Annotated in this window: 51 protein-coding genes and 1 pseudogene; 42 read left to right on the top strand and 10 right to left on the bottom strand. The window is 38.3% G+C overall.

What is annotated here, in order from left to right; genetic code table 11:
• Window positions 1-245: 245 nt before the first annotated feature.
• The 3 genes from G602_RS0105555 to G602_RS25380 are packed head-to-tail and all read right to left on the bottom strand — an operon-like array spanning window position 246 to window position 3,369.
• A complete protein-coding gene (locus G602_RS0105555; protein ID WP_026658075.1) occupies window positions 246-725 on the bottom strand; it encodes a hypothetical protein in 480 nt (159 codons plus the stop codon).
• 1 nt (window position 726) lies between these two features.
• Window positions 727-2,358, bottom strand: coding sequence for a TraM recognition domain-containing protein (locus G602_RS0105550; protein ID WP_026658074.1), 1,632 nt, complete (start codon window positions 2,356-2,358; stop codon window positions 727-729).
• A gap of 6 nt (window positions 2,359-2,364) precedes the next feature.
• Window positions 2,365-3,369, bottom strand: coding sequence for a hypothetical protein (locus tag G602_RS25380; RefSeq protein ID WP_044931182.1), 1,005 nt, complete (start codon window positions 3,367-3,369; stop codon window positions 2,365-2,367).
• A 578-nt stretch (window positions 3,370-3,947) separates the two neighbouring features.
• Here G602_RS25380 and G602_RS0105540 point away from each other — a divergent pair.
• The 5 genes from G602_RS0105540 to G602_RS32185 all read left to right on the top strand — a co-directional run bounded on the left by G602_RS0105540 (window position 3,948) and on the right by G602_RS32185 (window position 7,982).
• Window positions 3,948-4,316, top strand: coding sequence for a type II toxin-antitoxin system RelE/ParE family toxin (locus G602_RS0105540; protein WP_026658073.1), 369 nt, complete (start codon window positions 3,948-3,950; stop codon window positions 4,314-4,316).
• Window positions 4,317-4,321: 5 nt separating this feature from the next.
• Window positions 4,322-4,639: a helix-turn-helix domain-containing protein gene (locus G602_RS0105535; RefSeq protein WP_026658071.1), complete on the top strand. Its 318-nt coding sequence runs from the start codon at window positions 4,322-4,324 to the stop codon at window positions 4,637-4,639.
• Between the two features lie 797 nt (window positions 4,640-5,436).
• The gene (locus tag G602_RS25375) at window positions 5,437-7,242 is read left to right on the top strand and encodes a DNA primase family protein (RefSeq protein WP_049945076.1); all 1,806 of its coding nucleotides are present in this window, start codon (window positions 5,437-5,439) and stop codon (window positions 7,240-7,242) included.
• Between the two features lie 56 nt (window positions 7,243-7,298).
• Window positions 7,299-7,805 carry a hypothetical protein gene (locus G602_RS0105525; protein WP_026658070.1) on the top strand — a complete coding sequence of 169 codons (507 nt, stop codon included), beginning with the start codon at window positions 7,299-7,301 and terminating at the stop codon, window positions 7,803-7,805.
• 9 nt (window positions 7,806-7,814) lie between these two features.
• Window positions 7,815-7,982 (top strand): HNH endonuclease, encoded by a 168-nt coding sequence (locus G602_RS32185; protein ID WP_081675850.1) that lies wholly within the window; start codon window positions 7,815-7,817, stop codon window positions 7,980-7,982.
• A 432-nt stretch (window positions 7,983-8,414) separates the two neighbouring features.
• Here the strand turns inward: G602_RS32185 and G602_RS32180 are convergent.
• The 3 genes and pseudogenes from G602_RS32180 to G602_RS28625 all read right to left on the bottom strand — a co-directional run.
• A pseudogene (locus G602_RS32180) lies at window positions 8,415-8,627 on the bottom strand (leucine-rich repeat protein); the annotation flags it as partial.
• Between the two features lie 160 nt (window positions 8,628-8,787).
• Window positions 8,788-9,018, bottom strand: coding sequence for a hypothetical protein (locus G602_RS0105510; protein WP_026658068.1), 231 nt, complete (start codon window positions 9,016-9,018; stop codon window positions 8,788-8,790).
• A gap of 200 nt (window positions 9,019-9,218) precedes the next feature.
• On the bottom strand, window positions 9,219-10,151 hold the full coding sequence (locus G602_RS28625; RefSeq protein ID WP_049945075.1) for an Ig-like domain-containing protein: 933 nt from the start codon (window positions 10,149-10,151) through the stop codon (window positions 9,219-9,221).
• A 532-nt stretch (window positions 10,152-10,683) separates the two neighbouring features.
• On the opposite strand from G602_RS28625, the gene G602_RS29680 reads away from it, so the two are divergent.
• The 10 genes from G602_RS29680 (at window position 10,684) to G602_RS0105450 (ending at window position 22,901) form a co-directional block, all read left to right on the top strand.
• Window positions 10,684-10,857 carry a helix-turn-helix domain-containing protein gene (locus G602_RS29680; protein ID WP_305803861.1) on the top strand — a complete coding sequence of 58 codons (174 nt, stop codon included), beginning with the start codon at window positions 10,684-10,686 and terminating at the stop codon, window positions 10,855-10,857.
• 422 nt (window positions 10,858-11,279) lie between these two features.
• Window positions 11,280-11,546, top strand: coding sequence for a hypothetical protein (locus G602_RS0105490; RefSeq protein ID WP_155829700.1), 267 nt, complete (start codon window positions 11,280-11,282; stop codon window positions 11,544-11,546).
• Between the two features lie 371 nt (window positions 11,547-11,917).
• Entirely contained in the window at window positions 11,918-12,736 is an 819-nt protein-coding gene (locus G602_RS0105485; RefSeq protein ID WP_026658065.1) for a class I SAM-dependent methyltransferase, read from the top strand.
• Window positions 12,737-12,763: 27 nt separating this feature from the next.
• Window positions 12,764-13,231: a GNAT family N-acetyltransferase gene (locus G602_RS0105480; RefSeq protein WP_026658064.1), complete on the top strand. Its 468-nt coding sequence runs from the start codon at window positions 12,764-12,766 to the stop codon at window positions 13,229-13,231.
• 58 nt (window positions 13,232-13,289) lie between these two features.
• Complete coding sequence (locus G602_RS0105475; protein ID WP_026658063.1) at window positions 13,290-14,168, top strand: SPL family radical SAM protein; 879 nt, start codon at window positions 13,290-13,292, stop codon at window positions 14,166-14,168.
• A gap of 141 nt (window positions 14,169-14,309) precedes the next feature.
• Window positions 14,310-16,727: a DUF3160 domain-containing protein gene (locus G602_RS25365; RefSeq protein WP_049945074.1), complete on the top strand. Its 2,418-nt coding sequence runs from the start codon at window positions 14,310-14,312 to the stop codon at window positions 16,725-16,727.
• 8 nt (window positions 16,728-16,735) lie between these two features.
• A complete protein-coding gene (locus tag G602_RS28620; protein ID WP_049945073.1) occupies window positions 16,736-18,178 on the top strand; it encodes a CapA family protein in 1,443 nt (480 codons plus the stop codon).
• A gap of 114 nt (window positions 18,179-18,292) precedes the next feature.
• Window positions 18,293-19,402 carry a hypothetical protein gene (locus G602_RS0105460; protein WP_026658062.1) on the top strand — a complete coding sequence of 370 codons (1,110 nt, stop codon included), beginning with the start codon at window positions 18,293-18,295 and terminating at the stop codon, window positions 19,400-19,402.
• Window positions 19,403-19,427: 25 nt separating this feature from the next.
• Window positions 19,428-21,935 (top strand): clostripain-related cysteine peptidase, encoded by a 2,508-nt coding sequence (locus G602_RS0105455; protein WP_026658061.1) that lies wholly within the window; start codon window positions 19,428-19,430, stop codon window positions 21,933-21,935.
• A 6-nt stretch (window positions 21,936-21,941) separates the two neighbouring features.
• Window positions 21,942-22,901 (top strand): 3'-5' exonuclease, encoded by a 960-nt coding sequence (locus G602_RS0105450; protein WP_026658060.1) that lies wholly within the window; start codon window positions 21,942-21,944, stop codon window positions 22,899-22,901.
• Window positions 22,902-22,929: 28 nt separating this feature from the next.
• Here G602_RS0105450 and G602_RS0105445 read toward each other — a convergent pair whose 3' ends face one another.
• Complete coding sequence (locus tag G602_RS0105445) at window positions 22,930-24,354, bottom strand: D-alanyl-D-alanine carboxypeptidase family protein (protein WP_044931179.1); 1,425 nt, start codon at window positions 24,352-24,354, stop codon at window positions 22,930-22,932.
• 140 nt (window positions 24,355-24,494) lie between these two features.
• Here G602_RS0105445 and trmB point away from each other — a divergent pair, with 140 nt between their 5' ends.
• The 3 genes from trmB to G602_RS25355 all read left to right on the top strand — a co-directional run bounded on the left by trmB (window position 24,495) and on the right by G602_RS25355 (window position 26,453).
• Window positions 24,495-25,133 (top strand): tRNA (guanosine(46)-N7)-methyltransferase TrmB, encoded by a 639-nt coding sequence (gene trmB, locus G602_RS0105440; RefSeq protein ID WP_026658058.1) that lies wholly within the window; start codon window positions 24,495-24,497, stop codon window positions 25,131-25,133.
• A 55-nt stretch (window positions 25,134-25,188) separates the two neighbouring features.
• On the top strand, window positions 25,189-25,512 hold the full coding sequence (gene trxA / locus G602_RS0105435; RefSeq protein ID WP_026658057.1) for a thioredoxin: 324 nt from the start codon (window positions 25,189-25,191) through the stop codon (window positions 25,510-25,512).
• A gap of 134 nt (window positions 25,513-25,646) precedes the next feature.
• Window positions 25,647-26,453, top strand: coding sequence for an SH3 domain-containing protein (locus G602_RS25355; RefSeq protein ID WP_044931177.1), 807 nt, complete (start codon window positions 25,647-25,649; stop codon window positions 26,451-26,453).
• On the opposite strand, the gene G602_RS0105425 is transcribed toward G602_RS25355, so the two are convergent.
• The gene (locus tag G602_RS0105425; RefSeq protein ID WP_155829699.1) at window positions 26,444-26,896 is read right to left on the bottom strand and encodes a hypothetical protein; all 453 of its coding nucleotides are present in this window, start codon (window positions 26,894-26,896) and stop codon (window positions 26,444-26,446) included. The genes G602_RS25355 and G602_RS0105425 overlap by 10 nt on opposite strands.
• Before the next feature lie 31 nt (window positions 26,897-26,927).
• Here G602_RS0105425 and murI point away from each other — a divergent pair, with 31 nt between their 5' ends.
• The 3 genes from murI (at window position 26,928) to nrdG (ending at window position 30,740) form a co-directional block, all read left to right on the top strand.
• The gene (gene murI / locus G602_RS0105420; RefSeq protein WP_026658054.1) at window positions 26,928-27,761 is read left to right on the top strand and encodes a glutamate racemase; all 834 of its coding nucleotides are present in this window, start codon (window positions 26,928-26,930) and stop codon (window positions 27,759-27,761) included.
• Window positions 27,762-27,891: 130 nt separating this feature from the next.
• Complete coding sequence (gene nrdD, locus G602_RS0105415; RefSeq protein WP_026658052.1) at window positions 27,892-30,108, top strand: anaerobic ribonucleoside-triphosphate reductase; 2,217 nt, start codon at window positions 27,892-27,894, stop codon at window positions 30,106-30,108.
• Window positions 30,109-30,209: 101 nt separating this feature from the next.
• Window positions 30,210-30,740 carry an anaerobic ribonucleoside-triphosphate reductase activating protein gene (nrdG, locus tag G602_RS0105410; RefSeq protein ID WP_026658050.1) on the top strand — a complete coding sequence of 177 codons (531 nt, stop codon included), beginning with the start codon at window positions 30,210-30,212 and terminating at the stop codon, window positions 30,738-30,740.
• 58 nt (window positions 30,741-30,798) lie between these two features.
• On the opposite strand, the gene G602_RS0105405 is transcribed toward nrdG, so the two are convergent.
• On the bottom strand, window positions 30,799-31,563 hold the full coding sequence (locus G602_RS0105405; protein ID WP_026658049.1) for a TatD family hydrolase: 765 nt from the start codon (window positions 31,561-31,563) through the stop codon (window positions 30,799-30,801).
• 15 nt (window positions 31,564-31,578) lie between these two features.
• The gene (gene rsmA, locus G602_RS0105400) at window positions 31,579-32,448 is read right to left on the bottom strand and encodes a 16S rRNA (adenine(1518)-N(6)/adenine(1519)-N(6))-dimethyltransferase RsmA (RefSeq protein ID WP_026658048.1); all 870 of its coding nucleotides are present in this window, start codon (window positions 32,446-32,448) and stop codon (window positions 31,579-31,581) included.
• 196 nt (window positions 32,449-32,644) lie between these two features.
• On the opposite strand from rsmA, the gene G602_RS0105395 reads away from it, so the two are divergent.
• The 21 genes from G602_RS0105395 (at window position 32,645) to G602_RS0105295 (ending at window position 57,319) form a co-directional block, all read left to right on the top strand.
• Window positions 32,645-35,923, top strand: coding sequence for a tetratricopeptide repeat protein (locus G602_RS0105395; RefSeq protein ID WP_026658047.1), 3,279 nt, complete (start codon window positions 32,645-32,647; stop codon window positions 35,921-35,923).
• Window positions 35,924-35,979: 56 nt separating this feature from the next.
• The gene (gene glgB / locus G602_RS25350) at window positions 35,980-37,998 is read left to right on the top strand and encodes a 1,4-alpha-glucan branching protein GlgB (RefSeq protein WP_081675844.1); all 2,019 of its coding nucleotides are present in this window, start codon (window positions 35,980-35,982) and stop codon (window positions 37,996-37,998) included.
• A gap of 98 nt (window positions 37,999-38,096) precedes the next feature.
• A complete protein-coding gene (locus tag G602_RS0105385; RefSeq protein WP_026658046.1) occupies window positions 38,097-41,204 on the top strand; it encodes a DUF6240 domain-containing protein in 3,108 nt (1,035 codons plus the stop codon).
• A gap of 23 nt (window positions 41,205-41,227) precedes the next feature.
• The gene (locus G602_RS28615; RefSeq protein ID WP_049945072.1) at window positions 41,228-42,943 is read left to right on the top strand and encodes a flagellin N-terminal helical domain-containing protein; all 1,716 of its coding nucleotides are present in this window, start codon (window positions 41,228-41,230) and stop codon (window positions 42,941-42,943) included.
• 26 nt (window positions 42,944-42,969) lie between these two features.
• Window positions 42,970-43,446, top strand: coding sequence for a flagellar export chaperone FliS (gene fliS, locus G602_RS0105375; RefSeq protein ID WP_026658045.1), 477 nt, complete (start codon window positions 42,970-42,972; stop codon window positions 43,444-43,446).
• 352 nt (window positions 43,447-43,798) lie between these two features.
• Window positions 43,799-44,230, top strand: a complete 432-nt coding sequence (locus G602_RS0105370) for a prepilin peptidase (RefSeq protein ID WP_026658043.1) — start codon at window positions 43,799-43,801, stop codon at window positions 44,228-44,230.
• Window positions 44,231-44,247: 17 nt separating this feature from the next.
• On the top strand, window positions 44,248-45,207 hold the full coding sequence (locus G602_RS0105365) for a hypothetical protein (RefSeq protein ID WP_155829698.1): 960 nt from the start codon (window positions 44,248-44,250) through the stop codon (window positions 45,205-45,207).
• A gap of 40 nt (window positions 45,208-45,247) precedes the next feature.
• Window positions 45,248-46,438: a CpaF family protein gene (locus tag G602_RS0105360; RefSeq protein ID WP_044931210.1), complete on the top strand. Its 1,191-nt coding sequence runs from the start codon at window positions 45,248-45,250 to the stop codon at window positions 46,436-46,438.
• Window positions 46,413-47,138, top strand: a complete 726-nt coding sequence (locus tag G602_RS0105355; RefSeq protein WP_049945071.1) for a type II secretion system F family protein — start codon at window positions 46,413-46,415, stop codon at window positions 47,136-47,138. The genes G602_RS0105360 and G602_RS0105355 overlap by 26 nt, the downstream gene beginning before the upstream one ends.
• 12 nt (window positions 47,139-47,150) lie before the next feature.
• A complete protein-coding gene (locus G602_RS0105350) occupies window positions 47,151-48,635 on the top strand; it encodes a type II secretion system F family protein (protein ID WP_026658039.1) in 1,485 nt (494 codons plus the stop codon).
• Window positions 48,636-48,691: 56 nt separating this feature from the next.
• The gene (locus tag G602_RS25335; protein ID WP_330369040.1) at window positions 48,692-48,934 is read left to right on the top strand and encodes a Flp1 family type IVb pilin; all 243 of its coding nucleotides are present in this window, start codon (window positions 48,692-48,694) and stop codon (window positions 48,932-48,934) included.
• A 7-nt stretch (window positions 48,935-48,941) separates the two neighbouring features.
• Complete coding sequence (locus G602_RS0105340; RefSeq protein ID WP_026658038.1) at window positions 48,942-50,357, top strand: DUF5702 domain-containing protein; 1,416 nt, start codon at window positions 48,942-48,944, stop codon at window positions 50,355-50,357.
• A gap of 80 nt (window positions 50,358-50,437) precedes the next feature.
• Window positions 50,438-51,319: a hypothetical protein gene (locus G602_RS0105335; RefSeq protein WP_155829696.1), complete on the top strand. Its 882-nt coding sequence runs from the start codon at window positions 50,438-50,440 to the stop codon at window positions 51,317-51,319.
• Window positions 51,320-51,352: 33 nt separating this feature from the next.
• Window positions 51,353-51,808, top strand: a complete 456-nt coding sequence (locus G602_RS28610) for a prepilin peptidase (RefSeq protein WP_026658035.1) — start codon at window positions 51,353-51,355, stop codon at window positions 51,806-51,808.
• The gene (locus tag G602_RS0105325; RefSeq protein ID WP_026658034.1) at window positions 51,795-52,277 is read left to right on the top strand and encodes a hypothetical protein; all 483 of its coding nucleotides are present in this window, start codon (window positions 51,795-51,797) and stop codon (window positions 52,275-52,277) included. Before G602_RS28610 ends, G602_RS0105325 begins: the two co-directional genes overlap by 14 nt.
• A gap of 3 nt (window positions 52,278-52,280) precedes the next feature.
• Window positions 52,281-53,639 (top strand): DUF6382 domain-containing protein, encoded by a 1,359-nt coding sequence (locus tag G602_RS0105320; protein WP_026658033.1) that lies wholly within the window; start codon window positions 52,281-52,283, stop codon window positions 53,637-53,639.
• Between the two features lie 63 nt (window positions 53,640-53,702).
• Entirely contained in the window at window positions 53,703-54,704 is a 1,002-nt protein-coding gene (locus G602_RS0105315; RefSeq protein ID WP_026658031.1) for an SCP2 sterol-binding domain-containing protein, read from the top strand.
• A 2-nt stretch (window positions 54,705-54,706) separates the two neighbouring features.
• Window positions 54,707-55,369, top strand: a complete 663-nt coding sequence (locus tag G602_RS25325) for a rhomboid family intramembrane serine protease (RefSeq protein WP_049945070.1) — start codon at window positions 54,707-54,709, stop codon at window positions 55,367-55,369.
• The gene (locus G602_RS0105305; protein WP_026658030.1) at window positions 55,366-55,773 is read left to right on the top strand and encodes an HIT family protein; all 408 of its coding nucleotides are present in this window, start codon (window positions 55,366-55,368) and stop codon (window positions 55,771-55,773) included. Before G602_RS25325 ends, G602_RS0105305 begins: the two co-directional genes overlap by 4 nt.
• A gap of 44 nt (window positions 55,774-55,817) precedes the next feature.
• Window positions 55,818-56,660, top strand: a complete 843-nt coding sequence (locus tag G602_RS0105300) for a fumarate hydratase (RefSeq protein ID WP_026658029.1) — start codon at window positions 55,818-55,820, stop codon at window positions 56,658-56,660.
• Between the two features lie 107 nt (window positions 56,661-56,767).
• Entirely contained in the window at window positions 56,768-57,319 is a 552-nt protein-coding gene (locus G602_RS0105295) for a Fe-S-containing hydro-lyase (protein WP_026658028.1), read from the top strand.
• The last annotated feature ends 352 nt before the right edge of the window (window positions 57,320-57,671 follow it).

The raw sequence follows: 57,671 nt of genomic DNA, 5'->3' as shown, positions 1-57,671 counted from the left end.
CAACCGCGGACATGGAAGCCGTGTCCTGCTGTTATGTTTTCCGGGCGCATGGGCGGAAATCCGGCATGAAATATCTCTGTGGTAATTTCAAAGAAGAGCAGAGAAATCATATGTGAAATGATGCTTGCAGCAGGTAACTGTATAATATTCAGGAGAACCCTGCGATAAGCCCGAACCACATCAGGCACAGGGAGTCTTTTGGCGCAAATGCTTTCAAGATTTCTCCGCAGGAGAAATATCAGTTTCTATAAAGAAGTGATATGTCTACAATGAGAGTAGAAGAAAAGCCTTAAAGAGTAGAGAAAATACATTTTATCAATGGCTTTTCTCCTAGCGCCCTTATCGTGTGTGTATTTTAGTTTTAGGTTCTGGAGGTACAGAGCATCTTGATCCATATAGAGGAAACTCAAAAATGTGTGAGCAAAGGCATCAGCCATGATCTCGTCATAATCCATGATAGGATCTTTTGTAGATGTACTCTTTGACATTCCTTTATAGTCCGCAGCATAATGCCATAGCTCATGTATTGCGTTAAATAGCATAATAGAGAGATCTTGATTTATTGAAACCTCGATAGTTTTAGTCTTTTGATTAAAAAAGCCACCTTCAAATGAAGGAAGATTATCCTTAAATTCAACTATATCTCTGGAAAAAGGCACATGAAGAACTTTTGATCCCAGTTCCATATTGTCCAAAATAATGTCGAAATTTTTATCTGTATTCATGTCAGTTCTCCTTTACGAATTTATTCTTAAAGTACTTTAGCTGGTGGTTAGGTCTTTTTGTTTTATCTAATAAGAAGCCTCTGTTTACCATAAGATTACGAATCATATCAGGACTCACAATAAAACTTCTATCTACAGTATTAGATGCTTCACCGGTGGATTGTAGCTCACTTGTACGTGCGGTATCAGTAACATGAAGCTCTGTACCGAATATTGATGCCGCAGATTCAGCAGCTTCAGCAGAGTTCTGTCTGAAAATTACATAGCGATCAGCTGTATCAATTATACGTTCAAACCAGCCATCCCCAAGGCCGATGATGTCTGAGCAGCTTTGCGTAGCAAGACTGCATATGCAATCAGCACTTCGTGCGCGGGCATAGATTGATTGCAGTGTTTTCGTAGCAGATGTGTAGCCGGAAAATTCGTCCCAGTAACTGTAAATTTTATCGTTCATGTCAATAGAGCCTGTCAACCTGCCTGCTATAAGGTTGCGGAGGTCGTATGCTACCAGTTGTACAAGTTTTGAAGCGAGCTCCGGCATCGACATCTCATCTGCAAGAACAAGAACTATATCCCTTTGAGAGTAAGCAGTCCGTAAATTTATACGTTCTCCTTCTCCGGTAAATATTTTTTTACCCTGGCCATCCATAAACATTTTTAACTTTTCAACATTTGCCCTAACATCAGACCAGCTATCATCAACAAATCTTTTTAACTCTTTTTTTTCTGATGAATCAAAATCCATTTGATCAAGTACAGCGTTAAGATCTGCTGGATCAAGGAGCTTTAGAAGATTAAAAAGTGTCACATCGATATCATGGCTTTGCATGAACTCAATTATCTTAAGAATGTATCTCTCGGTTATGACTTTATAGTGTTCGCTTCCGGCTGAAGCTTGTACAGAAGGATTATCAAGTAGAGACATGACCATATCCTTCATGGCATCAGTAGATTCTATTCCTTCGAGAAAATCATAGACATAGTCAGATAATTCGTTATTGGAGGTTCCATTTATTACGACCAGCCTTTTATCAAGCTTTTTTGCTATTATCATACACGAGTAGAATAGAGAGTACTTTTCTGTGCTACCTTTACCGTCAACAATGACAACAAAAGAACTTGGATTTTTACTTAGAATTTCCTCAATGGATTTTCCGATATAGGCGCTTTTCCCAGATCCAGAAACGCCAAAGATGACCTGGCTTCGCTTGGGAATATAATCTATACGCTGTAGAGTCATTTTTGACTTTTCTCGTTGGCGTTCTCCATTGATCATCATGCGCTCGGGAGTTAGAGTAGCTAGATACAAAGAAACCGACTCAAGTACAAGTGCAACCCCTAGGGTCCTAAAATCGCTGAGGATATATGATATTGTATCAATCTTCTTAAACTCCCACCCAAGAAAAGGAAAGGCTGTTGCTATGATTTCTCTAGTCTTAACTAAAGGAATGACTGGCGAATTTATACGAACTCCTATGTAAAAAATTATTGCACTGGAACTTGCTATGATAAGATATCCCCAGTATCTCCGATGAAATATGGTATGGTTAGCTATGACAGCAGAAATAATAAAAATAACGGAAATGGGACATATTATTAAAGCTATAAGTGTTAATAAGTATAAACCTATCATGGTTTGTCACCTCCTTTCAAAAAAGGATTTGACATTGAAAGGTCTGTTCTGAACAGGTTCAGATGGATTTCTTTGAGTAGCTACATTAGGTGTGATATTATCAGGAGCAGATTTTATGATTTGATTCTTTGACGCCATTTCCACAGAGTTATCTCTACTCTCAAAAGTAACTTGGTTTTGAAAAGTCGGACGAAGAGGAAGTTTATTCAGAGGAATAGGATCTAGCAGGGTTCCCAAGCAGGATTTACGAGGGATGCCGGTCTTTTGAGATATAATAGAGGGAATTCTGTCTTTATAAGCATCAATATCTTTCCGAATCTGACGTATGTCATAAACGGCCATTAAGTTTTTCCCAAGTTCTTTTTGCTGATCATAAAGAATTTTACCAACATAAGGATCATCATATATCCAGTATTGAAAATGAAATCTCCGCATATTTTCTCTAATATTTGACTTAAGTATTGCGTTACTTGATTTAGCAGTACGTTCATATTCAATAGCTGCAAAAGAATCCTTTCTAATGATATATCCATCAGGTATATGGATATCTTTATCATCAGAGACATAAATAGGCTGCCCATCTTTCCGGTGTCCTGTTATGTGCATTCCTTTAACAGCTGCTATATCGCGCTCAGTTACAATGCTTCCAAATGGTATCCAGCTATGTTCAGTGCCATCTTGAAAACGTCTCCACATAGATAGCCATACGTAAACATCTGCTTCACCAAGATTGTGCTCGTATCTTCCAAGTTTTGGTTTTACTATATTTCTATATGGTAAACCCAACTCAGCTATACCTGCTTTAGTTATACAATTGACAGCTATACCGTTTGGAGTGGTTCTTGTAATTAAACCTGCAGTACAAAGTTTTTTTAGCCTTCCTTTTACGTACCCTAAGTTCTCACCTACTAAAACGCTAATATGGGTCTCAGTCAGAAACATCATCTTATATAGACACTTTAGAATTTCGATATCCAATTCAGTAACAATTACATTTTTTATTTTTTCCATTTTGAGGTACTCCTTTAAATGATCGAGTAAAAAGTATATTGATCTTGTTCCGGTTCGCCAGGCCCGCAGGCGCTAGTAACCATTCCAGTACTCGTTCTGGAATAGTTATGCATGTTGCAGTGTAGTCGCGGGTCCTTGAGCCACGACTACACTGCAACAGAGCGGGCTGCGGGCGTTTTTGGCGTTCCGGTGTGGAACTAGTGCTGGAACACATAAAATTGAATTACAATATCCAAGAAATTATCTGCTTTAAAAGTAGATATATAAGTGATGAGATGTTCCTTTATAATCGATTTATGTAGGCGATAGTAACATGCTTCATGAAGGAACATCAGGGTTATATATATGATTCCAGCCACTGTTCTAAAATGTGATCCAGCACATGTCCTATAAGTACACCTTAACCTGTTTTGAGGCACAAAACAATGGCCTAAAGCCGCATAAATACTGGACTTCTCATTTATGAGACATTAACTTTTTATAAACTCAAATATTGCTAAATGATATAAATTGAGGTAAGAGAATAATAGATAGATTGCAAGATTGACACCCTACATTGTAGGGTGTATAATTAAAGCATGAAAAACTATGAAGACGATTTAATAAGAACATTTATAGAAGTACCGCTTTTTTCAAAAAGATGGGAAGAGATTGGACTTGGAGATGATGAGCTTTTAGCTTTGCAGATCATGTTATTAAAGGATCCGCAATCTGGACCGGTTATGGAAGGAACTGGTGGTATCAGAAAAGTGAGATTTCCATTGGAGAACAGGGGAAAAAGTGGTAGTGTTCGCGTTTGTTATACTGATTTTGAGGAATATGAAGTTATTTATCTTATCACAGCTTTCACCAAGGACGAGCAGGTAAACCTAACAAAACAAGAAAAGAACATCTTGAAAAAACTGGTGAAGTCTTTAAAGGAAGAAGCTGGAAAGAATAGGAGGTGACAGTTATGAGTGCGCTTTTTGATGATTTATGTGAAGGCTTGCAACAGGCTATTGATTTCGAAAAGGGAATTAGTAAGGCTAAGTCTACGACATTTATGATATCACCTGTCACAAAGTATACTAATGAAGAGATAAAGAATATTCGAAATAAAGCTGGCATGACACAGACTGTTTTTGCAAGTTATATGGGTGTATCAAAAAAGACTGTTGAAGCATGGGAACTGGGGAGAACTCATCCTACGGGTCCTGCATACCGCCTTCTTAATATCTTGGATCAGGGAAAAGAGCAGGATCTTTCTTTTGTTTCATTTAAAACAAATTGAATAACTGATTATTATAAGGGCGCTCCGTATAAGTGGAGTGCCTATTTTTGCCTAAGACAATCGTAACAGATAACGTGACATATAGAACAATGGAGCGAAGATAAAATAATATCACAGCCAAAATTACATCTAATCTCCATTATTGGTATAAAAAGCGGGGCATTTATAGAAATGATAGAATTTCACAGAAAATAATTCTATAGAGATAAATCGCATGGTTACGCGGTTTAGAAGGGATTATAGAAATTATAGAATTTATTTATATATGATAGAGGATTGAATATTATATATTGGAGATTGATTGATGTGAAATTATTAAAATTAAATTTCTATATTTTCTATAAATGTTTAATTTCCAGACGGTTACTGGTTTTTAGATATAGAAAAAATAAATATGAATTTCTAGGAGTTCAACAATTGACAAAAAATTAACAATATAGTAATATTATATTGGTGAAATCATATAAGAGAAGAAGTACAGATGCATATATAGCTGATGTGCTCCTTTTTGTGTGCGATTCTATAAAAATTAAAAAAATAATATACAAAGATTCGCCGAAATAGCCGAAATTAAATAAGCAAATTGCACGAATAGCCATATATGGCGCATTTGTGCTACGTGACTAATTCGCGGTGAAATAAAAAATAAGAATTAGTGCAATATATATAATATGCACAAATAACCATATATGGCTGAAAGAATAATTGTGCATATTGACAATAAAAATGAAAGTTGTTATAGTCTTGTCAACAGCAGGAAATGGAAGCTTCCGCTTTATTTGAAAGGAAATAGCAATATGATTTTACCAAGTCTTAACTCTGAATCTGAAGCAAATATTAATCTAGGAACGGATGATGATATTACTCAGATTAATAACTCCCCAATTTTTCTTTACGTTAATAATCAAATTGATTTATCTCCATTAGGTGATGATGAATCAAGCATTCAACGCGCGGTGGATTCTTTTTTTGCATCATTGCCTAATCCGCCCAATCAATATAAAGTTGAACAGCTAAGAGATGGCCTGAAGCGCCATATATATAATCAAACAATCAATGAAATAATAACTTATGTTCATGTTGCGACAAGTGGATGGGATCAGAAATATGCCCAAGAGATAGAGAAGATAGTCAATCGTGTGAACAAAATACTTACCTCAAAATTCCGCATAAAGCCGCTGCCTAATCAGGCTATCGCGAAAATAATTTTGCAGTATTATCACGTACGAATTGTTTCATTTACTGGAAAAAGAGATGATAGATGTATGTTGATGGTATATCAGGATAACGGTCCTGATGAAGGAATATATGTTGACATAGATTTAAGCCTAAGAGGAATGGTTGAACAAATTAAGTATACATGTACAGATCATGATGTAGATGAAGTAAAGAGCATTTTATATGCAAATGCAACTTTGATAATGCCATGTGAAGATGAAAATATTGTTGCAGTTAACAATGGAATACTTAATTACCAAACAAAAAAGTTAAGTAACTTTGATCCAGAGATTTGTTTCACCCAAAAATGCAGGGTTAACTATATAGAAGCAGGTTTTTCGCAATCGCCTGAAATAGTTATGCCTGATGGAGTAGTGTGGAATTTTGATGAATGGATTAACTCTTTATCTGATGATCCTGAGATTGTAGATTTATTATTGAAAACGATTGGGGCAATAATTCGACCGAATCTGAGAATTGACAAGATGATTATGTTTTATTCTCAAGTTGGTTGCAATGGTAAGGGTACATTATGTGAATTGATGAAGCAGTTATGTGGAGTGGGAACATATGTAAGTATCCCTATTAGCGATTTCAATGATACCTTCGGGCTTGAGCCACTAATTGGAGCCACAGCAGTCATTACCGACGAAAACGACACGAATTGCTACTCGCAGAAAATGGGAAAGCTTAAAGCTTTGATAACTCATGATGAAGTAGGCATAAACAGAAAAAACAAATCAATAATTAACTACAAGTATCGAGGTCTAATTGTTGAATGTGTGAACAGCTTGCCTAGAACAGGAGATCAAACAGATTCTCTATATCGTAGAATGCTGTTTGTTCCTTTCGAGAAGACATTTAGAGGATCAGACAGACCCTATATCAAGTCAGATTATCTGCACAGACCGGAAGTATTGGAATACGTACTTTGGAAGGTCATGAACATACCCGATTATTATGTGCTTCCTGAGCCGGATGCATGTAAGGTTCTCCTTGCTGAGTATAAGGAGTTTAATGACCCTGTACTGCAGTTCGTAGAGGAGATATTCCCCGAGCTCGTGTGGAACAAGGTTCCTCAGACATTTATCTATGAGCTGTACTTAAAGTGGTGTCAGAAGAATAATCCTTCGGGAAAACTCATCGGTAAGCACGGTGTCATTGATAAAGTTAAGCATTACATAGCTCAGAACTATGGTGATGAGTGGGTATTTAATGAAGGATGTGTTGCCATCAATAAAGACGACAATAAAGAACCCGAGCTCATGATAGTCGAATATGAGCTCTACTCATGGGCAAATCCGTATTATCGGGGGTGTGACCAGAGTAAGATTTGCATGTCGAATTTCAAAGCTTCATATAAAAATGTATTCATAAAGAAGTAAGTAAATTATAAAATAGTAGCTGACCTAGCGGCTTGACGGGGGAAAGAGGTATTTTAATGGATATAAAGGATTTGGAACAGGAAGGATATGAAGTAGTTGAAACATTCAGTTATCCGTTTTGTAGTTATCTGAGAGAGTATATTCCGTATGAGTTTGGCTATGAAGTTCGTGCTGAGGAAGCGAAGACAAGAGAATTCTTAGAAGAACATGGGTATGAGGTCTCAGAGGATTTTAGCTGGAGTGAGGTTGCTGGTGATATGTGGTGGGATGTAGCATATGCAAGGATGGATAACTTCACGAATGATATAGATGTACTCGAAAATGAAGAAGGAAAAAGAATCTGGCATACACAAGGATGGCTTTATGCAGCGGATGATAACTCAGAAGGGTTGGCTTATGATCTTTATTTTGATCATAAGCCGGATGAGCGTGAAATACTGGATAAGATATGTGCTTTACATGATATAGATATGGACTACGGAAAAATAATTTTGGAAAGGTGTAGCAGGTCACCAGATGTAAGGAAAATTGAGGATAATAAATACAGTAATCCATACTTATGATTAGGAAAAATAGGAAAACAATGCTGTGGTGTAAAAGGTCCTGGAGCTGGTGGTACTGCAAAGCTTGAAGTTGACCACATCATACCTTTCAGCCAGGGTGGTTCTGATGATGATTCAAATCTTAGGGTTCTCTGCGAAGAGTGTAACGGTGAAAGAAGCGACAGATATGTTGACTGAAAGATGATTCATAATATTCTATATAGAACAAAAATACCTCGAAGAGTGTATCTTAGCTCTCCGGGGTGTTTTTGTTTCAGATTGTGGCTTAAAATGCTTGATTATAAGAGTCGTTCAGTAAAGAAAAAAGACAAGGAAACGCTTGTCGTTTCCTTGTCTTTAGTAAGAATTATTTTTTTTTCTTCGAAGACTTCTTGGATTTGCCTTTGATCGGCTCATTTGTTGAGTTCGTATCCCAACTGTCTCTGATTGGAACGCCCCACTTGGTCTTGGCTTCCTTTTTAGCTTTGCCTTTAACTGAAATATTCTTGATGAATTTCTTGGCATAAGATCCTTTTTCATAAGTCTTTACTGTAATCTGCTTTTTGTCTTTCTTAAAAGCGTTCTTGTCGACTTTGATTTCAGCATAAGCTCCGTAAAGCTGGAACTCTTTCAGTTTTTACATCCGGAAAAAGCACCTTTTCTTATGCGTTTCTTGGTCTTTGAAGTGATGGGACAGCTTCTTTTAAAGACATCATCTTTTTCATAAGCTTTGAGTGCATTGGATCCCCATGCAACGACTTTAAGGTTCTTGCAGTTTTTGAAACAGTCAGCAGGAATTTCCTTTACAGAATCGGGAATATATGCATAACGTATATCGCTTCTGTTTTTGAAAGCTCCGGGTGTTTTTTGGGTATTTCAGAATCCAGTATTCATCATTATATATAATTCCATCTTTGGATCCGGCAGCTCCGCAATATGTACCATCTCGATCGCTTTTGGGAGCGCCGTTAAAATCAATGATATCTATCATAAACGTACCCTCCTAATTATCTTCCGGATATGAAAGATATCTCTCAGCGAGTGCATCCCATTGCTTTTTGGTTATGTGACCTTGTCTATATGCTTCCTTGCATAAATTATCTATAAGAAAATCAGCATATTCATCATATCCCCAGTTATTCTGCTTGCTTAACTCTTCACAGATTTCTACTGTAGGAATAATATCTTTTGGAATTTCAAAATCTATTGCTATCTTTTCGTTGATAAAACCCATATTACCTCCTGAAATGCTGAAACATTAACATTTATACATATTATATCATAGTTAGCGCATCACATTTAAAGCCGTAAAAGCTCGTGGTATACGGTATTTATTGGTTTTGGGTGCGTCGTTCGCTAAAAAAAATAAGACACCACGCATTTTCCGGATATGATTCCTTTGCGTGGTGTCTTGTGTATCAGTTAAAAATACGATTATTCCGGCTGATTGTCGAAGTAGGTTTCGACATAGCGTACTTCAAAATTGGTGGGGTCATTTAAAGTATCAATTTCGTTCCACACTTTGCTGATTGAACCATCATCATTGTATAGTATACAGTGATTATATTGCATAATTGTTGAATTTGATATTATTCTGTATTGTGTATCCCAAAGTGTTGTAGGATTACCTTCAGTAGCCATGATTTCGTTGCCGTTCACCTCTGTAACAAAGACGATATGTAAAGCTTGCCATGCTTGATAAACAATAGCATCTCCTACCTTTAGTTTGGAAAGGTCATAATTATAAACTCTTCTCATGCCTTCAAGATTTCCGAAAACATGATTCTGTACGAGTTCCACCCATCCCTGGCAGGTAGCAGGCTGACATCCTGGTATATTTACTAGTGGCGTTCTTTCTGGGTAACGCTGTCTCAGTTCTGCAAGACTTGCTTGTATCTCTGCTTCTGATGGTGTCCAGTATTTCTTGCCATGGTTTTCTTCGTGACCACAGACTGTGCATTTGAGCACCTTATCCACGGGATTTCCTTTTGTGGGGGTACCTTTTGTTTCTTCTTCATATTTGTGGCTCTTGCAGAGGACACATACCTTGCATTTATAGGTCTTTCCGTTAACCTTTGCTTTTATGGTGGCTTGTCCGGCTTTCTTTGCCTTTACCTTGCCGTTCTGGTCAACGGTTGCCACCTTTTTGTTTGATGATGACCATTTCACAGAAGCACCTTTTATGCCTGACATCTTGATCTTTTTGGTTTTTCCGGGTTTGATTTCGATCTTTTTCTTGCTGATCTTTGCCTTGGCAGATGCTGTCATGGTGAACTGCGGGATAGTAACTGCGCAGGTTCCGGTGAGCATCAGTGCAAGGGCGAGGCACATTAGGATTTTTTTGATATTCAGTTTCTTATTGTTCATTGTTGTTCCCTCCATAATGAAACTAACTATTTGGGCTCTTCTCTAAGAATAACCGACATTCATAACATTTTCCCAATCCCTCTATACAAAACTAATTCAAACTTTCTTGATTTGGCTTCAGGGGCAGAGCCGGGGCGCGTTTAGCGCCAGGAGATGCGTCCTTGGACGCATCAGAAAAATATCATATAAAGAAGTTGTTCTTCGCACCTGGAGCGGAGCACAGGTGTGGATCTTTTCTAGTATACATAGTTGTTCGTGTAAAAATTGAGAATGTTACCATGCAAAGTGCAAAGGAAAGGCTAAAAGCTTGTTACTGATTTGTGCTTTGACCTTTTAATATTCATAGAAAATATCCCTCCATAAGATAATCACAAAATGATTAAATTATGTATATACATATACATAAAATGATTTCTACATTTTGGATTATACTCAATATATTGAGTATAGTCAAGAGGTTAAGCATGCTAAACTTTTTCTGTCAGAAGAAAGGGTGGTGTGCTTGATATCTTATGACCCATTATTTGCGACCATGAAGCGCAAAGGGATAACAGAATACAACATGATATTCAAGCAAGGGATATCGGCAAATACTATTCATCGGCTCAAAAAAGGTCTGCCCTGTTCCACGGAGACACTAGACACTTTGTGTTTTATACTTGATTGCGAAGTCGAAGATATCATAAAGCACGATAAGACAAAATAAAGCTCCGGGAGGTATTTGAATACTATGTCTTCCGGTTGTTATGGAAAAATATAATCCCACTGAAGCTGATAAGAGAAAGAATTATATCTTTTATCATTTTCAGTGGGATAGTATTATATAATTATAGAAGATATAGGTTCACCCAAAAGTGGGTGACAAAGTGGGTGACACTCAAGATTGTGGAACGAGAACCCGCTTCCTTTCTACCTTTTTTTGTGAGCGTTTTCCTCCTAAGCGGAAGGTCGTGTGTTCGAATCACATCGGGAACGTTATATTTTTAAGGAGTCTGTAATACAGGCTTCTTTTGTTTTATCATAATTTTGACGGCTAATTTATGTATAGTTCAATTATAATTATTCTTTCTATTTGATAAAATTACATCTGTTGATATCATCATAGATGAAGAGGTTCCTGACTATTCAGTGTACTTCATGTCGGAGCTTGTAAGAATTCCTTTAAGACTTATTACTGATGAAAATATTAAGCAGATAAAATATGATGAAGTGGATTTTTCAGATCTTCCGTTGATAGTCATCTATGAAAATCACACTTTTTCAGTACCTTATCAGCAGGAATATTTTCAGTTTTTAAAACATGAAAAAAGAAATTCTCATTACGCTTTTGTTTTTGCAAGAAATGAAGAGTACGGATTTTTTTGGAATAACTTTTTGAAAAACTTTCAGCGATAAAATGATTAACTTTTTATTTGCTGGTGCTTAAAATTTTTAAAAATACAGGTATAGTAAATTTTGACTACAAATTTTTTTAGAATAACTCAGGCTGCATTTTTATAGTTGACATGCCACACACTGCCTTATATCATTAATCGCAATAAAACCAAAAGAGGAAAACACATGAACCAGCGTTACATGTACAACTACATGGAGATGATGTATAGGCATATTTGCTTATAGCAGTAGCGAAGTCGCACAGCTGTAAGCCGATAGGTCTTATCTGTCTGTGTGGTTTTATAGGTTTAGATTTTTTTTAGGCACACCGGACAGATTTTTTCAGCTGACCGATGTGCTTTTTCTTATGGAATAATCAGGAGGGTGTGAAAATGAGTTATGATAAAAAATATTTGGAAAAGTTATTTCAGGAACAATACGCAAGTGGATTTGAAGAAAAAAGATTATTTTTCACAAAGGCTAATGAAACTGAATATATTGTAACCATGCACTATATTCATAAGTATCTTAGGAAAAATGCTAATATTATCGATGTTGGTGCAGGGGCAGGTGCTTATTCTGCTGCACTTGCTGATGAAGGGTATTTTGTAGATGCTTTGGATCTTCATCCAACACATATTGACAGAATGAATGAAGTTTTTAAGGATTCTGACAAGGTAAAAGTTGGTAAAGCAGATGCCCTGGATTTATCGGAATTTGAAGATGACTCTTATGATTTAGTACTTGAACTTGGTCCCGTTTACCATATTCATAATATTGAGGATAGGATAAAAGCTATAAGAGAAGCTGTGAGAGTTGCCAGGAAAGGTGCTCCGATTTTTGTTGCCTTCTGTCTTCAGGATGCCGGGCTTATAGAATATATATTTCAAAGTGAAAATCCTGCAGAAGAAATTAAAACAATAGGCTATGAAAGAGAAACAGGAATCGTCACTGAAAATACAGGATCATCCAGAGTTTTGGATACAATTTCCGATGTTGATGAAGTGATAAACAAAGCACTTCAAGAACTGCCCATTACCAGAGGTCCAAGATTTTCCCAGGATGGTTTGTCACAGATTATTAGAGATTCTGTAAACAACATGTCAGAAGACTCCTATAAAGAATGGATTAAGTATCTTATTGCAACTGCAGAAAGACCTGATCTTATAGGATATTCCAATCATATAGTTCAGATACTATTTAAAAATTGATGAATTCAACAATGGGGGAAAAGTATAATGAGTGTGAAACTTAGGAAAGCCGGAAAAGAAGATATGCATAATCTCTGGGAGATGCAGGTGGAGGGATTTAAAGAAATCTTGGAAAAATATCATGATTATGATATTAACCCGGCAGCAGAGAGCTATGAGAGAATTCTTCAGAAATATGAGTCTGATGGAACTACATATTATTTCATTGTAGCTGATAAAAATAATATAGGTGGCATTAGGATTATTGATAAAAAGGATGGTAGCAGGAAACGCATCTCTCCAATCTGGATTATGCCGGAATTTAGAAACAAAGGATATGCAAAACAGGCCATTATAGAAGCTGAACAGATTTATGGTATTGATAACTGGAAACTTGAAACTATCCTGCAGGAGGAAGGAAACATTCATCTATATGAAAAACTTGGATACAAAAGAACTGGAAGGATTGATAAGATAAGCGATATCATGGATATTATACATTTCGAAAAGAATTAGCTGACCCGTAATGTATGAAATGAAAAGTTTCATAAAAAATTTTTGAAAGGTGAAAAAGATGCATTATACCAATGCCAAAAGTATTCTGTCAGGTAAAGGCGGATATTATGGGATGAACATATACCGGGGATGTACTCACGGCTGTATTTATTGTGACAGCAGGAGTAAATGCTATCAGTTCACACATTCCTTTGAAGACATTGAAGTGAAACAAAATGCCCCTGAACTTCTTGAAATGGCACTGAAATCAAAAAGAAAAAAGTGCATGATCGGAACAGGGTCTATGTCTGATCCATATATGCATTGTGAGAAGGAACTTCAGCTGACAAGGTGTTGCCTGGAAATAATATTGAAGTATGGTTTTGGTGTAGCAATCCAGACAAAATCAGATTTAATTCTTCGGGATATAGATTTGCTTTCAGAAATTAACCGTAATACAAAATGCGTTGTGCAGATAACTCTTACAACCTATGATGATGATCTGTGCGGAATAATTGAACCTAATGTCTGTAATACAAAACGGCGTATTGAGGTTTTGGAAATAATGCAGGAAAAAGGTATTCCAACAGTTGTATGGCTGACACCGATACTACCTTTTATCAATGATACAAAGGGAAATATAACCTCTATTTTAAATGAATGTGTAAGAACCGGTGTAAGGGGAATTATTGATTTTGGTATGGGACTTACGCTTAGGGAAGGTGACAGAGAATATTATTATGCAGCTCTTGATAGGTTTTTTCCGGGTATGAAAGAAAAATACATCAGGCAATATGGAAATGCATATGAGCTTCCAAGCCCTAATGCAAAAGAGTTGAGAGGGATATTTCAAAATATTTGTAAAGAAAACGGACTCTTATCAACGCCTGATGAATGCTTTGGATTTTTACAGGAAATGCCGGACAAATTTACCCAAATGAGTCTATTCGATTTGTAGTTATAGCTCAACCTATTACTATGTGTTTAAGTTATTAATTTTATATAAACTGGAAAAGATATAGTGAAATTATGATATACTTTTTATGGTTATCACAAATACGAAATATCATACTGTTTGCATTAAATCGGGGGAACAATTATGAAGAAGAAAATAATATCTGTAATTCTCACCTTATCAATAGTAATTTCAGGCTGTGCTGCAAATAGTAATACTACAGGCAGCAATAGTGCATCGACTGAGAACTCTACTACAACTGAAGAAAAAGCAGAAGAAAAATCTGAGGAACAAAAGGAAACAGAAGAAGCAGCAGCTGAGGCTGAAAATGCTTCAGATAATGCATCAGAAGAAACTGGTGAAGACTCAAAAGATACTCAGACAGAAACAGCTGAAGAAGAGACAGAAACAGATAAAGAAGAAAAAGAAAATGAAACTAAAGTGGAACAGGAGGAGAATCTCTCTGAAAACTCAGAAGAAGGCACAATTTTGAATGTTTCCCTTCTTGGTGATAAAGAAGAGATATATTATGATGAAAATCTTGTTCCAAGCATACCTGACTACAAAGTAAATGATGATTTTTCAAACGTAGTATACGACAAGAAATTTGATTATCTGTTTAATCCTGAAAATGAAAGCGAATATAATCCTGTCAAAGATTTCAGACAATCTCTTATTGATAATATGTTTGCGGTAAGAGATTCACAAAATGATGAATTTTTTGATGTATATGAGGACAACAGATATGAGTATTTTCCTAATTTCATAACAGTTGATTCTCTTATGCACACCTATCATCTTTACTTTTCATATCTTATGAAAAAAACAGAGACAAATTATCTTACGGATAAGCTTGCAGATCTAAGCGCATATATGCTTGAAAAATCTGCGGCGCAGTACGAAGAATTAAAAGGTACCGATTTTGAAAAAGCAGCACTTAATAATTTAATATTCTTCTATATTGGTTCTATTCTTCAGGATGATTCGGTAAAGGCTCCAATAGATAATAAGGAGCTTACAGAGACCGCAGAAGCTGAAGTTAATAAGATAATGAAAGCTGAAGGAATAGATGTTTGTTCTGTTTCCGGACAAAATGAGGATTATACCCAGTATAAACCCAGAGGCTACTATGAGGGTGATGAAAAGCTCGAAAAATATTTCCGTGCCATGATGTGGTATGGAAGAATTCCTTTTGAGCTTCAAGACGAAGATGCTGTAAGATGTGCATCTCTGATAACACTTGCTATCTCTGAAAAACCTGATGATTGGAAGAGTATATATGATATTACAAGCTTCTTTGCAGGAACTTCAGATGATCCCGGATACAGCATTTTTTCACAGATAATTGAGGATAGCTATGGTAAAATTCCTACCGCTTCTGAATTGGCAGCGGATGATTCCTTATTTGAAAAAGTAGTGGCATCTGCTAAAAAACTTGATCCTCCCAAAATTAATTCTATTCCGGTGGATGAAACAGAAGAAGCGGTTATTCCTTCCTATAGATTTATGGGACAGAGATTTACAGTAGATGCGGCTATCATGCAGAGACTTGTATACCGCTATGTTGATGAAAATGATAAGGGAGAAAAGAGATATCTTCCCGACACTTTGGATACGGCAGCAGCACTAGGCTCCGAGACTGCATTTTCAATACTTGAAGAGCAGGGAGACACAAACTATAAAAACTATACCGATAACCTCACTGTATTACAAAAAATCTTTGGTGGCGATGATCCTGCAATATGGAATGTCAGTCTTTATTCAGGATGGCTCAATACATTAAGACCGTTGTTTGAGAAAAAAGGCGATGGATATCCTTCATACATGAAATCAGATGAATGGGAAAAGAAGGATCTTGAAACCTTTGCCGGTTCTTATGCGGAATTAAAGCATGATACCATCCTTTATGCAAAGCAAGTAATGGCAGAGATGGGTGGACCCGGTGATGAAGAAATTCCGGATGACAGAGGATATGTAGATCCTGAACCTGTAATCTACAGCAGATTTGTATTTTTATCAAATAAGACAAAGGAAGGCTTAGATAGCTTTGGCATGATCGATTCCGATGATAAAAAGAACCTTGATCTGCTGTCAGAAATTGCAACAAGACTTATAGAGATTTCAGAAAAGGAACTTAAAAATGAATCCTTAAGTGATGACGATTATGAATTCATAAGAACTTATGGTGGAAACCTTGAACATTTCTGGCTCGAAGTTAATAAGGATAGTGAAGAATCAATATCCTACAGCTACCAGGCACCATGTCCTGTAGTAGCGGATATTGCTACGGATCCTAATGGAGAGGTCCTTGAGGTCGGATCAGGAAAGGCGGACAGAATTTATGTTGTATTCCCTATAGATGGGGAACTTCATGTTGGAAGTGGCAGCGTATATAGTTTCTATCAGTTTAAAGTTCCGATTTCAGAGAGAATGACTGATTCCGAGTGGAGAAATGTTCTCTCAGGAGGATATCTGGATGATGATTGGAACTGGGTTGAATCAGAAGGGGCACCGGATAAGCCACAATGGACAACAAGCTACCGGGTATTAAGTAAACAGTAAACAAAAATATGCCAAAAATATCAAAAACAAAATGGCTGCTGCTTATTATAGTGGCAGCCATTTCCATAATTCTGAATATAAATATTGTAAAAGCAGCTAAGTCTGATGAAACTGATCCTCCTTCCTGGATATCATGGCAGGAAAAGAAAATAAAATCAGATTCAGGTGTATCTTTTGTGCTGTCAAAAAAAAGATTAGTCATGAAAGATGGCAGTAATCATGATATGTGGGAGAGCAGTAAGGATTATCTTGTTCAGGACGTTTTAGTTTCTGATATAGACAGAAATGGAGATGAAGAAGTAATTCTTCTTTTATGGAAAATAGGAAGATATGGAAGGAAGAAACCTTTTTGGATAACAAGTGATGAAGAAGAGTATTCCCAACACATTTTCATATATGACATAAAGGATAAAGACCTTCAGGAAAAGTGGTGTGCTTCTGACATAGGCAGATTAGTCACAAGAATAAAGCTTATGGAAAAGGATAATGCTATTTTGCTTCAAGAGGATACCGATGGAAATTGCACACTTTGGGTTTGGGAATCCTTTGGGCTTAAAAACATAGATAACCAAGTCAAATTTATAGCTTTTGGAGACAATATTATTCATAAAAATATTTATGAATATGCAGATGCAAAGGAAGGTGGCACCTACAACTTTTTATATGAACCCTTTAAAAAAGAAATAGAATCTGCTGACATTGCTGCTATTGCGGCAGAGACAATTCTTGTTGATAAAAAGAAAGCAGTATCGGATTATCCAAGCTTTGGATCACCTATTGCTGTTGGAAAGGCAATAAAGGATGCCGGCTTTGATATAGCTGTTTGCGGGAATAATCATGCATTAGATAAAGGCATATATGGAATAGATGTAACAACAGATTTTTATAATGAAAACGGAATTATCTGCTTAGGCATACAAAACAGCAAAGATAAAGAATACAGACCTTATGAAATAATCAGTAAAAACGGAATCAGATTTGCACTGTTTTCCTACACCTATGGAACAAATGACATAGACGTATCTTTAAAATATCCATATGCTGTTCACTATTTACCAGGGACTGAAAATGAAAAGAAAAAGGTGATGGAGGATATAAAAAAGGCAAAGAAAGAAGCTGATTTTGTCGTTGTTTTTGTCCATTGGGGAGATGAGTATAAAAAGAAAATCAGTGATAAACAAAAGAAAATGGCGCAGCTTTTTTCGGATGCAAATGCAGATGTAGTTATAGGAACTCATCCTCATGTTGTTCAGGATACGGAAATAATTAACAGACAGAATGGAGAAAGTACCCTGGTATATTATTCACTGGGTAACTTCAGGGCTGATCAGGGAAGAAGTGCTGATACAAGAATTGGTGCAGAGGCAATATTTTTTGTAGAACACACCTACGATGGCATAAAGTTAAGGAGCCATGAGATAAAGGAAGTAAGTTCATATTGGCGAGATTAAGTGGGCAAAAAGGCGTATTTTCAGCTATAATAAAGATAGTCAGATTATAAAAATAAGCTGATACGGTATTCATTTTGCATGTATATAGTTTGAAAAAAGTACGAGGGGGATGCAATGAATAAGAAAAATAAAAACGGCTTGAAGTGGGTTCTGCTTGTAATTGTTCTGATTATAACAGCTTTTACAGTTTCGATGGTTGCCTGTGGCCTTTTTAAGGAAAAAAGCGGAGAGAAAGCAGCAGAAGAAAATAGCGGAGAATCCGAAGAAAGCATGTATGACACGTCAGCCTTTCCGGATACAGGAAATGAGCAAATCAGTTTGGATGGAATAATATCCGATGAAGCAACTATTGAATTCGATTTATCCGCTCTTCCGGACACAATTGAACCCTGCGGAATTTGCTATGCTGATGGATGTCTTTACATCACAGATTCTTATGCAAAAAGTGTATGGAAAATATCTGAGGATACGACTGAAGTATTTGCCGGGGCAGATAGTTCAAGAGATATATATGATAAGCCCCAGGGTGGTTACAATGATGCACCTGCCAATGAAGCATTGTTTAAGCTTCCCTGGTCAGTAGCGCCTTTTCTTAATGGGATAGCTGTAACCGATACTGAAAATAACGCAATAAGACTGATAAATGATAATAGGGTTGATACTGTCTATTCTGTAAATGGAACAGATGAATATAATTATCCTACAGGAATAGCATCTGATGGAGCAGGAAATCTTTTTGTTGCAGATACGCATTCGGATTCCATTAAGGTAGTTTCGGAAGATGGAACGGTGTCAACATTACTGGACGGATTGGATAGTCCAATGGGATTAAGCTATAATTCGGGATTCTTATACATAGCTGAGACCGGGAAAAATCGAATAATCAGGATTAGTACAGAAGATGTAAGTTCAAAAAAGAGCAGTGCTGATGTTGAGCTTGTAGCAGGAAGCGGTGAAGAGGGCTTTTCGGATGGAGTATATACTGATGCGACTTTTTCATCACCAAAGGGATTAACAGTCACTACTGATGGCAGTGTATTTGTTGCCGATACTGTAAACGGAGCAGTACGACTTGTAAAAGACGGACAGGTGAGCACACTTGAAATAAGGGATACAAGAATTCCGGAAGCAGAGCTGGTTTCACCGATAGGAATATGCATTCAGGGCAGAAGACTGTATATTTGCGATAATTTCGGAATGAAAATATATACAGCAGATTTTTGATATATGAAAAAGGAGAGGGGAAGTCATGGCAGATCAGCCAATACGAAGAAAAAAGAATATTGAAGATGGCGGAGCAGGTGTTCATAAGAGAGGAGAGGGACTTGGAGGAGGTCCTGTAGGTTCAAGTGACGGCTATTCCGGAAAGTCAGGCGGAAATGGTACTACCGGAGGAGGTGGACCGAAGAGAAGTGGAGGTATAAGTCCTCTTTCGATAATTGTGGTAATTGCAATTCTGCTGCTCGGAGGAGGCGGAGGGATTGGAAGCCTTATGGGAGGTTTCTCCGGAGATGACAGTTCATACACACAGCAAAATAACGGTGATTCCTTAAATCAGAATACTGCATCAAATCAGAACTCAGATATATCAAATACCTCAGGCAATCAGGGAACTGCAGGTACAGGTAGTCAGGGTGATATTCCGGGAATGGGGTCACTCCTTGGAACTCTGCTTGGCGGCGGGACCGGATACTATGGTCAGGCGAGCAGTGAATGGAGCGATACTCCAAATACAGGAGTGCTTAATAAGGAAGTTGCTGCCGGTTCAAGAGATAAAAGGACTCAGATAATTGGAGATGGTTCAGATAAAACCACTATTATGGTTTATATGTGCGGAACCGATCTTGAGTCAAAAAGTCAGATGGCCACCAGAGATCTTCAGGAGATGATGTCTGCTGATCTTAACGATAATATAAATATTATTGTTTATACCGGTGGGTGTAAGCAGTGGCAAAATAATGTAATTTCCAGTAAGACTAATCAGATTTATCAGGTGAAAAAGGGAGGACTTGCACTTTTAAGGGATAACCTTGGTGAGACTCCCATGACAAAGCCTGAGAATCTTTCGGAATTTATCAAGTGGACAGCAAATAATTTTCCTGCTAACAGATATGATCTGATTTTTTGGGATCATGGTGGCGGATCCGTAAGCGGCTACGGATATGATGAAAAATTTGCAAGAGAAGGATCAATGGATCTTTCTGAAATAAATAAAGCCCTTAAGGATAGTGGAATAAGCTATGACTTTATAGGTTTTGATGCATGCCTGATGGCTACAGTGGAAACAGCTCTGGTTGCTGCTAATTATGCAGATTATATGATAGCTTCCGAGGAAACTGAGCCTGGTGTGGGCTGGTTCTATACAGACTGGCTAAATGCATACTCCAAGAATCCTTCGATGGAAACCCCTGAGCTTGCTAAAATGATCATTGATACCTACACGGATGTATGTGCAAGAACCTGCAGAGGACAAAAGACTACACTTTCACTTGTTGATCTTGCAGAGATTCAGAATACTGTGCCTGCAGAGCTTAAGTCTTTTGCAACGGATACATCTGAAAAGATTTCCGAAAAGGATTATAAGACAGTTGCAAACGCAAGATCAGAGGCCAGAGAATTTGCAGCTTCATCCAAAATAGATCAGGTTGACCTGATTCATCTTGCTACAAATATGAGAACTGATGATGGAAAAGAGCTTGCAGAGGCTTTAAAGGGGTGCGTTAAATACAATAAAATCAGTCAGAATATGACAAATGCATATGGACTTTCCATATACTTCCCGTATAAAAAGACTTCCAAAGTTGACAATATGGTAAGCACATATGAAGCAATCGGGATGGATGACAGCTATACGGACTGCATTCAGAAATTTGCTTCAATGGAGGTTGCAGGACAGGTTGCTTCGGGTGGAACAATGTCACCTGCCGGAAGCTTATTCGGAGATACGGGAAGTTCAGGTCAGACAATATCAGGATCTGATGTTTTGGTACAGCTTCTTGGAACTATGATGTCCAGTGGAGTAACCGGAGTTTCCGGCCTGGATGCATCCAATTCTTCTTTCTTTGGAAAAGGAATTGATGCTCAGACAATGGCTGATTATGTATCAGAGAACAGCTTTGACATGTCCAATCTCATGTGGACAACCAATGCAGAAGGCGCTGATGTTATTCAGATGTCTTCTGATCAGTGGGACCTAATTCAGGATCTGGATGTAAACTTGTTTTATGATGATGGCACAGGCTATATTGATCTGGGACTTGATAATTCTTACGATATAGATAGTGATGGAAATCCTGTTGCACCTTCAGACAGGACATGGATTTCTATTAATGGGCAGCCTGTGGCATACTATAGAATAGATACTCAGGGTGATTCCGAAAGCTATGCAATAATGGGAAGAGTTCCCTGTGACATAAATGGTGTCAGAGCCAACCTTATTCTGGTATTTGATTCAGAAAATGAGAATGGATACGTAGCAGGTGTATGCTATGATTATGTTGAAGGTGAGACAGATACCGTCGCTAAAAATCTTACAGAGCTTCAGGATGGTGATAAGATAGATTTCTTATGTGATTTCTATGATTATAGTCAGAAGTTTCAGGATAAATATCACCTTGGTGAGACAATGACTCTGGACGGAAAAATGGAGGATATGCATATTTCCAATACTTCTGTAGGAGACGGAAAAGTGCTTATTACTTTCAAATTCACAGATATTTATGGGCAGGAATATTGGACACCTGCCAGGGAGTATTAAACCTTAATGGGAAATTATATTGTTTTTGATTTGGAATGGAATCAGGGTAAGACTGTAAAAGAGAAAAACGGAAAAGCTCTCCCCTTTGAAATAATCGAAATCGGGGCAGTCCGTCTTGATGAAAACAGGAACAGAACAGGAGAATTCAGTCGGCTTGTGCGTCCTCAGGTTTATAAGAAGATGCACAAGATAACAGAGGATTTGATTCACATCTCTATGGATGATTTACAGAGCGGTGATGATTTTATAACGGTGATCACTGATTTCCTTAAATGGTGTGGTGAGGAACCTACCTTTTGTACATGGGGACCATTGGACCTTACCGAGCTGCAAAGGAATATGGACTTTTATGATATACCTCTCCTGTCAGACAGACCTCTTCCTTTTTACGATGTACAGAAATTATTCAGTATTCAGTATGAAGACGGTAAAATGAGAAGGTCTTTGGAGCATGCTACAGAGAGTCTTGGAATGAACAAGGACTCAGTTTTTCACAGAGCTTTATCAGATGCGGATTATACAGCAAGAATTTTTTGCGAACTGAGCCGTAAGGTTTTCTACAATTACTCTTTTGACAATTATGTAACTCCTAAGACAAAGGATCAGGAAGTACATATTATTTTTGAACATTATGCAAAGTATATTTCCAGGGAGTTCAGGACAAAGGAAGAATTACTCTCAGACCCTGAAGTAATGGGAACAAAATGTTACCTTTGCAATAAACCAATAAAGAGGAAGGTAAAATGGTTTTCAAATAACGGAAAACATTTCTATAGTGTTTCCCTGTGTAAAGAGCATGGATTCATGAAAGCAAAGGTCAGACTTAAGAAAGCAGAGAGCCAAAAGTATTATGCTGTAAAAACACTCAAATTTATCTCTGATAAAGAGATGGAGGAAATGAAAGCTAAATCAGAAAAAAAGAGCTTTAACAGGCTCGGTGATCATAAGAAAAAGCGGACTGAATGATGATCAGCCCGCTTTTTTTTAACGTATTTTATAATCTTGGTCCGCTTCTTTTCTTTGCTTCTTTTTTTCGTCTGTTAAGTCTCTTTCTGTCTTCTCTGCTTACCCCGGTACTATATGCACCTATGAGCGAGGTAAGATAGATTATGAATATCAATGCACCTCCTGCAATAGATAACACTATTAATATGAGCTTGATATTTATATATATCATTTTATCCGATATGTCTGAAGCATTATCAAGTGATACGGAAGAGTTTTGGGATATGATAACATGTCCCGAACCAACCGGAACGCCATTGAAGGAATAATTTATGGTGGCAATATGTCCGGTATTTTCCGAATCCTCATCATATGAGACTGTGGAGGTTGTATCAGACAGGGATGCGTTTACAGGTAGTATTGCATAATCTGACTTGGAAAACTCCAAAAATGAACTCTGTGATGAAAAAATATCCTTATCAGAAGAAAAGAAGGAGTTATCCTTCGGAATGTATCCTGTTTCTTCACTCTTTATATTTACTGTTTTAAAATTATTGAATCCATAATCAAAAAGAGTGACAGTATCTGTAAACTGAGCCGGGGATTCCTCCATAAATACGACGCAAACCAGCTTCATGCCTCCTCTTTCTGCGCAGGTTACAAGGGTTTCTCTTGCAAGATCGGTATATCCTGTCTTTCCTCCGATTATTCCTTCATAAGGGATTTCACCTGTGATAAGCTTATGCTTATTATTTAAATAAAAGTCATCCGGCTGACCTGCACTTGGCTCAAAATGATATCGTGGTGTATTTCCCACTCTGCATAGTAGTTCATTTGAGAAAAACTCGGAAGCAATCAGAGCAAGATCATATGCGCTGGTATAGTGATTTGAGTCTTGAAGTCCGTTAGCATTGGCAAAGTGAGTATTGGTACAACCAAGAGACTGCGCTTTTTCATTCATTAAATCTATAAAGGCATCTATTGAACCGCTTACATGCTCAGCGACTGCGTTTGAAACTTCATTGGCACTTCCGACCATGATACCGTAGAGACATTCTTCAAGGGAGAGATATTCACCAGCATCCATACCGATTTTGGAACCATCTGCAGGCACTGAATGAATTGCATCATATGAGAAATCAACTCTGTCATCAAGACTTGCATTTTCAACTGCCAAAAGACAGGTCATTATCTTTGTGGTACTTGCAGGATATAATTCCTCATGTATGTTCTTTTCATATAGGATGGTTCCTGTATTAACGTCCATAAGAATAGCAGCTTCTGCACCAATCTGCGGACCCTCGGGCCATCCTGGTATCTCATTACTCTGTATTGGAAGCTCTTTTCTTGAGGCTGCTGCACTTTCCATGTCAGTCTCTGCATGGCATAAAACAGAAGTAGTCGATAAAATAGCAATAATTGAGAATATGAAAGCTGCTCTGTTCAATTTTTCCACAAAATATCTGTGTTTCATAAAAAACTCCTTATAGCAACATTCTGCTAATTTATGATACACTAAAAGTATATAAAACCAAAGACAAAGCTGCAAAATCTTTTCAATAAGTGGCTATTGGTGTACAATTAATTTATACATTGAAAGGTAATGATTTATATATGCGGCTTAGAAATATTGCCGGGGCCAGAGAGAGGATTGCAGAGAGCTCCTTCACAATTGATAATCCCGAGGAAAATAAGGGAAAATGGAAGGATGTTTTCGGAAATGACAATCCCATCAGAATAGAGGTTGGAACCGGAAAAGGAAGATTTATTATGGATATGGCGGCAGTCAATCCGGATGTAAATTACGTTGGAATCGAGAAATACTCAAGCGTTCTTTTAAGGGCTGTGCAGAAGCAGACAGAGCTTGAACTGACTAATGTCAGATTTATTCGAATGGAAGCTGAGATAATAACGGAGGTGTTTGAAAAGGAAGAGGTAGACAGAATATATCTCAATTTTTCAGATCCATGGCCAAAGGAGAGACATGCTCAGAGAAGGCTGACATCCAGCAGTTTTCTTAACAGATATGATCAGATACTAAAAAAAGACGGGCAGTTGGAATTTAAGACAGACAACAGGGACCTTTTTGATTTTTCATTAATGGAGCTTAATACTGCAGGATGGCATGCAGAAGCTGTTACCTATGATCTTCATAATGATTCATCCATGAATGAAGGTAATATTATGACTGAATATGAGGAGAAGTTTTCCGCTAAGGGAAATCCAATCTTCAAATATATTATTAAGCGGTAGGGTTTTACATTAATTTAAGCAAAGCGATATTTCTTATCGCGGAAAGAGGTGGACAATGGCTGAGTACACATTTACAACAGACAACTTTGAGGAAGAAGTTCTCAACAGTAAGCTTCCGGTTCTTATCGATTTTATGGCTGACTGGTGTGGACCTTGCAAGATGATGGCTCCTATGATTGACGAGTTTGCCAAGGAGTACGACGGAGAGCTTAAGGTTGGCAAAATAAACGTGGATGAACAGCCTGAGATTGCTCAGAAATATGGTGTTATGTCCATTCCTATGTTTGCTTTTATTAAGGACGGAGAGCTGGTCGATCAGGCTGTCGGAGCTCAGAGTAAGTCAAAGCTGCAGAGCATGATCGACAAGGTTGTTTCATGATTTTTATTAAATCTGAATATGTGATAATATAGAGTTCGGGTAGGCTGCTTGTCTGCCCGAGCTATTTTTATTTAAAAGAATTGGTTATTTATTTGGGGGAGATGTTGACCAAGGGATTTCCCGGAGGAGAAGTCATGTCGGACAATATCAGAAATTTTAACGACTACAGAAAAAAAGTAAAAACAGATGAACAGGCTACAGAAGAGATAAATATAGAAATCCAGGATCCGCTTGATTTTCTAAGTGCGGATGAGAGGGAAGAGTATTACAGAACTCAGCATGAGGCAATGGACAGAGAAAGAGAAATGCTTAGCGAGGACTCGGATGAGTTTTACCTTGATGAGGATTTTCATGTAGAAGAGCCTGCATTGGATGAGGATGAAGACAAAAAAGAGGAGCCTAAGCCTCTGATCAGGGAGAGAAGACGTCCTGAGCCTAAAAGAGAAAATAAAAAGTCTAAAAAAGAAAAGCAAAAACCTATAAGGAAAAAGCATCGTAAGGAAGTAGTTAAAGAAAAAAAGAGGAAAGTATCTGCTGAAGATGATTATGATGAGGAAGAGAACGAAATTATTCCTCTTATAATAGTAAGGATTTCTTCTATTATTACAGGAATCATCATTTTGGTGCTTATCGGAATGATATTAAAGTCCAAGGTTTATGACAGATATTTAAAGCCTGAACCGGATGAAGAGGTGCAGACAGAAACAGTTGTGGGTGAACTTGCAGGCTATACAAGGACCGATGATAAAATTGTTACCACAGCTGATCTTAACTTAAGAAATACACCAAGTACTGCCAGTGATGATTTTATAGTTGTTCAGGTGCCAAAAGGAACAGTACTTGACAGAGTATGTGTCAGTGACGATGGCGAATGGGCACAGATAAAATATGAGGATCAGCTTTTATTCTGCGTGATGAAGTATGCTACGGTTCAGGAGTAGAAATTATGAATCCATGAACAGAAGGCATCAAGAGCATCGGAAATATCATCGTTTTGAGCACATAAAGAATTTATTTTCGTAAATATTTCCTCAGAGGTGGTTTTGCTATTAAGAGCTTCTGAAAGCTTCTTTGCATTTTCTGTCTCCAGGGCATTTACATCCATATGAATAAGTATATCCTCATAGAGTTGTTCAACGCTTGTGAACAGATGGGGATATTTTTTGTGAATGTAGGATAATTCATACAGGCTACCCTCTCTGTTTTGTAACAAAAAGAGGGTATAAACGGGCTCAAAGATCTCACGGGGTTCAATTTCTTCCATATAAGATCCATCCTCGTAGTCAAGCCCCGATGCATAGTACTCACAAACTTCCTGGACAAGAGGACTTACGTGTGAGTCATCATAAAGTTTTTGTAATTCAAGTGTAAATGATTCTTTCATAATTAATAATGATACAACAACGAGGGACGATATGCGAATAGGAATTTTTGATTCCGGTATAGGCGGATTATCTGTTTTAAATGAGGCTTATCACAGATTTCCGGATCAGGAATATATTTTTTATGCGGATATAAAGCATGTACCATATGGAACGAAGTCAGAAACAGAGATTTTGGGATTCGTTGATGAGATTGTAAATTTTCTTATAGAAAAGAAGGTCGATGCAATAGTAATAGCATGTAATACAGCTACAAGTGTTGCTGTGGCAAAGATGAGAGAAAAGTATGATCTTCCTATTTTAGGTATGGAACCGGCAGTAAAACCTGCCATAGAGGAGCCATGTGATGAAAACAAAAGGGTTCTTGTTATGGCAACACCGGTCACAATCAGAGAAAAAAAGCTTGCCAGACTTCTCACAAGAGTTGATATACAGCATCGGGCAGATCTTTTGGAGATGCCTGAGCTTGTACGTTATGCAGAGAGAGAAGAATATGACAGCGATGACGTAAAAAAATATATAAGTGAAAGATTTAAAACCTTTGATGTAACAGAAGATAAATACAGTTCTCTTGTTCTTGGGTGCACACATTTCAATTATTTTAAGCCTATGTACAGAGAGATTCTTGGAGAGAAGATACACCTAATAGATGGAAACTATGGAACAGTTCATCACCTGGGAGAAGTCCTTGGGCTTCAGATGAAAAATGAACCCGATAGTGGTATAAGATTTGATGAACCACAAGATATTGTGGTTGGATTCAAGACCGCATACTACGAGTCAGGAGACGAAATAACGGATAACATAAGGTTGTCAAAATACCTTAGAATGCTGAACAGGCTTGAATTTGTAAGAAATTATAGATAACGATAAATTGTTACTTGATTTATACAATATAATGTATTATAGTTTATATATAGCCACAAGATATAGTTTCGGGTGGCTATTATTTTTCTAAAAAAATAAATTTGTGAAGATATTTCCAGGGGGTTAACCAGTGAAGATTATTAAGAGAAGCGGAAAAGAAGTTACTTTTGATGGCACAAAGATTTTAGCAGCCATCGAGAAGGCAAATAAAGAAGTGACTCCGGAGCAGAGCTTGTCTGAAGATCAGATCAAAAGCATTGGTGCTAAGGTAGAAGAGAAATGCGGAAAGCTTACCAGAGCAGCAAATGTAGAAGAAATCCAGGACATGGTTGAGGATGGCCTCATGGAGTCCGGGAAGTTTGAGGTTGCCCGTAAATATATAACCTATCGTTATCGCCATGCGCTTGTTCGTAAATCCAATACTACAGATGAGCAGATTATGTCTCTTATTGAGTGCAGTAACGAGGAGGTTAAGCAGGAAAATTCCAATAAGAATCCCACAGTTAACAGCGTTCAGAGAGATTATATGGCAGGGGAAGTGAGCCGTGATATCACACGTAGATTCCTTCTTCCTGAGGATGTTGTTAAGGCTCATAAGGATGGAATTATTCATTTCCACGATTCCGATTATTTTGCACAGCACATGCACAACTGCTGTCTAGTGAATCTTGAGGATATGCTTCAGAACGGAACAGTTATTTCGGAGACTATGATCGAGCGTCCCAAGAGCTTTTCAACAGCCTGCAATATCGCTACACAGGCAATTGCCCAGATAGCAAGTTCTCAGTATGGGGGACAGAGTATAACTCTTTCACATCTTGTTCCTTTTGTTGATGTAAGCAGACAGAAGTTTAGAAGAGAAGTTCGTCAGGAATTCATAGATGCAAATATGGAAGCAACAGATGAGCAGATCAGGGAAATTGCTGAGATGCGCGTTCGCAAGGAAATCGAGCGTGGTGTTCAGGTTATTCAGTATCAGGTCATCACATTAATGACAACTAACGGACAGGCTCCTTTCATTACTGTATTTATGTATCTGGATGAGGTTCCTGAGGGACAGCTTAGAGATGATCTTGCTCTTGTTATTGAAGAGATGCTTAAGCAGAGAATTGTCGGTGTTAAGAACGAGAAAGGTGTTTACATAACTCCTGCATTCCCTAAGCTTATATATGTTCTTGATGAAGATAACATCAAGGAAGGAACACGTTACTGGTATCTCACTCAGCTGGCTGCAAAATGTACCGCTAAGAGAATGGTTCCTGATTATATTTCAGCTAAAAAGATGAAGGAATACAAATCAGGTGATGTTTATCCCTGCATGGGTTGCAGAAGCTTCCTTACTGTTGACAGCGAAGATAATGCTGAGGGACTTTGCAACAAGGGTAATATATCCAAGGCTCAGAACTATGCAGAGGGAGAGCACAAATATTACGGACGTTTCAACCAGGGTGTTGTTACAATAAATCTTGTTGATGCTGCCTGCTCTTCAGGCGGAGACGAGGAGAAGTTCTGGGAAATTATGGAGGAACGCACAGAGCTTTGTAAAAAGGCATTAATGTGCAGACATAATCGTCTTCTTGGAACACCTTCAGATGTTGCACCTATTCTTTGGCAGAATGGTGCGCTTGCAAGGCTTAAAAAGGGTGAGACAATTGATGCACTCCTTTACGGAAACTATTCAACAATTTCTCTTGGATATGCGGGACTTTGTGAGTGTACAAAATTCATGAAGGGTGTTACACATACTGATCCCGATGGTAAGGACTTTGCTCTTCGTGTTATGCAGTTCATGAATGATAAGTGTGCGAAGTGGAGAAAGGAAACCAATATTTCCTTTAGTTTATACGGAACTCCTCTTGAGTCCACAACCTACAAATTTGCAAGAGCACTTCAGAAGCGTTTTGGAATAATTGATGGCGTAACTGATAAGAATTACATTACTAACAGTTATCATGTCCATGTAACTGAGAAGATTGATGCATTTACAAAGCTTAAGTTTGAATCTGAATTCCAGGCCCTTTCACCGGGTGGTGCGATAAGCTATGTTGAAGTTCCGAATATGAATAACAATATAGAGGCAGTTCTTTCTGTAATGCAGTATATTTATGAAAATATTATGTATGCAGAGCTCAATACAAAGAGCGATTACTGCCAGTGCTGCGGTTACAACGGAGAGATTCAGATAGAGAATGACGTTGATGGCAAGCTGATCTGGAAATGCCCTAACTGCGGTAACACTGATCAGTCAAAGATGAATGTTGCAAGACGTACATGCGGCTATATCGGAACTCAGTACTGGAATCAGGGTAGAACACAGGAAATAAAAGAAAGAGTATTACACCTTTGATATTTGGGAGGATTGAAAAGGTAGAAATATAGTGGGGAGGAGCTATCTGAAAGGTAGCTCCTTTTTGACCATTTGTAAAGAATCCTAAAGAGGAAATGATAATGAATTATGCGGAAATAAAAACGACAGATATAGCAAATGGAACAGGGGTTAGAACTTCATTATTTGTGTCCGGGTGTACTCATCACTGTAAAGGGTGCTTTAATGAAGAAACATGGGACTTTAATTTTGGCAGTCCTTTTACTGAAGATATTCAGGACATGATAATAGAATCTCTTAAGCCTGATTATGTAACCGGACTTACAATCCTTGGGGGAGAGCCTATGGAAATAATTAATCAGAAGGCTTTGAGACCATTTATTGAGAGAGTAAAGAAAGAGCTTCCTGATAAAACTATATGGATTTATTCCGGGTATTTATGGGAAGAACTTAATGATAAGAACAACAAAAGATGTCATAGCGATGACACTGATTTTATTCTTTCAATGATTGATGTTCTTGTCGATGGTGAATTTAAAATAGATCTTAAAAATATTTCATTAAGATTCAGAGGTTCTTCCAACCAGAGAGTAATAGATGTTCCTGCCACAAGAGAAAGCGGAGCAGTGGTTCTTAGTAAATATGGAGAATAAAAGCAACGGGTCGTGTTTATTGATTTAGACACAACCCGTTTTTATATACTATTTCTTTTTATAGATTGTACAGTTTTCTTGCATTTGCTTCGGTAATCTCAATAACCTCTTCAGTTGTTAACCCTTTTAGTTCAGCAATTCTCTGAGCAACAAGGGGAAGGTTTAAAGAGGAGTTCCTTTTTCCTCTGTAGGGTTCAGGTGCCAGGTAAGGTGAGTCTGTCTCGATTACGATTTGATCAATCGGGGCATATTCAACAACCTCCCTTAGTTTTTTTCCGTTTTTGAAAGTGATAACACCACCAACTCCAATATAAAAACCCATATTAAGGTATTCTCTTGCTATCTCAACTGAATAAGAGAAACAGTGGATATCACCACCTATTTCTTCGGATCTGAGAGCCTTCATTATATCAAGAGTATCCTTAGCCGCATCTCTTGAGTGAATGATCAAGGGAAGCTTTACTCGTCTGGCCATTTCTATCTGTGCTTCGAACCATTTTTTCTGGATCTCTTTGGAGGGTTCGTCATAGTGATAATCAAGACCGATCTCGCCAACTGCTACAGCTTTGTCGTAAGAACACATTTCCTCAAGCCATTTAAGCTCATCATCATCCATTTCATCACAATCACTTGGATGAACACCGATTGTAGTATATATAAAGGGATATTTTTTTGTTAATTCTATTGATTGTTCAACAGTTTTTCTTGAAGCAGTAGCATTAACTATAGTACCTATTCCGTTTTGCTGCATTGAAGAGAGAAGTGAATCTCTGTCTTTATCAAAAGCTTCATCGTCAAAATGCGCGTGTGTTTCAAAAATCATCATAACTCCAAAAAATTATTTATTTAGTTCTTTATATAATAAATCAGAAAGATCTGCAAACTCCTGAAGGGAAAGCTTTTCACCTCTTATAGAAGGATTTAAAGAAAGCTTTTCAAGTGCGGAGACAACCTGATCTCTTGATAAACCCAGATTTCCGTTAGCAACACCGTTGGAGAGAGTTTTCCTTCTCTGGGCGAATGCGGCACGGATTATTGAAAACATAAACTTAGAGTCAGCTGTGTTCACAGGCGGCTCTTTATGACACTGCAGATGAATTACAGCGGAATCAACGCCTGGTTGTGGGATAAAACATCCGGGTGGTACTATCTGAACGAGTGTTGGCTCAGTATAGTACTGAATAGCAAGAGACAGAGCACCGTAATCCTTGGATCCGGGCTTTTCTGCCATTCTGTCGGCAACTTCCTTTTGAACCATGACAGTTATGCTTTCTATGGGAAGTTCACTCTCAAGAAGCCTCATTAATATAGGTGTAGTGATGTAATATGGAAGGTTTGCTACAACCTTGACCGGTTTTCCATTATTTTCTTCCTGGACAATTTTCTCAATATCAACCTTCAGAATATCGTCATTAATTACTTTTACATTATTGTAATCAGATAAGGTGTCGGCAAGAATTGGAATCAGCATTCTGTCAATCTCGACAGCAATAACTTTTCCTGCACTTTCTGCAATATACTGGGTCATGGTGCCAATACCCGGCCCGATTTCCAGAACAGTATCATTTTTTGTAACACCTGCTGCTTCTACAGTTTTTGACAATACAGAGTCATCTATCAGAAAGTTCTGACCGAATTTTTTCTGAATACTTAGATTATATTTTTCTATAACGGCTTTTGTGCCTGATGGACATCCTAGTGTTGGCATATAAAATTTCTCCTTAAATATTAAGCCTGTAAGGCTCGACATATATATTTTAATATATTTTTGACAGCGCATGAATAAAAACTTCGGGAAAACCGCGAAAATATGCGGAATTTTGATGTAACATTTTTGACATAAAAAGAACGCTATGCTAAAATTTCACTAGATGTAGTATGAAAAAGTTTTAGAGGACAATATTTTGGATAAAACAGAATATAAAATTCGGGCAGAAGAGATTAAATCGCTGATTAGAGCGCAGCGCTTTGCAGATGCAGTAAAAATTGCCGACACAATTGACTGGAAGAGAGTTAAGAGTGTCGGTATGCTTTGTGCCATCAGTGATCTTTATAAAGTTAACAGAAGACTTGAGGAGAGCAGAGATATTTTGCTTCTTGCGTATGACAGAAGTCCTACGAGAAGGGAAATAGTCTACTCTCTTTGTGAGCTTGCTATAGCAATGGGAGAATTTGTTCAGGCAGTTGAGTATTATAAGGAATTTGTAAGACTTGCTCCCAGAAATACAGCCAGATATATTCTCCAGTATAAACTCTATGAGGCTCAGGAGGTCAGCCTTGAAGAGCGCATAGCAGTACTTGAAGAGTACAAAAAGCATGATTATAACGAAAAGTGGGCATATGAACTTGCTTATCTTTATCACAGGGTTGGTCTAACAACTGAATGTATCGAGGAGTGTGATGAGCTTTTCCTTTACATGCGTGAGGGCCGATATGTCATAAAGGCTCTGGAATTAAAGGCCCTGCACGAGCCTCTTTCCGCTGAACAGAAGGCAGTATATGCAAAATATAAGGCAGAGATAAGTGGTAACTTGTATGCTCCTATACAGGATAATGTTCCCGGAAAAGATGTTGTGGATGGAAAAAAAGCTCCGACCAGAGAACTTCCTGAGATAACAGAGGAACAATTAAACGCACAGGCAGAGTATCAGCCATCATATCAGGAAAGCTACCAGAATAATGTAAGCTATGATCAGGTTCCACAGGAACCGGTATATGATAATTCTGCTTATGAACAGCCAGCTGCAGAGACGGCAATACAGGATGCCCCTGTATATGAAGCACCGGTGCAGGATATTCCTGTGCAGCAGACATATGAAGAGCCTAAGGTATCACAGCAGGCATATGAGCAGGAGATACCTGAACCATATACTGTACCTACGGTTAATGTAGATACTTATAATACAGTCGATTTACAGAAGGAAATAGCTGAAAACCTAAAGGAAGTTCTGACAAAGAGTCCGGAAGCAGCACTGTTTGCAGATGCCAGAGGACCTCAGGTTATAAAAGAAGGTGATGAGACAGAGAGCCTTGATACAGGTGATATGTTTGACACTACCGAAGACATAAAAGGACCTTCTATGTCTGAGCTTTTCTTTGAGGATAAGAGAGAGGATATTGTAAACGAAGAAACTGCAGATACTTCTGAGGAACCGGAAACAGAAGATAAAGAGCTTGCGGAGACACTTTACAGCAAACCGGAAGGACAGAATCTGTTCGAAACAAAAATATGGAATGCAGAGTCAGTTAAAAAAGTAGCTGAAACACAGGAAATTCCTCCTATTCCGGAAACAACAAAGAAGCCTCTGGAAGATGAACTAAAGGATAAGGAAATCGCTGCTAATATTGCTGCGACCACGATGAATGATCACACCATGTATAAGGGAGTGGTTTTCATGGACGAACCTTTACAGGATGAAGTTCCGGGTGCAGTAATAAGACCTAATGTAAGATATCAGATAAACAGTAACAGTCATTTTGACAGGATGCTCTCTCAGGAGACTGACGGGCAGATAAGTATTGCCATAGATGATGCAAAACAGGTTGAGCGTCAGATTACCGGACAGATCAGTATTAATGAGTTCATGAGCGACTGGGAGGATTATAAAAAAGCCCAGCAGGAAAAACAGTATAAAAATGTCAAGAAACTTATGGCATCAGAGACAGGCGAACTGTTTAAGGATTTTGATGAGAACCTTAAGGATGCACTTATAGCTGAGGATGCAATTCCCAAAACAACCAGCGTTCCCGAACCAGCTCCTGAAATACAGGAAGAAATCATAACTCCTGAGGCAGAAGAACCAATTGTAGAAGACCAAGAACCGGTTGTAATAACACAGGAGCCTGCTATAACAGCACAGGAACCGGTTGTAATAGCACAAGAGGCTTTTCAGGAACCGGTTATAACAACGAAGGAGCCAGCTCCTGAGCCTGAGGAACTTTCTCAGGAAATCAAGACAGTAGACGATCTTCAGAATACTACCTCTATAGTTCAGATTACCGGAGAAGATCTTGAGGAAGCCCTGATGAAGGAGGAGCCTTATCCGGAGGAAGATGCTGAAGAAGAAAAAATTGCCGCAGATGTAGACCTTGGTGAAACCACAGAAATTTCATCTGAGGAGATTGAAAAAGCAATAACAGAGGCAGTTGGAGTAAGGGAACTTAAGGTTGAGCATATTCCGGTAGAAGAGACTCCGGTAGAAGAGACTCCGGTAGAAGATAGTCCTATCCCAGAAGCTTTAGAAACAGAAACTCTGGATGAGAAAGTATCTGAAGAGGAAATAGTAAATGAGTCTGAAACAGATACCAATAGTGAAGTTGTTGAACAAGTACCGGTAGAAAAGCAAGAGTCGCTGGAAAAGAAAAAAATTGAAGTGAATGCAGAGCCGGAAGAGTCCGAGGACGATACAGAGGATGCAGGACTTGAACAGAGAGTCCGCGTTATGACTCCCGAGGAGAAGGGACTCTTTGGACCATACATTCATTATAAAAAATCAAGAAAGCAGATCATAAGAGCTATTGATAACCTGAGCATGGCAGCATATACAAATAATGCCATTGTTACAGGTGAGGAAGGTGCCGGAACAGTTAATCTTGCAAAAGGCCTCATAAAGGCTGTGCAGGCTACAGATTCTAATTTTTCAGGAAAAGTAGCAATGATTACAGCTATGAAACTTAACAAGAGTTCTGTAAGCTCTATCCTGGATAAAATAGTCAACGGTGCACTGATCATAAGACGGGCAGCTGATCTTAAGGAGGATACGGTTAAGACACTTCTTAAACAGCTTCAGAGTGAAAATAAGGGCTACATAGTTGTTATTGAGGATACCAAGGATGACATAGACAGACTTCTTGATAAGTATCCTGATATGAATAAGTGTTTCAATGTTCGCGTTGATATAGAAGCACTGGATGACGATTCCCTTGTTGCTTATGCTGAGCAGTATGCACTTGAAAAAGAGCATGTCATCGATAATCTGGGAATACTTGCACTTCATCAAAAAATATCAGAGAGACAGACACTTGATCATGAAGTCACAGTATCCGAAGTTAAGGAGATGGTAGATGATGCCATCTATTATGCTGATAAGCACTCTATAGGACATTATTTTGATGTTCTGCTTCGAAAACGCTTTGACAAAGAAGATATGATTATTTTAAGAGAGAAGGATTTCCTGCATTGAGTACTTGTTGTGCTATAATGTAACTACATTAAAAATTTTCTAGAAGGGGATAATTTATGGGCCAGACAGTTTTTATTTCAGAAGCAGATGAGTACTTGTTCGGACAGGGAACTCACTATGATATTTATAAAAAATTAGGAGCACATGTATCCGAGGAAAACGGAGTAAAAGGCATGTTCTTTGCCGTATGGGCACCAAATGCGGCAGCTGTACATGTGGTAGGTTCTTTCAACGGATGGGATGAAGATATGTACCCTATGGAAAGAATCGGCAATATGGGTATATATCAGCTCTTTATTCCGGGAGTGGGTACTGGCGAGCTATACAAATATCTGATATATACACCTGATGGAAGAAAACTATACAAGGCAGACCCGTATGCAAATTATGCGGAATTAAGACCCGGTAATGCTTCCAGAACAACAGACTTGTCCAAGTTCAAGTGGAACGACAGCAAGTGGTACGATAATAAAAAGGGCAAGGATTTAAATAAGCAGCCCATAGCAATATATGAATGCCATATCGGATCATGGATGAAGCATCCGGATGGAACAGAGGATGGCTTCTACAGCTATAGAGAATTTGCTGACAGAGTTGTAGAGTATCTTAAGGAGATGAAGTATACACATATTGAGCTTATAGGTATTGCAGAGCATCCCTTTGATGGATCTTGGGGATACCAGGTTACCGGATATTATGCTCCCACATCCCGTTATGGTGAACCTACAGACTTTATGTATCTGGTGAATCTGCTTCATAAGAATAATATCGGAGTAATTCTTGACTGGGTTCCTGCGCATTTCTGTCCTGATGAATTTGGACTTGGATGCTTTGATGGTACATGTATATATGAGGATCCGGATCCGCGTAAGGGGGAACACCCGGATTGGGGTACCAAAATCTTTAATCTTGCAAAAAATGAAGTTAAGAATTTCCTTATAGCAAATGCTCTTTTCTGGATTAAGGAGTTCCATATTGACGGACTTCGAGTTGATGCGGTGGCATCCATGCTCTATCTTGATTACGGAAAAAGAGACGGACAGTGGGTTCCTAATAAGGATGGCGGAAATAAGAACTATGAGGCTATTGAGTTCTTTAAACATCTCAACAGTGTGATCAGAGGTACATATCCCGACGTTATGATGATTGCGGAGGAATCAACCGCATGGCCCAGGATTACAGCTCCTGTTGAAGATGATGGACTTAATTTCAGCTTTAAGTGGAATATGGGATGGATGCATGATTTTTGCGAATACATGAAGCTGGATCCCTATTTCAGAAAAGGCGCTCACCATATGATGACCTTTGCCATGAGCTATAACAATGCTGAAAACTATATCCTTCCATTGTCACATGACGAGGTAGTACACCTTAAATGCTCAATGGTTGAGAAGATGCCCGGATATAAGGTAGATAAATATGCAAATCTCCGTGCCGGATATACTTTTATGTTTGGACACAGCGGAAAGAAACTTCTTTTCATGGGTCAGGACTTCGGTCAGGAGAGAGAATGGAGTGAAAAGAGAGAACTTGACTGGTTCCTTCTCCAGGAGGATTTGAACAGAGGACTTAAGGACTATGTTCGAGATCTTCTTCAAATTTACAGAAAGTATCCTGCTCTCTATGAGGTAGATAATGACTGGGGCGGATTCGAGTGGATTAATGCTGATGATGCTGACCATAGTATCTATAGCTTCTATAGAAGAGCAGCTAATGGCAAGGATAACATATTATTTGTCATTAACTTTACACCTATGGAGGTGCAGAATTATAAGGTAGGAGTTCCGTTTGCAGGAACATACAAGCACATTTTGGACAGTGCAGATAAAAAGTATTCCGGCTGTGGCACAGGTATTCCGGAGAGTATAAAGGCTGAGCCGGGCTTATGCGATTATAAGGACTACAGTATTACGATGACACTTCCACCATACGGAGCAGAGGTTTTCGTATTCCAGAACACAGAGGATAAGAAGGAAGAAAAAAAGGCAGAAGAGAAAAAAACTGTGACAAAAAAGGAAAATACTAAACCGGCTGCAAAGACTGTAAAGAAAACAGCATCAAAAAAGGCTAAATAAACCGGCATAAAGAATCAATAAGAATAATCCGAAATAAAAGGTGATAAACATAGCTAATGTTTGTCACCTTTATTTTTTCATAATATGTGGAGATGCATATGAACGTGAACTTTCAGGCAATTAACGGAATGGAATCCGACTTGGAAACATCGAGAAAGGGCATGGAAGCAGGACAAATACATACTACTGATAACATTAAGGGCATTACGGTAAAAGGTGCAGTAGCAGCAACTTTTAATAGTGGCCTTAATAATCAGGCGTACCAGGGATCAGCAAGGACAAAAAGTGATGTAATGGCTGAAGCACAAAATACTGATGCAGCGGTACGTCATAATTATATGTCGCTTATGGCAAATAATATGTCTTCGGAGGATTTTACAAAAGCGGCAGCAGATGGCTTTGATTTTTCAGAAATGGATCCGGAAGAAACGGTTACTATCCTTGATAAGATTAAGGCTACACTTGCTATGTCAGGAACCGAAATAATAGGTTATACAGATGACATTTCCATGGAACAGCTCACAGCAATAACGGGCAGCAGGGGGCTTGCAAATGATATTGCAAATTCTTTTCATGAAAAGGATATCCCTGTTACTGCAGAGAATGTAAAAGAAGTAATGACTGCTGTAGAAAAAATGTCCGATATTACAGAGGTAAGCGATGGTGCGGTTAAATACATGACATTAAATGATTTGCAGCCAACCATGGAAAACATATATATGGCAGAGCATGCAACAAACGGACAGGATAGAAATGGCGGAACATTTATAGCACTTGAGACAGAGGGATATTATGCCCAGAAGGCAGACAGACTTGATTGGGAAACTGTAAAAGATCAGGCTGAGAGAATAATTAAGGACGCAGGATATGATCCGTCGGATGAAGAAGTACTGGACAGTTCAAGATGGATGATAGAGGATTCTATTCCGCTTACAAGAGAAAATATTCAGAAAGTCATGGAGATAAAAGCGCTGCCTTTACCAATGAGTGAGAAGGAAATCGTTAGCTCTGCAGCGACAGCTATTTCTAACAAGAATTCCGGAGTATCAGGATATACAGACGAGCAGGAAAATAATATTGAGAAAGCAATTGAGATTGCAGAAAAAGTAGACCACCTCAGTTTTGAATCAATAGAGAAGGTAATAGGCGAAGCAAAGGTGGTCAATATTGATAATCTGGACAAAGCACAAAAGATAATTGATGCGGGTGAGTATACAAAAAAAGCAGATCATACCACAGGTGAAATATTACCGCTAAATGCTGAGCAGCAAAAACAGGCTCTGACAGCAAGAAAACAGCTGGAGGAAATCAGGCTGTCCATGACGGTTTCTGCTAATCTGCGTTTAATTGATAAGGGCTTTAAGCTGGAAACAAAGCCAATAAGTGATGTAATTGAAGCATTAAAAAATGAAATAGAGGCTCTCAGCAAAGACCTTTTTAAGGAAGATAATTCTGAAAAATATTTATTGTTTGAAGAGACAACACAAAAAGTTTCAGAGATTAAAAGCTTTCCTGTTGCCTTCATAGGACAAATAGAAAATGTAAGAGCAGAAGACTTTGAGAGTATCTATGAAACAGGAAAAAATTTAAAACATAAATATGAGCAAGCCGGTGCAACCTATGAGGCAGTTGGAACTGAGGTAAGAGCAGATCTGGGAGATAACATTAAAAAAGCTTTCAGAAATATTGATGAGTTGCTTAAAGATGCCGGATTAGAGGCGAATGAACAAAATAAAAGAGCAGCAAGAATTCTGGGATATAACCGGATGGAAATTTCAGAAGAAAATATCGAGCGTGTAAGAACGGTCGATGAAAAGCTTTTAATTGTAGTATCAAAACTAAAACCTGGCGCTGTGCTAAATATGATAAGGGATGGACATAATCCTCTAAAGATGACTCTGGACGAACTTGGAAGTGAACTATCAAGGCAGGATAAGGACTCATCAAAGCAGGAAGAAAAGTATGCCAAATTCCTTTATAAACTTGAGAAAAATGCCGAAATAACACCTGAAGAGAGAGAATCATACATAGGAATATACAGACTTTTCCACACTTTGAAGGTAACAGATAACGCAGCTATCGGAAATGTTCTTGAAACAGGAGCTGAGATGACAATAGAAAATCTCCTTCAGGCTACAAGGACAGCAAAAGTAAGCAAAAGAGGAATAGACGTTAAGGTAGATGATGGCTTTGGCGGATTAGAAGCAGTTGATACAGGCTCGCGCTCAATTTCATCACAAATAGAATCAGCATTTGTCTATTACAGTGAAAAGGCTGATGTCGTATATGACAATCTGGAGCCGGAGAAGCTTCACGAGGCAAATGCAAACGAAGAAATGCTTCTTGATGAACTGGCAGAAAAGCTTGAGGAAGTAAGAGAAACTGAAGAAAGCATAAAAACTGAAAATCAATATATAAGTGAGAAAGCAGATAATATCAGAAAGTTTGCCAGAACTCAGATTTCCGGTGAAGCAACCGAAGAATTGAGTAGATTCGGTATAGAAGCAAATATTGAAAACGTCCAGGCATATTTAAATCTTAAAGCAGGAAGAAAAGGTCGCGAAGTATCTGTCTGGGATCGTGCGGAAAAGATAGCAAAGCTGGCCTTTAAGGAAACAAGACAAAAAATGCTGGAAGATCTGATAGATGAAGATGATTATGAAAGCTCTTACGAGGAAAACATTGAGGAATTGGCAAGGCAGCTTGATGAAATGCTAACCTACGAAGCGGATACATATATTGATGTCAGGTCAATTCATCTCATGAAGAAACAGCTCTCTGTGGCAGCAGGACTTGCAAGGCAAAACAGTTTTGAAATACCTGTAGAAGTAGATGGAAGACTGGTATCCATGCATGTGACATTAAGGGAAAGCCTCACAGACGGAAAAAAGATGGAGGCAGAGCTTGAAACACAGGACTATGGACATATATCCATGGCAATGACAATAAATGACAGAACAGTAAAAGGGGCATTAGCAGCATCGTATCCAAATAACAGTGAACTTGCTGAGTATATGTCGGAAGTAAGAGAGAGATTTGTTAACAGGCTAAAAGAAAATGAGCCTGATTTGGAAGTAAAAAGTACAGATATTGGCATCTTCTATCGCAGACAGGAAGCAGGTTCTGCGATAGCAGGATCGGAAAATGGAGTTTTCGAAAATCGCACATTGCTAAGGATGGCAGAGATTTTTGTACAATCAGTTTAGGCATAAAGAGATCGGAGGTCATCATGCAGGTAAACTATAATATTTCAGCAATGATAGCGAACAATGCACTTGTTGCAAATGACAACAAGCTTGCGGAATCTATTGAGAGACTTTCCAGTGGTCTGAAGATAGCAAATGCGAAGGACAACCCTTCAGGACTTGCTATCTCCAGACGAATGAACGCGCAGATAAAAAGTCTTGGAGTTGCAAAGGGCAACTCCGGTGATGCCATATCAGTTATTCAGACTGCAGACGGAACTCTTACTGAGGTTCACGATATCCTTCAAAGAATGAGTGAGCTTGCTATTCAGGCTGCAAATGGAACAAACAGTGATTCAGATCTTAAGATAATCCAGGAAGAGATTACTCAGCTCAAAGACGAAGTCACAAGAATTGCAGAGGCAACAGAGTTTAATGGACAAAACCTTCTGGATGGCACCTTCGACTATAGGGGATATGCTACTGTTGATAGCGATACGGATCCCGATGTTACCATAAACAGTTATAGTGATGAGATTGATGCCGGAAAATACTATATCCCCAAAGACCAACTTCGCTGTGAATACGATAAGAATACCGGAGATGTAACTCTTTTAGATGAGTATGGGTACAAGACTGATACAGCTAAAATTACTGTTAAGAGAATAACCATGTCACAGGGTAGAGAAAAAGAAATTGATTATATGTATGAGGCCGAAGTGACTGTGGATGGTGATCTTGTTAAGCTTGCAACCAGAGATGGCAAGGAAATTCAGATAAAGATTAATGAGAATCTGGATGGAACCAGGATAGATATGGATCTTACGAGAAAAGGTGCCATGACTATGCAGGTTGGAGCTAATGAAGGACAGACTCTGGATATCAGAATTCCAAAGGTGACCTTGACCAATCTTGGAATCGCATATGTTGATGTCAGCAGGACCTATAAAGATGACCTTATTGATGCCGCACATTATATAAATAATTCTTCTATGAGTGCCGATGATAAAAAGGCTGTAATGGATGCGCTATACTATGATCCACTTACAGATAAGGTCAAGGAGGATAGGTATAACGAGGACATTACTTCAGATAACATATTAAATAAAGTATATGAAAGGAAACTTGTTGAAGCTGAGGAAAAATACAAGAAAAGGGAAGAAGAAATAAATAATGATCCCGGTCTTTCTGAACTGGAAAAGAGTCAGAAATTAGCCGAAGCTAAGGCCGCTTACGAGCAAGAGATTCAGGAAATACAAGAAACAGGTTCGTCATTTGTTTTTATTAACGCAGATGACGCCAGAAAAATAGTAGAAGCCAACAAGCGATATACGAATAAAAAGAACGATATAGAAAATGATACCAGTCTTAGTGCTGACGAGAAGTTAGAGAAGATAGCTGCCGCCAGGACGGAATACGAGAATAAGGTAGCGGAGATAATGGAAAATGGTAATAAGAGAGCAATTGAAGCTCCACACTCTGGTGCAGACCGCGCAATTGAGGACATTGGCAATGCTATTCAGAAGATCTCCGACATACGAAGCAGGCTTGGAGCATATCAGAACAGACTTGATCACACCGTCAGCAATATTGGAGTTACAAGTGAGAACATGACAGCCGCTTATTCCAGAATAATGGATGTAGATATGGCCGATGAAATGACAGTATATTCAACTCAGCAGGTTCTGTCTCAGGCAGGAACGAGCATGCTTGCGCAGGCTAATGAAAGACCTCAGCAGGTATTACAGCTCCTACAGTAACCGATCGGTAATAAGAGGTATCGCATATGACACAGGATAAAATACAGGCGTATACAAGAAGAATAACCATGGCCAACAAGACCCAAATGATCACAATACTTTATGAAATGGTTCTTGATTATGTAGCTGAAGCAAGGGATGCACTCCAAAATAGTGATAAGGAGGCCTATGCAGAGGGATTAAAAAAAGCCATGAACTGCATTGATGAACTGATTCATTCACTTAATGTGCAATATGAACTGGGTAAAAACCTTCTGGCACTATATCTTTTTGAGAAGAGACAGCTCCTTATAGCACAAGTCAGAAACCGTTATGAAGAGCTGGAGCATGTGTGCAGAACATTTCAGTCATTGCACTCAGCATATATTCAGCTTGAAAAGATGAATGATGATGAAGCCATTATGACTAATGTACCTAAAGTATATGTAGGATTAACTTATGGAAAAGGACTGCTAAAGGAGAGTATTACTGACAATTTGGTATCACGAGGATATAGAGCTTGAAAATTTAATAAAACCTTAATATTTTAGATACTGAAAATATTTCTTCCTATATTAATACAAATAGCCGGACAGATCACTTTTTAATGATTCTGTTCGGCTTATTTATTAGTTTGAAATATGAAAATAAGAAATCCTTAAGAAAAAAATCGAAATAAAAAAACGCGGTATTTAGTGGGGTTGTGCGATCAAAAAGGTTTTGATAATATCGTCTGCGTTGCACGGAAATGGAACCGGCAACGAATCAGCAATTAAAAACTAAATATGCCGGCGGCGGCATTCGCTTTCCCGATACAATTCCTTTGCATTCGCAATAACGCCGGCATATTTATAAATCTCAAAGAAAGGAAAATGAATGACACTTTCGATTTTATATTGCCTGACAGCAGGATCGGCAATTACAGATATATTGAAAAACAAAATATTTAACAAATGGTTATTGCTTGGAGGGCTGGCAGGAATGATTAACTGTTTCGCAGGAAAGGAAACAGGCAGATCCTTAACAGAAATAATTATACAAGCTGCGCTGATCACGATGATACTTTTACCTGTTTATCTTGTAAAAGGAATAGGCGGAGGAGATTTGAAACTTTTTACCGTAATATCTATATTTCTTCCGATGGGAGAGATGATCGGATGCTTGTTGGGTTCCTTCGTCATCGGAGCTTTTATGGGAATAATAAAAATCATAATTACGGGAGAGCCAAAACAGACAATTCATTTTGCGGTCCCGATAATGATTAGTATCATTCTGGTAACAAGAAGCAGTGCGCTGATTTGTATGTAAGATATAAGGAAATGATTATGAACAAAAACATTCTGATAATATGTGACAACGATAAAAACTATTGTAAAAAATTAGACAGCTATATAAGAGATAACCTCAGTATTCCTTTTGATATCTATGAAATAACAGATGCTGAAAGACTTATGGGATTTACAGAGAAAGGGAAAAATGTTTTGCTGCTGATTTCTCAGACTCTGTTCGAAAAGGAAAAGCTAAACGGATTTGAACATGTACTTGTCCTTAGAGAAAAGGAGAAATGCCTTGCTGAGGAAGGCTCAGAATATGGAGCTCAGCATCGGGACACGAGATATACAGATAAGTATCAGAAGAGTGAAAAGATTACTGATGCAATATTGGGAATGTGTCTTGATATGCCCGGAATAGTAGTAAAGGGAAAAGAGAATGAGGCGGGGAAAAAAGTTAAGGTCATTGGCTTTTATACTCCGGCACTTAATAATAATCAGACCAGGGAGGCAATTGCATATGCAAGAAATCTCTCATCCGAAGGAAATACAATCTATATCAATACAGACCCACTCTGCACAAATGGAGTAATACGTAATGAAGCATGGGAAGAAACTCTTATAGATCTTATGTACTTTGCAGAATGTGCAGGTGACAAATTCGGAATCTATTTTGAAAGAATTCTTAAACATGATAACGGATTGGATTTCATACCTGCTTCAAATTCTGCCTGCCAAAGCAGAATGATCAGTGCAAAGGAGTATGAAAAGCTAATAAATCAGATAGAGGGCAGAAACGGATACGATAATATCATACTGGATATTTCCGAAGGCGTTCGTGACTTGTTCGGAATGATTCATTTATGTGATGAAATCTATATGCTCTGGGATGATGACTACAAGGTAAACATGAGGACAAATCTTTTCCTTGAAGAACTGAAAAGGGATGATGGCTTTGATATGAAAAGACTTCATAGAATAAGCAGAACGGAGGAACATTGCCTTGAAGCATGATGAACTCAAAATAAAAATCAGAGAGACAATTCTTGAAGGCATGGATTTTACAAGAGATGTAGATGATGAAGAGATGTTTGAAAGAATTGATAAGGGAATTCTACTGTGCTGTAAAAATAAAAAAATTTCTCTTGAAGAAAAAATAAGACTTCGCCAGGAACTGTTTTATTCCATAAGAAAGCTGGATGTTTTGCAGCTCCTTGTTGATGATCCGAAGGTTACGGAGATCATGGTAAACGGAACAGATCATATTTTCGTTGAAAAAGACGGAAGACTTTTCAGACACGAAATGAAATTCGAATCACCCGGGAAACTGGAGGATGTGATACAGCAGATAGTAAGTAAGTGCAACAGAGTTGTAAATGAAGCCTCCCCAATAGTTGATGCCAGGCTGGAAAACGGATCACGAGTAAATGTAGTACTGGCACCGGTGGCGCTAAATGGCCCGATAATTACCATAAGACGATTTCCTGATAATCCTATAACCATTGATAAACTTATAAGTATCGGTTCAATTGAAAAAGATCTGGCAGCCTTTTTACAGACATTGGTAAAGGCCGGATATAATATCTTTATTTCCGGTGGAACAGGCTCGGGAAAAACAACATTTCTTAATGCATTGTCAGACAGTATTCCGAAGGATGAGAGAGTTATCACAATCGAAGATAATGCAGAATTACAGATAAGACATGTACCGAATATTGTGAGAATGGAAACAAGAAATGCAAATGTAGAGGGCTGTAAAGAAATAACAATCCGTGACCTTATTAAGTCTTCACTAAGAATGAGACCCGACAGAATTGTCGTCGGTGAGGTCAGAGGAGATGAGTGTGTAGATATGCTGCAGGCTATGAATACAGGACATATCTCGATGTCTACAGGACATGCCAACAGTGCTAAGGATATGCTCTCAAGACTTGAAACAATGTTTTTGATGGGAATGGATATTCCGTTATCAGCAGTCAGAGGACAGATAGCATCAGGAATAGATATTATAGTTCAGCTGGGAAGGCTAAGAGATAAGACAAGAAAAGTTCTTGAGGTGTGTGAATTAACAGGAAGGATAAATGACATGACAGGTGAAATAGAGATTCGGACATTATACAAATTTCATGAGACAGGCACAGACGAATCCGGAAAAATAATCGGAGAATGGAGGTGCGAAAATGAGCTTGAATGTGTATCAAAGCTGGAAGCGGCGGGTTTTGGACCTGCATGTAACTGCATTTGATATTCCTCTAATAGGAAGAAACATTCTTATTCTTTTCATAATAGGTAAGCTCTTTTATGGCAGCTTTATTGCATCAATTCTGATGTTTCCGCTGTCAATCCCATGGTTTGTCATACAAAAAGAAAGAAAGCAAAAGAAGGATAATCACGATCTTGGAATACAGTTCAAGGATGCGATGATGTCTGTTTTGGCTGCCCAGAAAGCGGGTTATTCCATCGAAAACTCCTTTTCAGAGGCTATACATGACATGAATATTCTCTATGGAAAGAGTGCACCGATATGTGCTGAGCTTTGGCGCATTGAGCAGGGAATAAAGAATAATGTCACCATAGAAAACATGATAAGAGAGCTTGGGAAACGCAGTAAAAATAAGGATATTGAGGAATTTGCAGGCGTTTTTGCAGTGGCAAAGAGAAGTGGCGGAAATATGACGGATACTATCGAAAGATGCATAGATGTCATTGGAAAAAGAATGGAAGTTGAAAATGAGATAGATGTCCTGATAGCAGCAAAAAGAATGGAAGCACAGATAATGGAAGTGGTTCCGTTCGGAATAATGACTTATGTTGGCATAACAAATCCGGGTTTTTTTGATCCATTGTACGGAAATGTACTCGGTATAACAGTAATGACTATATGTTTAATAGTATACGTTGCAGCCTACATTATCATGCAAAAAATAATAGATATTGAAATTTAGACGGAGTTTTACATGAAATACCTATACGTATTATATATGGTAATTCCTTTATACATGATGCTTCTGGCACTTCTTGCTGCAGAGGAGAGCATTCCGGAAAATAAGGAAGAACCACCATCGGGAATAGAAAAACTGTTTATGAAAACAGCTTCATACATTTATAGAAGATTCCTTAAGAAAAACAGATTTTTTCTGAGATCTCCGGGAAGAAGGCATGTAAAAGATAACCTGATAAAACTGGATTATGAGGGAGATATAAATAAAAAACTCTCATCGTATTACATAAAGAAAATATGCACCATGTTGATTCTTGTTTTTATGGGATCGCTGCTGGCACTTCTGGCAGGATATTCATCCGGTAGAGAATCAAATCTGAATAACAATGGCGAAATAATAAGAAGTACTTACGGTAAAGGAGAAAAGCAGGCACGCCTTGTTGCCATGGACGAAACAGGTGAGAGCATAGGAGACTTCTCGCTGAATGTAAGTGAAATCGAATATTCGAAGGAAGAAGTAGAACAGATGTATAAGTCCCTGATAGGTGAGCTTTCTAATGTGATTTTGGGAGAAAACACAGATTTAAGTCATATAAAGGAAAAAATGTATCTTCCGGATTCGATAAAAGGTTTCCCGTTTGAAATATCCTGGAAATCGGATAATATCGATGCTTTGCGCTCTGATGGCAGGACAGGTAACGATGATATTTCTTTTCAGGGTGAAAAGGTCATGCTCACAGCAAATATAAAATACAAAGAATATGAATGGGAGCATGTATTTAATTTAACTGTCATCCCCAGGGACTTTACCCAGGATGAAATCCTGTATCAGGAAATAAACGGGTCTCTTGCGGAAACAGAAGAAACTACAAGGACACAGGATAAGTTTTCACTGCCTGTCGAGGCGGATGGAGTAGTACTTTTTTGGAAAGAGAAAAATGATGACAACAGTCTTGTGATATTACTGGTTTCTATTGTTGCTGCCATTTCTATTTTTGCTCTTGGAGACAAGGATCTGACAAAGAAGGTTGAGGACAGGAGAAGACAGATGATTTTGGAGTATCCGGCATTTGTTTCGCGTCTGGTTCTGTACATGGGAAGTGGAATGTCTGTAAGAGCAATACTTATGAAGTTTTCAAGAGAGTATAAAACCCAGATCGGGGAAGGTGGTAAAAAGAGCTTCTTATATGAAGAGATAACAAAGAGCTGTAGGGAGCTTGAAAGCGGAGTCCCTGAAATGAGTGTATATGAGAGACTTGGAATCCGATGTGGATGTCAGCAGTATGCGAGACTTGTGACACTTTTGTCGCAAAATCTGAAAAAAGGAAATTCTGAAATGATGGCACTTCTACGTGAGGAATCGGATAAGGCGACTGCAGAGAGGATGTCATATGCCAGAAAGCTCGGTGAGGAAGCGGGAACAAAACTTCTGGTTCCTATGGTAATGATGCTTCTTATTGTAATGGTTGTCATTATGGTACCGGCATACCTCTCTTTCTGATAGCGGTAATCACCAAAAGGTGTTACTTATATAAATTTTTATTACAAGGAGGAAAAATGAAAGAAACAATGTTAAAAGGTGCTTCCTTACTGGTGGCACGAGCAAGAGACATGGCCTATTGCACTAAGGAAAAGATTAAAGAGGTCATTAGTGATGAAACAGGAATGGGAACAGTGGAGATAATTCTTATTATCGTTGTTCTCATTGGACTTGTCATAGTTTTCAAAAAGGAGATAGACGGACTTGTTACCGAGATCTTTAAAACAATTAACAGTGATGCGGCGAAGGTTACAGGCTAACGCCTATATGACCGTGTATCTGTCGCTGTCATTGACCATAATCCTGGCGCTTATTCTTGCACTCCTACAGGGTGCAAGAATCGGTGCGGTAAAGATGAAATCAGAGCTTGCAGTCGATATAGCCATGAACTCTGTACTTGGAGAATATAATAGAGAACTATTTGATAAATACGGACTTCTTTTTATAGACACTGCTTATGGGGCAAATACAGGTTCAATTATAAAAACAAGAGAGCATCTGTCTGATTATTTTTCCAAAAATTTCGAAATGACTACAATTGGAAAGCTGACAGGAAGAACTACACTTATGCCTGCTAAACTGTCACAAGTGAACATTACAGGATATTCGATTGCTTCAGACAGCGGAGGGGCTGTACTAAGACGACAGATCCTTAAATACATGGAAGCTGATCCGGTCGAAGCTGCAATAGGCAGTATTCAGGATAATGTCGATGAACTAAAGAGCTATGGTTTTGATGATACCGACGTTGAGAGGAATGCAAACAGTAATGAAACAGAGTTGTCAAAGCCCCATTATGCAGATACTGACGGAAATGGGGAAAATGAAACATATTATGCCGATAACCCTGCAGGCCAGGTAACAGCCCAGAAAAGTATAGGCATTCTTTCACTGGCAGCTCCGGATATAAACGAAATATCTGCTGCAGCCATAGACTCCTCACAGTATGCGTCTAACCGCTCGCTTAATAAAGGAACAGGACTTGATGAAACTGAGGATACCGGAGTTGGCCCTACACTTTTGTTTGAGAAATATCTACATGAAAAATGCGGATGTTACGGACTTGAGAAGGATGATAGCAGACTTAAGTATGAACTTGAGTATATCTATGCAGGAAAAGATAGTGATTACGCGAATCTGGAAAAAGTTGTTGAAAAACTATTTCTTTGGAAAGAGGCTGCAAATTTTGCTTACATTATTACGGATGAAGCAAAGCTTGCAGAGGCAGAAGCACTGGCACTTACGGCTTCAGTACTTCTCACGCTTCCCGAACTCCAGGAGGTTATAAAGATGGCAATAATATTTGCCTGGACTTTTGCAGAGACCATATCTGACTTAAGGATCCTTCTAAGTGGCGGTAAAGTCCCTATTTTAAAAACTGGTGATACCTGGAATCTTTCAATAGAGAATATGCTTGAATTCAGAGACCACCTGAAAAATGGTGGAGGTACGGGCCTTAGCTATGAGGACTATCTTAAAATGCTTATTTTTATGGAACATAAAGATAAGAAAACCCAAAGACTTATGGACATAATTGAGATGAATATAAGAAAAACCGAAGGAAACGCGGGATTTAGAATAGACAATTGTGTTGATTGCCTGTGTGCACAGTTTGATATCAATGGAGCTTACAACAAAAGAATAGAGATTGAGCGTGTCTATGGCTATGAAATGTTTGAATAAACAGAAGTAGCCAGCGATGGCCTTTTTCGCTAATTAAAAAATAAATAGGAAAAGAAATAAATAAATATATGGAAAAAATAATGGAAAAACGTTCGGAGAATTCCAAGTCAATATCTGATTCAAAGGAAAAAATGCTTCTTCGGGCATATAGAAAAAGGCTGTCGCTGGCTGCTTCTGTGACAGTTGAGGCATCAATAGTGCTCCCCATATTCTTATTCTTTTTTGTAAATCTTCTATGTATCTTTGACATCCTAAAACTCCAATGCGACTTAGAAGCAGCCCTTCATCAAGCAGGCAGCCAGATAATGATAAACAAAGCTGCCACGAAATCATTTTTGGGGTATGGCGGAGGAGAAAGTGACAAAGATATTGTAGCGGGCGCAGTTAACGCCGCTATGGCGAGCAGAATGGTTAAGAATTATCTCGGAGAAGACCGCCTGGATCACAGTCCGATTTGCAATGGCGCCTCAGGACTTAGCTTTGCTCAGACACTTTTTGAAACCGATTCGGATATCATAGACATAATTGCTACATATAAAGTGCACCCTCTCTTTGGAATCTCGGCATTTAAGGAATTTCCGGTCGAGGGAAGATTTTACGGACACGCATTTACAGGCTATGACGTAAGAGGAAGTGTGGGAGAAGAAAATGAAGAAGAGGATGAACTTGTTTATATAACAGAACATGGAACAGCATATCATAAGAGTCTTGATTGTTCTCACCTTAAACTTTCGGTAAAGTCTGTTTCAAAAAAGGAAGTATCTTCAAAGAGAAATAAGGACAGAGGAAAGTTTTACCCCTGTGAGTACTGTGGAAAACGGGCAGGACAAACTGTCTATATTACAAATTATGGAAATAAATATCACAGCGATAGAAATTGCAGTGGAATAAAAAGGACCATACGAACCGTGAGACTTTCAGAGGCTGCGGGGAGAAGTCCATGTAAAGAATGTGCAAATTAAATAAGAAGAGAGGAAAAGGAAATACCGGATAATATGAAAAATACATATGAAATGGAATTAGTATTTAAGGCTATTGCTGTGCTTATGCTTTTTTGTGCAGCAATATTTGATTTAAAAAATAAGAAGATACCGATCACAATTCCCTTTGTACAGATGATACTGTCCTTTTGCTATTGGATATGCCAGCTGACAATTGGAAATGGCGAAATAAAGGAACTTTTTTTATCCTTTGTTCCGGGGATACTGCTTGTGGCTATTTGTTTTATTTCAAGGCAGGGAGTCGGAATGGGAGATGGACTTATGGTACTTTCGCTTGGTCCGCTTATGGGAATGACAGATATACTTCTTGCAGTTCTGATCGGATTTACGCTTTCTGCAATAGTTGGAGCCGTGCTTCTCATATTGAAGAAAGTAAATGGCAAAAGTACCTTGGCATTTATACCATTTTTAACAGCAGGAGTGGGGGTAATGTGCTTTGCCTTCACTTAAAAGAATAACAATAGATGCATATATGACTGTTGAAGCTGCGCTTGTAATTCCGTCAGCAGTTTTCGGAATTGTTCTGATTATTTATATGGCGTTTTTAGTTTACGGAAGATGTCTGCTGTCTCAGGATGTTTATATTCTGGGATTCAGGGCAGCACTTTTATACGAACAGCAAGGATATGGAACACCGGCTGAATACGTAACGGATCATGCCACAGAGAAGACAGAAGGAAAATACTTTGGCAGCAGCGAGCCGGAAATAGAAGCCTGGCAGAGCGGAAAAGAAATAACCGTAGAAGGAAAGATAACAACTAATCATCGGGCACTTTACGGGTATTTCACCCGAATTCCTGATTTGTGGGAATCAGAGGCTCTGGCTAACCTAAAGCTTCATAATAATTCAAAGACCTTAAGACGCATAAAAAGAACGAAGGATATTTTGGAAAATCATGTGAAAAGAGAAAGGGAATGATAGATGGAGATTCAGTATTATAAGGATGCAAAGCATAATTACCTGATAATGAGTACAGAGGTAAGTGAAGAAAATCTTTTCCAGTATAAGATGCTTGAAAATAACAGAATAGATGGTCTTTTGCCATTTTCCTTAAGGAATATGGATGAATCTCACTATTTGTATTATGAGATAGATTCAAAGCAAAGCCTGAAGAACAGATACGGAAGGAAAAAAATGTCCTTTGAAATATTGCTGAATTTATTTGAGGGACTGTCCTATACAGCTAAGCATCTTGGAGACTATCTGCTGGACCCCTGTCATATCCTTTTATCTCCCGATGGAATTTTTGAAGAACTCTCAACTGGCAGATTTTTATTTATCTATGATCCTTGTCATGAGGAAAATGCTGACCAGGCATTTGTGGAAAGTCTAATGGATTATGTTGATATGGAAGATGAGAAAGGTGTCAAACTGATCTATAAACTTTTGGATTCTTTCTATGATGGAAGTGGAATAGATTTTACATTTCTGGAGAGCGTTGTAGCAGAGGAGAGAAAAGAAGAAAAGGACACATTTGTAATTGATGAGATGCCGATGCCAAAGACACAAGGATTTTATGACCATGAATACAATGAAGATGAAGAACCGGATGAAAAGGAAAATGAGAAAACTTCAGAGAAAAAGATTAAGATAAAGCTTCCTATAGGAACTCACTTCCTCCTGGCTATGCTGTTTGCGATTGTAGCCGCAGCTCTTGTGTACCTTAGATACGCCTATGTACTTACATATGAAGAAAGTCTTCTCGATATAGCAGTATTTATGGTATCAACGATGATGTCCCTTACATGTTTTCTTATTCAGATTAGGAAAAACGATAAGGCATTTACAAAAACAAAAAAAGAGATAGATGATGAAGATGAGGAAAGTGTAGAGGAATCATTAAGTACCATTAAAGAGAATGTGATTTCCTATGATGCTACATACGGAAAAGGAAAAGAAACAGTTAAAAAATATATGGATGATATAGCCGTGGAAGATGAGAGTGAAGAAACGGTTTTATTAACGCTTGATTTTAATGGAAGACTACATAAGCTCTATGCGGCGGAAGGTACAAATCAGCCCAATATTGATTTGGGAAACCTTCCGGCAGTAATAGGAAAACTTGCATCATGTGCTGATATTATTGTGAATGACAAAAGCGTATCCAGGATGCATGCCAAAATATACAGACCAAACAACTCCGATGATTTGTGGATACAGGATCTTAACTCAACAAATGGTACCTATGTAAACGGAAAAAGACTTATGCCAAATGAAGAAATATCTCTTAAAGAAGATGATGAGATTTCATTTGGAAAATGTGTATATGCATACCGCTAAAACATATGAGAATTATGTTATAATAAGCATTAGTTTGGTTGAATTTCACATGGAGAGTGCGGTATGAAAATCAATATTTACTACGGGGGAAGAGGAATTATTGACGACCCCACACTTCTGGTCCTTTCCAAAATGACGGAAGTCTTTAAAGAACTTAATGTGCAGGTGGAACAGTTTAATCTTTTTGAACATAAAAACGGAATCACTGCTCTTCCCGGAACAATAAAAAACGCAGACGGAATTATACTGGCATCAACTGTCGAATGGTTTGGTGTCGGTGGATATATGCACCAGTTTCTGGATGCCTGCTGGTTATATGGTGACAAAGAGAAACTTTCCCGCTTATATATGGCGCCCATAGTAATGTCCACTACTCACGGCGAGCGTGAAGGGATGATGGAACTTGCTTCTGCATGGGAAATACTTGGGGGAATTCCACTTGATGGTATTTGCGGATATATTGCGGATACATCTACCTTTGAGAGAAATGAGAACTACCAGAATCTTATTGAGAAAAAGGCTGAGAATATCTATCGTAATATGAATCAGAAGATGGAGTCTCTTCCTACCAGCAATCAGGCAGTAAAGAACCGTGTTTCCATAACAAAGATTACAGATCTTACCCCCCAGGAGACGGAGCAGCTGTCCCATTATGTTTCTAATCAGGAATATGTTCAGAAGCAGAAAGAGGATATACAGGAACTCAGCAGCATTTTCAGGGATAAGATGGAGAAAGACCATGCCGCAGAGCATGCTGCTGATTTCGTAGGCGGGTTTAAGAAACACTTCAAACCTGTAGCAGGAATACATGCAATTTATCAGGTGTCTCTTCTTGATCAGGTAAAAGATAAAAACATAATGATTAAGATAGACAACCAGAACATTGACTGTAAACTGGGTGAAGCATCGGAATGCAGTGTGCATGTTTCGATGAACACTACAATTCTTGAACAGATTGTTTCCGGAAGACTGACATTCCAGAGAGCCTTCATGGAAGGTAATCTCAAGATGAAGGGAGATTTCAAACTGCTTAGAAGTATGGACCAGCTGTTTGAATTTAAGTGATTTTGAACAGATCAGAGAATGATGAAGAAAGAGAAATAACAGAAGCCTTTTGGAATAAACAGATTTCTATTTTAAAGACATCATATATAAATACGATAATTATTATACTGAATATCGTTATATTTATATATAGCCTGGCAGCAGGTAATACTTTTGTTGCTAAGTATGATCACAGAAGTGATCTGCTGGTAGCAGGTTTAGACTATTACAGGATTATTACCTCCATGTTTTTGCACAGTGACCTGGAACATTTATTTAGCAATATGCTTGCATTGTTTTTTGTAGGTGCAAACGTGGAACATGATATAGGTCATATACCATATGTAATTTTGTATTTTTTATCAGGTATAGCAGGAAATCTTGTAAGCACCTATTATGACTGCCTTACCGGACAATTTATCCCTGCCATAGGAGCTAGCGGTGCGGTATTTGGCGTGGTAGGTGCTGTTGTCGTAATTGTCTTTTTTGGAAGGAAAAAACTCAGAAAAGGTTCTAATCTCATGCTGAGACTGGGACTTATGATAGCTCTTTCAGTTTATAGCGGCTTTACTGCTGATAATATTGATAATGCAGCCCATATAGGAGGGCTTATCGGAGGAATTCTGATAACCCTGTTTATTACAATAGCAGGAAGAAAAAATTATACTATGGAGGAATGGTTATGAAAGATTCAAATTGCATTTTCTGTAAACTCGCCAACGGAGAAATCCCCACTAATTCAATTTATGAGGATGACAAATTTAATGTAATACTGGATAACGGACCGGCTACAAAGGGTCATTGTCTCATCTTGCCTAAGGATCATTATGCCGATTTATTTGAGCTTCCCGAGGATGTTGCGGCTGATGCAATGAAACTTGCAAAGAAACTTGCAGAATCATTAAAGAATAAACTTTCCGCAGATGGAGTGAATCTCGTTCAGAATAATGGTGCGGCAGCAGGACAGACAGTTCATCACTTCCATCTTCATATAATTCCGAGATATGAAAACGATGGACAGCATATATTATGGAATCCTACAGAGCCATCTGCAGAAGAGTTAAAAGATCTTTGTGATTTATTAAAATAAGAAATGTAACACAAAATGAACACTGTCGATTTCGGAGGAATGTTTTGAGAACTATTAACGTATCAGAAATAACAACTGCTGTAAAAGAGTTATGCATTGACGCAAATTACCGGCTATCTCCAGACATGATAGAAGCTATTAAAAATGGTAGGGAAAATGAGAAGTCGGAACTTGGAAAACGTATATTTGAGCAGCTGGAGGAAAATCTCAAAATAGCAGGGGAGGAACAGATACCCATATGCCAGGACACCGGAATGGCAGTGTTTTTTGTCGATATCGGGCAGGATGTACATTTTGAGGGCGGACTTCTGACAGATGCCATAAACGAAGGGGTAAGACAGGGATATATAGAAGGGTATCTGAGAAAATCTGTAGTAAAGGATCCTCTTATCAGGGAGAATACCGGAGACAACACACCTGCAGTTATTCATTATAATATTGTGCCCGGAGACAAGGTTGAAATCACTATAGCACCTAAAGGATTTGGCAGTGAAAATATGAGCAGAGTATTTATGCTTAAACCTGCAGATGGTGAAGAAGGCGTAAAGAATGCAATTATTCAGGCTGTGAAGGACGCAGGTCCGAACGCGTGTCCTCCAATGGTAGTGGGAGTTGGTATAGGCGGAACCTTTGAGAAGAGCGCGCTTATGGCCAAGGAGGCACTTACAAGAAAAGTTGGTGAGCATTCAGAAATACCTTATGTGATGGAAATGGAAAAAGAAATTCTTGATAAAATAAACAAGAGCGGAATCGGACCGGGCGGACTCGGAGGAACAGTTACTGCACTTGCTGTAAATATAAATACTTATCCCACACATATTGCAGGATTACCTGTAGCGGTTAATATATGCTGCCATGTAAACAGACATCGAAATGTTGTATTATAAAGGATAGAAAATTAGAAAATATACTATATATAGAAGAAAGTATTATATTTTTAGAAAAGTAAATTGGGATACTTCTATATAATATGGAGTTATAAGGACGCTAATTTATGGAAAGAAAAATTGTAGCACCATTAGATTTGGATACCGCAAAGTCTTTACGAAGTGGAGATATGGTATATATTACAGGAATAATATATACAGCCAGAGACGCAGCTCACAAGAGAATGAATGAGGCTCTTGATAAGGGTGAAGAACTTCCGCTCAACATGGAAGGAAATATTATATATTACATGGGACCGTCTCCAGCAAGGGAAGGAAGGCCTATCGGATCTGCCGGACCGACTACGGCAAGTCGTATGGATAAATATGCTCCCCGGCTGCTTGATATGGGACTCAGAGGAATGGTTGGTAAAGGCAAAAGATCAAATGAGGTTATAGAAGCAATTAAAAGAAACGGAGCGGTATACCTTGCTGCAATCGGAGGAGCAGGAGCGCTTCTTTCAAAAGCTATAATCAAATCTGAAGTTATAGCGTATGATGATCTTGGCACAGAGGCAATTAGAAAACTGGAAGTAAAGGACTTTCCTGCCATAGTTGTTATTGATAGTCAGGGAAACAATCTGTATGATACTGCTATAAAAGAATACTGTCTTGAATAAAAGGCCAATTTTTATAATGAATATTATTTAGGTGACTTGTAATAGTTAATTCCACTTTGTAAGAGTAAATTCCACCTTGTAGGAGTAAATTCCACGGGGTGGAGTTTTCTTTTTACAAAAATGATGGATTTTATCCACATTTACGGCTATAATAGCACAAAAGTCGGAAAAATGCGTATGACAATCAGAAGTCGAGTTCACATTGTCCTGTTAAGAGTTAGTGAATTCCACCCCTAAGAGAGTAGGTATGAAAGTCATCCAACTACGCAGAACTCCGGCTTTTTTATTATGAAATGGAAGTTTCTGCTCCGCAGAAACCTCGGAATTTAATAGTTAATGGTCAAAATACAGG

The organism is Butyrivibrio sp. AC2005 (genome assembly GCF_000424145.1).
Classification (GTDB): Bacteria; Bacillota; Clostridia; order Lachnospirales; family Lachnospiraceae; genus Butyrivibrio.
This window is presented reverse-complemented; position numbering and strand designations above follow the sequence as displayed.

Coding starts and splice junctions, on each gene's coding strand:
- G602_RS0105540 (WP_026658073.1), top strand. CDS start 3,948: ATGAAAAACTATGAAGACGATTTAATAAGAACATTTATAGAAGTACCG.
- G602_RS0105475 (WP_026658063.1), top strand. CDS start 13,290: ATGCATTATACCAATGCCAAAAGTATTCTGTCAGGTAAAGGCGGATAT.
- G602_RS28625 (WP_049945075.1), bottom strand. CDS start 10,151: ATGAACAATAAGAAACTGAATATCAAAAAAATCCTAATGTGCCTCGCC.
- G602_RS0105480 (WP_026658064.1), top strand. CDS start 12,764: ATGAGTGTGAAACTTAGGAAAGCCGGAAAAGAAGATATGCATAATCTC.
- G602_RS0105350 (WP_026658039.1), top strand. CDS start 47,151: ATGAAATACCTATACGTATTATATATGGTAATTCCTTTATACATGATG.
- G602_RS0105510 (WP_026658068.1), bottom strand. CDS start 9,018: ATGGGTTTTATCAACGAAAAGATAGCAATAGATTTTGAAATTCCAAAA.
- G602_RS28610 (WP_026658035.1), top strand. CDS start 51,353: ATGAAAAATACATATGAAATGGAATTAGTATTTAAGGCTATTGCTGTG.
- G602_RS0105425 (WP_155829699.1), bottom strand. CDS start 26,896: ATGAAAGAATCATTTACACTTGAATTACAAAAACTTTATGATGACTCA.
- G602_RS0105385 (WP_026658046.1), top strand. CDS start 38,097: ATGAACGTGAACTTTCAGGCAATTAACGGAATGGAATCCGACTTGGAA.
- G602_RS0105370 (WP_026658043.1), top strand. CDS start 43,799: ATGACACTTTCGATTTTATATTGCCTGACAGCAGGATCGGCAATTACA.
- trmB (WP_026658058.1), top strand. CDS start 24,495: ATGCGGCTTAGAAATATTGCCGGGGCCAGAGAGAGGATTGCAGAGAGC.
- G602_RS0105295 (WP_026658028.1), top strand. CDS start 56,768: ATGGAAAGAAAAATTGTAGCACCATTAGATTTGGATACCGCAAAGTCT.
- G602_RS28615 (WP_049945072.1), top strand. CDS start 41,228: ATGCAGGTAAACTATAATATTTCAGCAATGATAGCGAACAATGCACTT.
- G602_RS0105360 (WP_044931210.1), top strand. CDS start 45,248: ATGGATTTTACAAGAGATGTAGATGATGAAGAGATGTTTGAAAGAATT.
- G602_RS29680 (WP_305803861.1), top strand. CDS start 10,684: ATGAAGCGCAAAGGGATAACAGAATACAACATGATATTCAAGCAAGGG.
- trxA (WP_026658057.1), top strand. CDS start 25,189: ATGGCTGAGTACACATTTACAACAGACAACTTTGAGGAAGAAGTTCTC.
- G602_RS0105365 (WP_155829698.1), top strand. CDS start 44,248: ATGAACAAAAACATTCTGATAATATGTGACAACGATAAAAACTATTGT.
- G602_RS0105535 (WP_026658071.1), top strand. CDS start 4,322: ATGAGTGCGCTTTTTGATGATTTATGTGAAGGCTTGCAACAGGCTATT.
- G602_RS25375 (WP_049945076.1), top strand. CDS start 5,437: ATGATTTTACCAAGTCTTAACTCTGAATCTGAAGCAAATATTAATCTA.
- G602_RS0105340 (WP_026658038.1), top strand. CDS start 48,942: ATGACCGTGTATCTGTCGCTGTCATTGACCATAATCCTGGCGCTTATT.
- G602_RS0105555 (WP_026658075.1), bottom strand. CDS start 725: ATGAATACAGATAAAAATTTCGACATTATTTTGGACAATATGGAACTG.
- murI (WP_026658054.1), top strand. CDS start 26,928: ATGCGAATAGGAATTTTTGATTCCGGTATAGGCGGATTATCTGTTTTA.
- G602_RS28620 (WP_049945073.1), top strand. CDS start 16,736: ATGCCAAAAATATCAAAAACAAAATGGCTGCTGCTTATTATAGTGGCA.
- G602_RS0105320 (WP_026658033.1), top strand. CDS start 52,281: ATGGAGATTCAGTATTATAAGGATGCAAAGCATAATTACCTGATAATG.
- G602_RS0105460 (WP_026658062.1), top strand. CDS start 18,293: ATGAATAAGAAAAATAAAAACGGCTTGAAGTGGGTTCTGCTTGTAATT.
- rsmA (WP_026658048.1), bottom strand. CDS start 32,448: ATGCCAACACTAGGATGTCCATCAGGCACAAAAGCCGTTATAGAAAAA.
- G602_RS0105405 (WP_026658049.1), bottom strand. CDS start 31,563: ATGATTTTTGAAACACACGCGCATTTTGACGATGAAGCTTTTGATAAA.
- G602_RS25355 (WP_044931177.1), top strand. CDS start 25,647: ATGTCGGACAATATCAGAAATTTTAACGACTACAGAAAAAAAGTAAAA.
- G602_RS0105550 (WP_026658074.1), bottom strand. CDS start 2,358: ATGATAGGTTTATACTTATTAACACTTATAGCTTTAATAATATGTCCC.
- G602_RS0105525 (WP_026658070.1), top strand. CDS start 7,299: ATGGATATAAAGGATTTGGAACAGGAAGGATATGAAGTAGTTGAAACA.
- glgB (WP_081675844.1), top strand. CDS start 35,980: ATGGGCCAGACAGTTTTTATTTCAGAAGCAGATGAGTACTTGTTCGGA.
- nrdG (WP_026658050.1), top strand. CDS start 30,210: ATGAATTATGCGGAAATAAAAACGACAGATATAGCAAATGGAACAGGG.
- G602_RS25335 (WP_330369040.1), top strand. CDS start 48,692: ATGAAAGAAACAATGTTAAAAGGTGCTTCCTTACTGGTGGCACGAGCA.
- G602_RS0105315 (WP_026658031.1), top strand. CDS start 53,703: ATGAAAATCAATATTTACTACGGGGGAAGAGGAATTATTGACGACCCC.
- G602_RS0105455 (WP_026658061.1), top strand. CDS start 19,428: ATGGCAGATCAGCCAATACGAAGAAAAAAGAATATTGAAGATGGCGGA.
- G602_RS0105445 (WP_044931179.1), bottom strand. CDS start 24,354: ATGAAACACAGATATTTTGTGGAAAAATTGAACAGAGCAGCTTTCATA.
- fliS (WP_026658045.1), top strand. CDS start 42,970: ATGACACAGGATAAAATACAGGCGTATACAAGAAGAATAACCATGGCC.
- G602_RS0105485 (WP_026658065.1), top strand. CDS start 11,918: ATGAGTTATGATAAAAAATATTTGGAAAAGTTATTTCAGGAACAATAC.
- G602_RS0105335 (WP_155829696.1), top strand. CDS start 50,438: ATGGAAAAACGTTCGGAGAATTCCAAGTCAATATCTGATTCAAAGGAA.
- G602_RS0105305 (WP_026658030.1), top strand. CDS start 55,366: ATGAAAGATTCAAATTGCATTTTCTGTAAACTCGCCAACGGAGAAATC.
- G602_RS25380 (WP_044931182.1), bottom strand. CDS start 3,369: ATGGAAAAAATAAAAAATGTAATTGTTACTGAATTGGATATCGAAATT.
- G602_RS25365 (WP_049945074.1), top strand. CDS start 14,310: ATGAAGAAGAAAATAATATCTGTAATTCTCACCTTATCAATAGTAATT.
- G602_RS0105450 (WP_026658060.1), top strand. CDS start 21,942: ATGGGAAATTATATTGTTTTTGATTTGGAATGGAATCAGGGTAAGACT.